Here is a 54883-nt window from a genome sequence, read left to right as displayed (position 1 = left end):
CACGTGCGCCTTATCCTGCCAGACCTGATCGACTGGCTGGCGGGTAGCGCACGCATTGCCGTGCAGGTATTCCTGGTGGTGGGAGGCTTCCTTGCCGCCAAATCGCTGGCGCCGAGCGCGCAGCCGGTCATGGTCGACCCGCTGGGCGCTGTCTGGCGCCGCTACGCCAAACTGGCGCCGCCTTTCATCGCAGCGACCCTGATCGCTGCGGCGGCATCCATGCTGGCCAGCCAGTGGATGGACCATCACTCGATTTCCGCACCGGCGACCGCCGGCCAGCTCGCGGCGCACGCGGTGCTGGCACATGGGGTGCTCGGTTTCCCTTCGCTGTCGGCGGGGGCCTGGTACGTTGCCATCGATTTCCAGCTATATGCCATGGTTGTCGCCATCCTTTGGCTGGCCGCCCGCATCACCGGCCCGGCGCGCCGCACATGGCTGGTGCCAAGCCTGGTCGCCATCGGCAGCGTGCTGTCGCTGTTGCACTTCAACCTGGACTCGGATTGGGATAACTGGGGGCCATACTTCTTCGGCAGCTACAGCCTGGGCCTGGCCGCATGGTGGGCCGGCGATCCGCGCCGCAAGACGCGCGGTGCCGTGCTGGTACAGGCGGCAATTTTCCTGCCCGCCTTGCTGGCGCTGGCCGTGAACTTCCGCAGCCGCCTGGCGCTGGCCATAATGGTGGCTTGCGCGCTGGTGATCTTCGGCCGCACCCAATTCAGTGGCGAAGGCCGCCTGCAGGCAGTCGTCAATGCGCTGGCGCGCACTTCGTACTCGGTGTTCCTGATCCACTTCCCGGTCTGCCTGCTGGTGAACGCCGCCTTCACCCGCTTCGTGCCTGCCGATCCGGTGCTGCAAGGCGTTGGCATGCTGACCGCCTGGGGCGCCAGCCTGGCCGCCGGTGCCGCATTCCATCGCTGGATCGAAATGCCGCTGGGACGCCTGCTGCAACCGTCTTCCGCCCCAGCCGGCGCCGCCCAGCGCGCCTAACCATACTTACTCAAGCGACCAGACGTATTCCATCACCAGCCATGAAGCGACGGGTTTGCCGTCCTGCTCGGCTGGTGTGAATTCGCAAGACGCCACCGCTAGCAGCGCTGCATTATCAAGCTCGCTGTATCCGCTCGATTTGAGCTTCCTTGCGCGTTTTACGTTGCCATCTGCGTCGACCAGGAATGCAAGCCTGACGGCGCCCGTCTCTTCGTAGCGCAGTGAGGCGTGCGGCCAGTTTGGCTTGTTAAAGCTGGCGGCTCCCGGGCGCGCTACCTGCTTACCCGTTGCCGGGTCCTTGGCACCGATGATCAGCGCAGGAAACGCTGCTTCAGCCTGGGCCAGTTTGGCAGCATTCAAGTCGACCAGCGTAACGGCTTCGCCGAATACTGCTGCGGAATCACTTGACTGTGCTGCCTGCACGTATGCCTCGCGCATGGCGGCAGGGTTGCCCGCCCAGTTATATGCGACGAGCAGGGCTGCGATGGCATCATCCTTCTGCCCCTTGGCCATGAATACGGCCGCCAGGTCGGACCAGAACGGTGCGTACGAGGGCTGCAGGCGTATAGCGTCCTTAGCCTCGTCCTCGGCGGCCAGGTACTGCTTTTGCTCCAGGTAGCGCAGGGTAAGGGCGCGGCGGAGCGCCGGCAGCTGGAAGAAGTCCTGTTTTGCGAATTGCAGCACCGAGGTCATGGCGGCAGCGGGCGCGCCAATGCCTGCCGCTTCGGAGCCGATGCCCGGCCGGACCTTCTTCTTTTTCTGATCCTCCTGCCAGTTCGGGGCCAGGGCGGCCAGGCGGGCCATTTGCGCAAGCTCATTTGCGTGCTCGCCCGACCTGGCACTTGCCAGCACGGCTGCGATGCAGGAGTTTTGGTCCGGACAGGCTGGGTTGGCCATAACAAGGCTTGGCACCATTGCCACACAAACGATCCAGAAGTGGCGGATTCGCATTCTTGACATCTTTCCTGGTTTATTGAGAAAGGCGCAATTATAGATTGCTGGGAATTGCATCATGCTTGGTATATCGTGTAAGAAGCATGGTAGTAGCCGGAGGACAGTATGTGGCTCAGGTATGCATTGGAAGTCCGGGCGCAAACCTGGCTTTGGCTGGCCCTGGCCATAAGCTGTGCCGCCAGGGCGCAGGAAGCGGCCATGCCGGAGGTCCACGTCGGTATGGGTTTGCCAAAGCCGCCTTATGTCATGGAGTCGGGCAAGGCGGGGCTCGACTATGACATCGCCAGGCAATCGTTGGCTGCCGGCGGCTACAGGCTGGTTGGACATATGCTTCCACAAACCCGGGCGCTGGCGATGCTGCGCGCAGGCCAACTTGATGGGTTGCTGTCTATCAGCGAGGGAATTGGCGGCCAGGACTACTTCACAGACAATTACATCGTCTACCAGAACGTCGCGACCACACTCACCCGCCGCAATCTGAAGATCCAGCAGATTGAGGATTTGGCCAATTATTCGGTGGCGGCATTCCAAAATGCCAGTATGGTGCTGGGGGACCGCTTTGGCCTGGTTGCCAGCGGCCATTCGGACTACAGGGAGGTGCCGGCCCAGATCACACAGAACAAGCTTCTTTTCACCGGCAGGGTAGACGTTGTGATTGGCGACCGCATGATCTTCCGCTATTTTTCCGAAAAGCTCGAACCGCAAATCAATGCAGGGCAGGCGGTGTCCTTCCACAGGATTTTCCCCGAAAGCCCGCGCAGGGCAGTGTTTCGCGATGTCCGTGTGCGCGATGCATTCAACGCCGGCTTGAAAAACCTCCGTGCCAACGGTACATACGACACGCTCGTGAAACAGTACCTTGGCCCGCAGCCTTAGTGCCCGGCGGGCCACGGGATTTTTTGCGATGCTATGCTTGCGGGGACGGTTCTTGCAGGTATTAATGGTCGTTGCCGCCCTCGCGCAGGAAACCATTGAACCGGGCCATGCGCACCAGCGAGGGCGGCACGCTTAGATAGTGCCCGAAGTTGGCGACCAGGGCCTGCAAGGGCGCGCTTTCCAGGTGCGCCTGCATGGCGGCTGCATCGGCGTAGCGTTCGAATACGATGATCCGGTTTTCGTTTTGAAAGTCCGTCAGCACTTCGTACTGCAGTGTTCCGGGCTCGGTACGTGAATATGCCACGAGCTGATCCAATGCGGCAAGCAGGTCGGCGCGGGACTGAGGGTTGGCTTCCAGCGTGGCAAGCAGATACATGACGGCTCCGTAAAAAGTATGGTGCCCCAGCTTACGCAATCGGCCTCGATGGCGGATTGTAGAAATGGGACTTTCCGCGCATGCCCGCGATGATCGCCTGCGGCGTGTGGCCAGTCAGGGCGCGCGTTTCGTGGATAAAGTGCGGCTGGTCGAAGTAGCCCATGCGCATGGCGGCATCGAGTGCGGGCATGCCGGGGGAGAGCGCCAGCATGCGCAGTGTATGGCCAAGGCGGGCGATCCGCGCAAACTGTTTGGGACCGAGTCCGTAGGTGTCGGTGAACTTGCGCTGGAAGTGGCGGCGCGTCCAGCCCGATTCCTCGGCCAAAGTTTCAATGGCGGTGCCGGGGGCGTAATACAGCTTGTCGAGCAGGACATCGAGTCCACGTCCACTGCGGTCTTCATGTTGACCCAATCTCGCCAGGAAGAACTGGTCGAGCGCAGAAGCGCGCATGGCCGGACCGATGGCTTGCGCTAGCCGGTCGGACAAATGCTCGGTGCTTTCGCCCCAGATTGCCGGGGCCGGCCAATACTGGTCGTGCAATTGCGCCAGCGATTGGCCGCAGAAATGGCGCAGGCTTCCGCCACGAAAGCGCACGGCGACGAAACCAAGTGGTCCATTTCCTTCGATGGCGATGGCGCGCGTGCGCAGGGAGAGGATGACTGCGCGCGGCGACTGCCTGCCATCGAGGAGATACGGTGTGCCGTAATGGAAGATGCACTCGGAACCGGTTCCGGGTGGAAGCAGCGGAGGGAGGGGATGGTTACCCTCCCAACCCCAGTAGCGATCGATAAAGGGGCGCAGTTGCGCGGTCGGGCGAAGATGCCAGCATTGTTGGTGCATGCTGGCGATGTTACCCGATTCCGGCCGACGGCTTAGCTTCCAATGGCCAGAGTCAAAGTTGTGGCGCTGTAGTTTGGCGTGACGTTCGCAAAGCCGTCGACCTCGATAGCGGAGAACTTGCCCTTCAGGCTAGCTGCCGTGATGACGGTCAGTACGTCGCCGGCTTTGGGCTTGTAGCCGTTGGCGAACTTCACGCGTAGCGTGCCGCCGGCAATGGTGGCGGTGGATGCCACGATCAGGCTGCCCTGGCTGCCCGGCGCCGCGCCGCCGAGGTCCAGTTCCAGCGTGGTGGTACCGCTTAGCTGGGTATATTTGCCAGCCAGCTTCAGCGCAGCCGGAGCGTTGACCACCAGCGTGCCGCCACGAACGTACATGTCGCCCGTGCCGAACGCGGCAGTGGAATCGCCTTGCAGTGTTCCCGCGCTCAGTTCGGTGCCGCCGCTCCAGGTATTTGCTCCGGCCAGTTTCAATGTGCCCGAGCCCTGTTTGACCAGTTTTCCGTTGCCACTGATGTCATTGCGCCAGCGGTCTGCTGCGTTGAAGCCGCCTTTGCCGGCATCCATGACGACGGTCACGTTGCCGCTGAAGGCACCATAGCCGTCGGCCGCTGCAAACAGGTTCAAACGGCCCCAGCCTTCCGCATCATCCATTACCGGGTAGCCCGAAGGCAGTGCAGTGGTCTTCAGTACCACCCGGCGCTGGGCGTCGCTCAGGTAGGGCTGGCGGGTTTCCAGCAGCACTTCGGCGCCTTTAGGTACCGCGGCAACGGCCCTGGTGGCAGCGATCGGTGCGAAGCCATAAGTAAGGCGACGCAGGTAATTGGCCTTGTTGGTCGCGTAGTCGGCGAACCGGTCGTTGGCGAGGCTGCCGGATTGCGCGAAAGCGGCAAAGTTGTCGGCGTTGGTCCCGGTGGCCGCCATCAAGGCGGCGTGTGCCTGGATGAGGGCAGCAGTTTTTTTTGCCGCGTTCACGGGGTCCACCAGGTTTGCTGCGGCGCTGGCCTGGCCCAGGATACGGCCGCTCAATACGTCCAGTGGCGAATGCATGCCGGCCAGGATGCGCGATTCGCCCAGTTCGAGTCCACGGCTTAGCATTTCCTGGAAGCGCTCCGGCACTGCGTAGGCCATGGCGACTGCGTCGCGTACGCCTTCGGCCGAGTGGCCGCTGGTGAATCCGCCATCGGTGCCTGGGGTGCTGCTCTTGGCCGGCACCAGCGTTGGCAGCACCTGCACCCCGCTGCTCCAGCGGTAGGGACGGGCGTATTTGTAGAAGCGCTTGGACGGCTCGGTCGAAGCGTTATTGCCAACCAGGTTGACCAGATCGACCACGCTGCCGAAGTCAGCATTGGCGCTACCGCCAACGCCGGTATTATTGCCGGTGTCGTTATACAGCTTGCTGGTGGCATCGCTGGCAACGCCAGTAATGCTGGTGACTTGCTGGGCGGCGCTGCGCCAGGCATCGGTTAGCGGGCCCATGCCGTCGGTCACGCTGTAGCCCTTGCCGCGCCGGTCATCCAGATAGGCCAGCAGCGCTTGCTCCGGTGTGCGATTCGCAGTGGCTTTGATGACGTATTCGACGTTCGCTAGGTGTACGGTGGCATTGACTATTTTTCCGTCGGGCGTACCGTCGTTCGGTATACCGCTCCAGGTTGAGGGGACTACGGCCGGGAAGCCATCGGCAGCAGGCGCGCTGACGCCGGCGTCAACTGTTTCGGTCAGCGGCCCCAGATCTCGAGGAAGCCTCCGAGGACGCGCACGCCGGCATTGGTGGACAGCGTGGCGTAGCGGGCGTCGCCGCGCTGGTTGGTGGCGATGGTATCGACAAAGGCAGTGACGGTGGGCTGGGGCCCCACTTCTGCCGCGCCCTGGTCTGCTGGTGCTGCAGGAATCTCCAGCGGCGCTTCGGAGGAGCCGCCGCCGCAGGCGCTCAAGGCCAGTGCAATACCCAAGGCCAGGAGCTTGCGACGCGATGAAAGCATTTGCATGTTGTTTACCGTGCGATAGTTGAAACGCACAAAGGTAAAGAGCGCTTGTGACATACCTGTTACGCCAGGCCGCTGGAAAGCCGGATAATGAAAATGTCATCGCACGATATCGAAAGCAGTATTGGTAAAACTTCTTTTCAATTCGACAAAGTGTTATCCTGCGCGCCATATTTCAGCTTGTACCTGCTTCAAAAGATGATCCGACATTTACTTTTCCCTGTTGCCGCGCTGTGTAGCAGCGCTGTATTTGCCGCCGCCGTCGATCCGCTCACGGTCGATATTGGCGCCGATGACGCCCGCCGCTTTGCGAACCTGATGAAGGAAAACGCCGTCCCGGCGGCCGAAATCCTGCAGCGCGAATACCTGGATCGCGCGGGTCCCGGCGTGAAGGTCTTCACCCCAATGCGTATCGTCGACGCCGGGCGCCTGGCGCGCAAGGTTGCAGCCAACCCAGAGGCCTATCGCTATGCGATCCGGGAATGCTTGCCACGCCTGCCGGCTCTTCGAAGCGACCTCAAAGCGATCTACCTGGCCTTTTCAGGCTTGTTGCCCGAGCGGTCACTTCCCGCAATCGAAATCGTGTTCGGCGCATTGAATTCCGGAGGTACGGCCAGTTCGGACATGCAGGTAATCGGCTTGGAGGTGACCTGCCCACCGGGCACGACGCCCGAACAATTCCGTACGACGATGCGTGGTTTTTTTGCGCACGAAACGGTGCACACCTGGCAGGGCGACGAAACGCCGCAGGCACTCGCCGATCCTTTATTGAGCCAGGCTTTGAGGGAAGGTGTCGCAGACTATCTGGCGACCTTGGTGACTGGCGAAATTCCGACGCCCGCCCGCGATGCGTGGGCGCGCCAGCGTGAATCGTGGTTATGGGAAGAGTTCCAGCGTGATCGCCAGTTCCTTCAGGCCGACAGCGAAAGTTTGCGCAACCCTGTGGCCAGCCCGCGTTTCAAGCGATGGTTTGTCAATTGCGGCAGTGCTCCTGAAGGCTGGCCGTGCGAAGCGGGCTACTGGATCGGCATGCGGATCGCCGAAGCGTATGTGAACCGCTCCCGGGACAAGCGGGCGGCAATCCGGAAACTGCTTGAACTTGAAAATCCTGCGGCGATTTTGAAAGACAGCGGATGGTTAACGCCGTTGTAATTCGTGCCGCGCCATCAGTTCAATGATCCAGTCAATGAACACGCGAAGCTGTTTGCGAACATAACGATTCGGCGGATAGGCGATGTGGAGCGGCATCGGTACGATACGCCAGTCCGTGAAGAGTTGCACCAGCGCGCCGCTGGCAACGTGTTCCCTGGCCATGTACTGCGGCAGCCATAGCACGCCAAGGCCGGCCAGTCCAGCTGTGAGGTAGGCATTGCCATCGTCGATCGCCAGGAAATAGCGGCCACCGATCTTGACCCGCTCCCCGGACTTTTCCATTGCGTACGGCAAACCGTTGGCCCAACGGTAGTGGACGATGCGGTGGCCGGCTCCGTGCAAGTCGCCAGGGGAGGTTGGAGTTCCCGCCTGGGCCAGGTATGACGGTGCAGCATAGACGCCCAACTGCAGGCCTGCGACGCGTCGTGCAACAAGCGATACATCATCGATGTCGCCACCGCGCACCACGCAGTCGACATTGTCGCCAATGAGGTCGACCTTGCGGTCGCTGGCGCCGATATCAAGCTGGACCTCCGGGTATCGGGCGTGGAATTCTGGCAGCGCCGGCACCAGGATGATGTTCGCAAACGGGCTCGGAACATCCACCCGCAACAGGCCGCGCGGCACGGCGGATTCCCCGAGTATATTGTTTTCGATGTCTTCCAGCTCGGCCAGCAGGCGAATGACGCGCTCGTAATAGTCGGAGCCGGCCGTCGTCACGTTCACTTTGCGGGTCGTCCTATTGAGCAGCTTGATGCGCAGGCCGGCTTCCAGCTGCTGCACCAGTTGGGTGACCGTGGTTTTGCTTACGCCCAGTGTTTCGGCAGCCTTGGTGAAGCTGCCGGCCTCAACAACGCGAACGAAGGCCCGCATGCCTTCCAGCTTGTCCATCGCAACCCCCCCCACTAATAATTTGGTTTTATCAAACAGTGTAGCAGGCGTTTTGCGGTTTATCCGAATGATTGGCGTGGCTATAGTGCTCGCATTGACCAACGCAAAGGAGCATGCACCATGAATACGCGCGAAACCATTTTCCCAGCCGGGCGGCACGAACTCTATGCTGTCCATAAATACTCGGCAGCGATCCGATCGGGGGATCTGCTGTTCGTGTCGGGCCAGGTCGGCAGCCGCCCGGACGGCGCGCCGGAACTTGAATTCGAGGCTCAGGTACACCTGGCGTTTGAAAACCTGAAGGCGACGTTGGAGGCAGGCGGGTGCGCGATGGAAGACATCGTTGACGTAACGACTTTTCACACGGACCCGGCAAGGCAGTTCGATACGGTCCTGAAGATCAAGGACGAAATCTTCCCGGCTGCGCCGTATCCGAACTGGACTGCTGTCGGCGTGAACTGGTTGGCGGGGTTCGACTTCGAGATCAAAGTCATTGCCCGCATTCCCCGGCTGAATTAAAAGCCGGCCTTCTTACGAAGTGCCGCGAGGATAATCGCATCGGGGGCAGCTGCGGCAGGCATGCCCTCATTGACCAGGAAGCTGGCAAGGGCTTTTTTTGAATTGTCGCCCCAAAAGCCATCAATACCCTTGGGATTGTATTTCAGGTAGGTCAGCAGGGCTTGGGCTTCACGCACCTCTACATCAGGGCAGCCTTGCTGCTTGAACTTCTCATAATGGAATTCCAGCTTCGCATCATATTCATTCTTGGCGTAGTTTGAGCCGTTGTAGTAGAAGGCTACCTTGCGCCAATTCCCAGTGACCAGTGCTTTCGTCAGCGCACTTTCGGAGGCAATGAAATTCCCCATCGCGAAAATTTGCTCGTCTTCGCTCTTGCCGAATGCTTGCGCCATATCCATCGCGCTGGCGTATTTGAGGCGTTTCGCGTGATAGCCCATGATCTGGCCTAAGCCCCATGATGCGCTTCCGATTGCCGCTTCCTGGTTCAACTTGGCAGCGGCCTCCAGACGTCCGTATTCGGCCGCTCCGCCAAGGTAACCACCGGATTTCGAAGAACTGATGTCGCCGTTGTTGCCGTGGGCGCCGCTTGTCAGTCGATAAAACACATGGCGTTCGAATAGAATCTTCGGTTGGCGAGTGAGCGGCAGAAAACCAAAGCCCCTGGTTTCCACTGCCATAACGGCCCACAGGGATGGCAAATCGCAGCCGACAGTTTTGACTACAGAGTCCAGGCCTGCCTGGGTAAGAGGTGCACCCGCACCGCTAAATGGAATAGTCATCGCAGCCTCGCGCTTCAGGGGTTAAGGGCAAATGGACGCGCATCGTCTGTCACGAGCGGCGTCATGCGCAATTCATCGGTAACCAGCTGGCCCATGCGTTTTGCGTTGGCGATAATGAGGTGCTCTTTGCCGGCTTCCAGTTCAACTTCAAGGAACCCGTCTTCATTCGCCTGCGCCGCCTTGCCGTCAACGGTGATGGCCAGGCTGCCGGGATCCAGTCCTTCGGTATTCACCGTGATCCGCAGCAGCACCATTTCGCCTGGGGCCGCAACGACGTCCTGCGCCGAGCTAAGCGTCGCTCCTTTCGGGCGCAAGCCGTCGGCCAAGCCGCGGATCATCAGCAACACCGTTTCCGACCCAAAGCCGCATATGAAGGCAAGCGCAGCCGCCGATGACTGGCTGTCCGGCTTGATGGCCTGGTAAGCGACGATGGCTATCATCGGTGCCGATACATATTGAACGATCTGGAATAGCAGCTTTTCGCGCAGTTCGGCGTGCGTCAGTTTCGGCGCATCCTGGGTTGCTATGTAGGATTCCTCGGCGCGCTTTTGCAGTTCGGGTATGCGGCGCGAAAGGCTGATGGCGCCGCCGAACAAAGCGATAACGACGAAGGGCAATGGGACGACAATACCGCCCGCTATCGTGGCGCGGTTTGCCCTGGTTCCGATGTCCGCCGTGGAGCCTGCGGCCTGCCCGTATAAGGTGCCACCTATATTCAGCAGCCATTGATTATTTGAAGCTCTGGATTTGCCGTCCTGTTCAGGAGGGCAGGCAAGAGTGGCGTGTGCACCTTCCGTTGCAACGCATCCGGACACAAGGCCCAATGGCTCGCCGCCGAAGGCGTCCGCTCGCATGACTGGCGGCAAGATCAGCACTGCCAGTGACACCGCCATCACGAAGTAGGCAAAGTTAACGCCATATGCCGAGCGTTCTTCGGGGTTGCCGGTGAACGCATGAATGCCCCAGACAATGATCGCCATTCCGGTGAGGTAGGCAAACAGAACTGCCGCTGAATTTTGGGCAAACGCCAGATCGCTGGTTTGGGCCAGCAGAGTCGTCGCGCCGCATAGAAAGATTGCGGCTGCCGGAAACGACCATTCCCATTCCTTGAACCACTGAAGAATACCGGCTTTCATTTGAGAGCCCTCCCTGGCGGCAGAATTCCAGAAATATTCCGATGCTTATATTTTCAAAATACTCCCGATGACTTGACGTGGTTAAGGAAATTGAAGGGTTTCGCAGAAATGCGACAGCTTTTATGTACTCATTCAGCCTTTGTTGATGCTTCTCAAACCCTAGCGTCGGGGAGAAGTGGTTTCCCTTGATTTAAGGCTGACACTACCCCGATAAACAGCCCGCGATGTCACGGCACTGCTCATGCGGATCAAGGAAATCGCTGCCACGCCTAGGTTAGCGCTTCATTGTTTGGCGGTTGGGAAGGCTCAGAGATCAAATTGAGCGAGACCAGAGGGCGACCAGAAACAAAAAAGCCCACGAATCGAAATTCGTGGGCTTCATTGCGTATCTTGGTAGGCCGTGCGGGGCTCGAACCTGCGACCAACGGATTAAAAGTCCGCTGCTCTACCAACTGAGCTAACGACCCAAGGTTCTAATTTCGAATGGTAGGCCGTGCGGGGCTCGAACCTGCGACCAACGGATTAAAAGTCCGCTGCTCTACCAACTGAGCTAACGACCCGTCGAAAGAAGAAGCGAGATTATAGGCTGGGGCGGTCCAGCTGTCAAATGCTCGCCTGCACTTTTTACTTGATGGATTTCAGGCGGTCCTTGGCAGTAGCTGCCGCAGGGGTGCCCGGGTAATTCTTGATCAGGTCCTGTAATGTCTTTTTAGCATTATTGACAGCCTTCAGCTCGGTTTGGCAGCTGGCGATGTTCAGCATGGCGTCGGCGGCCTTGGCATTGTCCGGCCAGGTCTTCACCACGACTTGCTGCGCGCTGATGGCGTTCTTGCAGTCGCCCTGGGCGTAGTGGGCATTACCCAGCCAGTATTGGGCGTTCGGAGCATAGGCCGATGCGCCGAAGCGCTTCACGAAGTCGCCCAGTGCGCTGGCTGCGCCTTTGTAGTCGCCGCTCTTGAACTGCGCCATCGCGCTGTCGTAGGCGTTCTGTTCGTCCATATTGACCGAGGAGGTCTGGCCGTCGATGGTCACCTGGCGCGGCTCCAGCTTCTTCATGCGGGCGTCGAGGTCGGTGTAGAAGTCCTTCTGGCGCTTTTGCGCGATCTGGATTTCGTTCAGCAGGATTTCGGTCTGGCCGCGCAGGCGTGCAACTTCTTCGCGCAACTGGTCCTGCTGCGAGATCATGTCCAGCGTGGTGCTCTTGTCGGTCTTGGTGTCGATCAGGTTTTTCAGGTCCGCCTCCAGCTTGGCGACCTTGGACTTCAGGTCCATGATGGCCTTGCGCGCTTCGTCATCGTCGAAGATGCCGGCGGATGCGGTCAGGGGCAGGGTGGCAGCGAACAGGGCTGCCATCAGGGCAGACTTAGTGAAATTCATTTTTTCTTCCTTGCACAAAAAAAGAAATGGGGCAGGGCGCAGTATAAACTGCGCGCTGCCCCTTGTGCGGCATTGTTAAGCTAGCGAATTACTTAGCTTTGTAAACGATGTCAGCACGGCGGTTCTGCGACCATGCTTCTTCGTTGTGGCCTTCAGCCTTAGGCTTTTCTTCGCCCAGGGACACGGCTTCCATGCGGCCTTCTGGCACGCCCAGGGCTGCCATCGACTTGCGCACAGCTTCAGCACGCTTCTGGCCCAGGGCCAGGTTGTACTCGGAGCCGCCGCGTTCGTCGGTGTTACCCTGGATCAGGATAGCGCGCTGGTTTTTGCCCAGGTAGGCAGCGTGGTTCTGCACCACGTCCTGGCCTTCTGCTTTAACAACGTAGCTGTCGAAGTCGAAGTACACGGAACGGTTGGCCAGCTTGCCGCCTGGGATGTCCAGTTCGTCAACTTCTGCTTTGACTGGCTCAACTGCGCGGGTGTCAGCTTGCTTGACTGGCTCGGCTGGCTTCTCAACCACTTCAACTGGCTTCTGTGGAGCTGGTGGGGTGGAGCAAGCTGCCAGCAGGGCGGCGGTACCGATGATGAAGGCTACGTGTTTTACGTTACGCATTTTTATTTCTCCTGGTCGTTAAAGGTGCTACTTCTCGTTTACTTCTTTTACTTCTTCACTTCATGAAAGGGCCCCAAGTGGGTTCCTTGATATTGCCCGCCTGAATACTCAGGCGCTGCTTAACCCGGCCGTCTGTCGATGCCACCGCCAGCGAGCGGCGGCCGCCGTTCTGAGTGGCGTACAGGATGTACTTGCCATTCGGAGCGAAGCTTGGCGAATCGTCGCTGGTGGTATCGGACAGGCGTTGCTCTTGGCGGGATTCCAGGTCCAGTACGAACAACTGGAAGGCGCCGCCATCGCGCCGCGAAATATAAGCCAGCGTCTTGCCGTCAGCGGAAATGCGCGGGCTGATATTGTACGAGCTGCCGAACGTCACGCGCTGGGCTTCGCCGCCGTTGACGCTCATGCGATAAATCTGCGGGCCGCCGCTGCGGTCGCTGGTAAAGAAGACGGACTGGCCGTCGGCGCTGAATTGCGGTTCGGTGTCGATGGTGCTGCCATTGGTCAGGCGGCGGATACCGCTGCCGTCGGCGTTGACGATAAAGATCTGCGTGTTGCCGGTCTTGGACAGGGCCACGGCCAGGCGCTTGCCGTCCGGCGACCAGGCCGGTGCGGAGTTGTTGCCCTTTTCATTGGCCACGACGGTGCGCTGGCGGGTCACCAGGTTCTGCACGTAGACCACCGGCTTGCGCTGCTCGAACGAGACGTAGGCGACCTTAGTGCCGTCCGGCGACCAGGATGGCGAAATGATTGGCTCGGTCGAAGTCAGGGCAGGGATCACGTTTTCGCCGTCGGCATCGGCCACTTCGAGGCGGTACTGGCGGCCTTGCTGCACCACGTAGGCGATGCGGGTCGAGAACACGCCTTTGATGCCGGTCAGCTTTTCATACACGTCGTCGGAGATCTTGTGCGCTGCCAGGCGGCCGTACTGGTTCGGCATCGGGGCGCGGAAGCCGGACAGGTCATTGCCCTGCACCGTCGACATCAGTCGGTACTGCACTTCGAACTGGCCGTTACCGAGCTGCTGCACGGAGCAGGCTACCAGCGCGTCGGCGCCGCGCGCCTTCCAGCTGGTCGCTTCAGTCTGAATCAGGTTGGTGGTCGGCGTGGCGTCAATGATCTTGAACATGCCGCTGCGGGTCAGGTCGGCTTTGACGATTTCCGAGATCTGGGCCGGGGCTGAGGCTTCGCCGGCGCATGGGCCGATGGCGACCGGGATCTGGTTGCTGCCAACGCCGGAAATTTCGACGCGCAACTGCGCTTGTGCCGACAGCGCAAACGCTGTGCCGGCAACTACGAACATCAATTTAGCTTTGTTCATCAAGGTACGTCCTTCAAATTGAACACGAGTTCAAGCTCGCGCGCCACCGTGCCGTCGTCACGCTTGGGCAGGGGCGAGGCCTTATAAATCGCATTCTCCACCGCAGTGTCATACGCAGCTACGCCGCTGCTCTTTGTTTTCTTAACAGACATGACTTCGCCGCTAGGAAGCTGGCTGACCATGAACCTTGCTTCGATATCCTGCTTGGCGCCAGGATAATCGATGCGGCCCATGATCTTGGTGCGCAGCTTCGAGACGTAGCCCTTGTCCAGGTTAGGCGCGGTCGAACGTGCAGCAGTTCCGGTGGAGCCTGCAGCTGCCGAACCCATGATGCGCTGCATTTCCGCGGCACGGGCTTTGGCGAGCTTTTCCTTCTCTTTCAGTTCCGCCAGTTTTTTGGCTTTATCATCTTCCTGCTTCTTCAGCTTGTCCTGTTTCTCGAGGTCGGCCAGGCGCTTTTTCTCTTCTTCGAGTTTTTTCCTCGCCTCAACCAGCTTCCTCTCTTCCGCTTCTTTCTTTTCTTTTTCTTTCTTCTTCTGCAGCGCGATTTCCGGATCCGGTTGCACTGGCTTCACCACTTCCGGTGGAGGAGGTGGCTCCGGCGTGCGCGCAGGCGGTTCCGGTTCAGGCTCTGGCTGCGGCTCCGGTTGCGGCGCCTGCGGTGCGGCCATCTGCGTGGTCATGTCCCAGATCTCGGCATCAACGCCGACCGGGTCATTGTTCCATCGAATGCCAACCCATAGGAACGCAAACAGTACGCCGTGCATCACCGCGGCGAGCGCAAACGCGCGCGTGCCGCCGTGCCGCTTCGGCACACGGTACGGTCCGCCTGCATCTGCCATCGTCATTGCCATGCCTTACTTCGTTGCCAAGCCAACGCGGTTAATCCCCAACTTCTTCGCTTCGGAAATCAGTGTGATCACGTCGTCATACTTGCTTTCCTTGTCGCCGGCGATCAGCACCGGGTACTCAGGATATTGTTCGTGCAAGGCGCGCAGCTTGCGCACCAGGGCTTCGCGGTTCGGTTCGGTTTCCGGCGCATCGGCAGATTTGCCGGCGATGCCGATCATCAGCGAGCCGTTCGGCTTCACCTGCACCTGGATGTAGGCATCCGGCGGACGCGACGCTTTTTCAGCGTGCGGCAGGTCGATCGACTGCGGGTTGTTCGAAGTCGGCATCACCATGAAGATGATCAGCAGGCAGAGCATCACGTCGATGTAAGGCACGACGTTGATCTCGGACTTCAGTTTGCGGCCGCCGCGGCTGCCGCGCAGGCCACTTGAGAAGGAGGATGCCATCTTCTGTTTTGCCTTTTAACGGGACTGGCGCTGCAGGATGTTCGAGAACTCTTCAACGAAGCTCTCGAAGCGGATCGCCAGACGGTCAATGTCGTGCGAGAAGCGGTTGTACGCCACCACGGCCGGAATTGCAGCGAACAGGCCGATAGCTGTCGCGATCAGCGCTTCGGCAATACCGGGCGCCACAGCCGACAGCGTCGCCTGCTGCACATTGGCCAGGCCGCGGAAGGCGTTCATGATGCCCCACACGGTACCGAGCAGGCCGATGTAAGGGGAGACGGAACCGACCGAAGCCAGGAAGGCCAGGTGCGCTTCCAGCGCATCCATCTCGCGCTGGAAAGCAGCGCGCATGGCGCGGCGGGCGCCATCCAGCACGTCGCCCATATTCATGTCGCGGCTGCTGGCAGCAGCTTGCTTGCCCTTGATGTACTCACCCATGCCGGCTTCGAAAATGCGGGCCAGGGCGCCGCTGCTGGCGCGGTTGCTGCCAGCGCTGGCGTGCAGGGCGTGCAGGTTGCCTCCTGCCCAGAAAGTCTTTTCGAATTCGACGGTCTGATTGCGCGCACTGCGCACATCAAACAGCTTCTTGAAAATGTAGGTCCAGCTGATAACGGAAACCGCAAGCAGCAGCGCCATGATCAACTGAACGATCAGGTGTGCGTTGGTGATGAGGGCGATGAAGGAAAGGTCTTGGGTGACGTTCATTGTTTCTCAATCTAATTATTATGCGCGCATGCGGGCCGCAACGGCATCCGGCACGGCGCGAGGGCGCAGGGCCGAGTCGACACAGCCAACTTTAACGTGGGCAGTATTTAAGAGGCGGTCGCCGCACCACGCCTCCTGTACAAACTGGATCGAAGCGCGGCCCAGTTTATCAATACGAAGCGTCAATTTTATTACATCGTCCAGTCGTGCCGGCGCGTGGTAGTCCGCACTGACATTTTTGACAACAAACATGGCGTCGTGTTCGCGCAGGAGGCTGTCCTGGTTAACTCCGAGGGAGCGCAACCACTCGGTGCGCGCGCGCTCGAAGAACTTCAAATAGTTCGCGTAATAGACAATTCCGCCGGCATCCGTGTCTTCGTAATAGACGCGGACCTCCCAGGTGAACTCAGACGACATAGATAGAAGAGCTACTAAGTGAGAATCGGCAACATTTTACGCCAAATGAATCAGCGGTATCGTATTTTGCACAATCTGGTAACAATTGCTTACGGTTTTCCCTTATATGCGGCGGCATTTTAGCCGCGTTTGATCGCGAATGGAGAGAATCCTTGACAGGTTGGCATCAGTTCGATGGAATTTACATTAATGTGTTGCGGCAATGTTGCAATCCAGAAAGCCGTGTCGGCGATATCTTCCGCGGTCAGCGGGGCGGTGCCCTCGTAGACTTTGGCCGCTGCCGCATCGTCTTTCAGGCGCACGTTGGAGAATTCGGTGCCGCCGCACAGGCCAGGCGCGATATTGGTAGCGCGCACACCGGTACCGATCAGGTCGGCACGCAGGTTAAGCGTGAACTGTTCCACGAAAGCCTTGGTGGCGCCGTAGACATTGCCGCCCGGGTAAGGATAGGCGCCGGCCACCGAGCCCAGGTTGATGATGGTGCCGCGGCCACGCTCGACCATGCCAGGGAGCAAGGCGCGGGTGATGGTGACCAAGCCGGTGCAGTTGGTGGCGATCATGGTTTCCCAGTCTTCCAGATCCGCTTCGTGGGCACCTTTGATGCCGAGGGCCAGGCCCGCATTATTAATAAGGACGTCGATTTCCTTCCAATCAGCGGGCAGGGAGGCCATTGCGGCATGGATCGCAGCCTTATCGGTCACGTCCAGCTTAACTGGCAATAAGTTCGGACCCAATTCGCTGGCCAGGGCTTCCAGGCGCTCGGCACGGCGGCCAGCGGCGATCACCTTGTGGCCGTTCTTGACGAAAACACGCGCCATCGCGGCGCCAAAACCAGCGGTTGAACCGGTAACTAACACGATCATGGTCGAACTCCCATTATTAACTTTGGGGATTCTAACGCCAAACCGGTAAACCAGCGAAATTCGGTGCCAGGTCTGTCATTCGGACAGCTAGCGCTAACGTCTGAGCTTTCTCAATACGGGAAAACGAGCAAATTCGCGAATTGCGCAAAGTCAAAGGTCGTGCGTCCATGTCCAAATGACAGACCTGGCACCGGATTTCGCCGGATTTCGGCGAAACCGGCACAACCGTTGCCGTTATTTGCCACTTAACATACAATCCTGACTCCATTACGGTCTCACGTAACTGGCGAAAAACTAGCTGGCGCTTGCGCTGCTGGTGAGAGGTGGGCAACCACCGGGGAACGTGAGATACATCAATCAGCCGTTCGCCTGGGCAGCCACGATGGAAACGTGCGTTTCGGCTGCCCTGTCATTTTTTGGCTCCCGATTCGATCCAATCTGCCTTAAAAACTGGAGTAATTTCATGTTCGCAAAAGATCACACCCTCGCCAACGTTGACGCGGAGCTGTTTGCCGCTATCCAGAACGAGAACAAGCGCCAGCACGACCACATCGAGCTGATCGCCTCCGAGAACTACACTTCGCCAGCCGTAATGGAAGCCCAGGGCTCCCAGCTCACCAACAAATATGCCGAAGGCTACCCAGGCAAGCGCTACTACGGTGGCTGCGAGTACGTGGACGTCGTCGAGCAACTGGCCATCGACCGCGTGAAGCAGCTGTTCGGCGCTGAAGCGGCCAACGTGCAGCCTAACTCTGGTTCCCAGGCTAACCAGGGCGTGTTCTTCGCTGTCCTGAAACCAGGCGACACCATCATGGGCATGTCGCTGGCAGAAGGCGGCCACCTGACCCACGGCATGGCGCTGAACATGTCCGGCAAATGGTTCAACGTTGTTTCCTACGGCCTGACCGCTGAAGAAGATATCGACTACGACGCAATGGAAGCCCTGGCGAAAGAACACAAGCCTAAGCTGATCATCGCCGGCGCTTCGGCCTTCTCCAAGAAGATCGACTTCGAGCGTTTCGCTAAAGTAGCCAAGGCCGTTGGCGCCTACTTCATGGTCGACATGGCTCACTACGCCGGCCTGATCGCCGCTGGCCTGTACCCGAACCCGGTGCCGCACGCTGACTTCGTGACTTCGACTACCCACAAGTCCCTGCGCGGCCCACGTGGCGGCATCATCCTGATGAAAGCCGAACACGAAAAGATCATCAACTCCGCGATCTTCCCTGGCATCCAGGGCGGTCCGCTAATGCACGTGATCGCTGGCAAGGCAGTGGCCTTCAAGGAAGCGCTGACCCCGGAATTCAAGGCTTACCAGCAGCAAGTGGTGAAGAACGCCGACGTGCTGGCCAAGACCCTGATCAAGCGCGGCCTGCGCATCGTGTCCGGCGGCACCGAATCGCACGTGTTCCTGGTCGACCTGCGCGCCAAGAACCTGACCGGCAAGGAAGCGGAAGCGATCCTTGGCCAAGCTCACATGACCTGCAACAAGAACGGCATCCCTAACGATCCACAGAAGCCATTCGTGACTTCCGGCATTCGTCTCGGTTCGCCAGCTTTCACCACCCGCGGTTTCAAGGAAGCGGAAGCGGAAGAAGTGGGCAACCTGATCGCCGACGTGCTGGATAACCCGCACGACGCAGCAACCATCGAGCGCGTGAAAGCCGCTGTGAAGGTGCTGGCTGATAAATTCCCTGTTTACGCCTAAGCACCCGGTTGGTACTATCGAGGCGCCGGATCGTAAGGTCCGGCGCTTTTTCATTACATAATAAGAGACGCCACATCCATGAAATGCCCGTTCTGCCAGCACGATGATATCCAAGTCCTCGACACCCGCGTGTCGGAGGAAGGGGACGCCATCAAGCGGCGCCGGCGCTGCGTGAATTGCGATAAGCGCTTCACCACATGGGAGCGGATCGAGTTGACTATGCCCTATGTGGTCAAGAAAAACGGCAGCCGCACCGAGTATTCGGCCGATAAGCTGCGCGCCAGCCTGATGCTGGCCTTGCGCAAACGCCCTGTTGCTGCCGAGTCCGTCGACAAGGCGGTTTCCTCCATCGAAGAAAAACTGCTCACCAGCGGCCAGCGCGAAGTCGATTCCGTCTTCGTTGGCGAGCTGGTGATGGCTGAGCTCAAGCGCCTCGATAAAGTGGCCTACATCCGCTTCGCTTCCGTCTACAAAAACTTCGAAGACCTGGCCGAATTCCAGGACGCGATCGAAGAAGTTGGCGACGGTCAAGAGCTCTCTACCAAGGCTTGATATTCCTCAAACCCGCGAGTCCTCTGCTGACTAATGTGATCAGCAGGGGAGGGCTGCGCCATGCGTCGTCCAGTTGCGGGTTTTACCATGGTGGAAGTGCTGGTTGCCTTGCTGTTGCTGGCCGTAGGGCTGGTCGGAGCGCTGGCAATGCAGGCTCACGCCATGCGCACTCGACAGGAATCGGCATTGCAGACCGAAGCCCTGCAGGCCGCCGCCACGCTTGCTGACCGCATGCGCGCTAACGCCGCGCAGTCCTCTGCCTACCTGGGGTTTGAATTTGATGCGGCGCTTGCCGGAGCGTCTGATGCTTTGCCCGCCTGTGCGGATGCTCCATGTGATTCAGGCGCCGTCGTACGCTCTGACCTGAACGAGTTCCGCCGGCATCTGATGGCTGCGTTGCCGCTTGCCCGTGCGGTGATTTGCCGCGACTCGGCTGCCGCGCGTGGCGGGCAGTTTCAGTGGCCATGCTCGGGTGCCGCTGATGCTCCGGTCGTTATCAAGATAGGTTGGCGCAGCCGGCGGCCAGATGGCGCCAGCACCAGCTTTGCGAGTGCGCCTGGCATCGCCTTGCCTATCGCTCTCGCCGGGCTGCCGCCGGTGCCGCCGCCAAGCGCGGGAGGCTCGCAGTGAGGGCGCACGACCATGGACTGGCGATGACCGAAGTCCTCATCGCCATGGCGCTTAGCTTGCTGGTTGCGCTGGCGGCAGCTTCCCTGCTGCACGCTTCCAATGGAGACTTTCTTCACAACGGCGCCAATTCGCGGATCGACGACAGTGGCCGCTTCGCCCTGGCCATCATTAGCCAGTCGCTGCGCCAGGCCGGCTATCCCGGCGAACCGGGCGCTGGGGCGGGCGCCGCGCCTGGTTCGCCCCTGGCTATCGAAGGCCGCGATGCTGCAAGCGTCGCAAGCAATGCGGATGGCCTGGGCGCTGCGCTGCCGGCGATCAACGGCAGCGATGTACTTGCCATCCGCTACGCTCCCACGGCGATCGCGGGCGCATCGGGCGGCGGTGCCATGCTCAATTGCGCCGGTTTTCCGGCCGATGCCGGCGAATGGGCATGGAGCATTTTCTACATTGCCCAAGCGAGCGACGGTATTGCCGAACTACGTTGCAAATACAAAGGCGAGAATGGATGGGGCTCGGATGCCGTGGTGCGCGGCGTGGACGCGTTCCACGTCCTGTATGGCGTTGATACCGACAACCCGCGCGACCACATCCCCAACCTTTACCTGACTGCCAGCGCGATGAACGCACGTGATGCATCGCTTTGGCGCCGTGTCGCCAGCGTTCGCATTGCCTTGCTGCTGCACGGCGAGCGCGGTTCACGAAGCGGTAACCTGCTAAGCAGCTACGAATTGTTCCCAGGCGCCGATCCAGGCGCACACATCGACGAAGCCAGCTTGCCCGAGCCAATGCGCCATCTGGCGCGCCGACTGTTCACGGCGTCCGTCGCCCTGCGCAATCCGTAATGGAGGTTGCCATGCATCCCTACCAGCGCGGCGTCACTCTTCCCGTAACAATGTTGTTGCTGCTCGCCGCGTTGACCATCGGCGCATCGGCAGCCCAAATGGCGATGCTGGGCGAAAAGGCCGCCCGCGCTGAACGAGACCGCCTGATCGCCTTTCAGTCTGCGGAGGATGCGCTGATGGATGCGGAACGCGATATCAACGCTGGCCTAAGCCAGCCACTCGAGTCGGCACCTGACGCACGGGGCGCACCCGCGTGGCAAAGCGTAGACCTGGCAGGCAATGGCGGCACCGAATACGGTGCGTTAACCGGCGCCTCGATGGAAACCGGGCAGGGTGCGCTGCCTTTCCGCCGCCCGCGCTATCTCGTGGAGCGCATTGCCTTTACCCCGGCCGGTGCCCCGCCAGCCCACTACTACCGGGTGACGGTGATCGGCTTCGGCACGCGACCCGGCGCCGAGGCTGTGCTGCAGGCCAGTTACGCGCCACCAGCGCCGGTGCACCGTCACAGCTGGCGCGAAATCATGGATTGGCAGGCGCTGCACGATGCCGCGTCGCGCGAGGACGGCCAATGAACACGCGCACCTCCGCTGGCGGCAGCCTTCTCGGCATGCTGACCACCCTCGTCATCATCGGCATTCTCTCCGCAGTGGCAATACCAGTCTGGAGCGAAGCCGTCATCCGCATGCGCCGCAGTGAAGCGCAAGCCGCACTTCAGGAGCTGATGCAGCAGGAAGAGCGGCACTTCACCCGCTTCAACAGCTACGCCGCTTTTTCCATGAATGCCGATAGCGAATACCGCTGGTGGTCGGGCCGTACCGCGAGTTCCAGTGCCTACGAGCTGGAAGGGAAGGCCTGCGACGGCCAGCAAATCCGCGACTGCATCCAGCTGGTTGCCACGCCCGGCACATCCAATGTCGACAACCGCTTCAGGGATCCGCAATGCGAACGCCTTATCCTCACCAGCAGCGGGCTGCATCTCGCCACCGGCCCCTCCCGCAGCTGCTGGCGCTGAAGCGCGAGGCGTATGAGACGGCGGGGGCGCGGCCGGGCTTCACGCTGATGGAGCTGATGATCGTCCTTGCCATCCTCTCAATCCTGTTCGCTTCCGCCTTGCCGGACCTGAGCAATATGCTGGCCGGACGCCAGCTGCGCGCCGCCTCCGCCGACCTGCTGGCAGCGATCAACGACACCCGCGCCCAGGCCATCGCCCGCCGCCGCGTCGTTACCCTTCTGGCAAAAAACGGAAGTTGGCAGCAAGGTTGGCTGATTGTCATCGACGCCAATGCCAACCGCAGCGCCGACGAAGGCGAGGCTATCCTGTTCCGCCACGTGGCCGCTTCCGAGCGCCTGCAAGTGAGGGCCAGGTTCACCGACAACACGGCCCCGGCCTATATTTCATATAATGCAGCAGGAAGAAGCTGCCGCGCCGCCCACCCGAATGCCGCCAACTTTGGCACCATTACCCTTGAACTGGCAGGCACGCAGCGCAACATAAAGATCAATATGCAGGGCAGGGCGCGTTTATGCGATCCAGTCCTGGAACCGGCAACCTGCGCAAGCATATGAATATCAACAGCGACCTCGAAGGCATGCGGCTCGCCCTGCAATGGGCGGAAAAAGGACTATTCACCACATCCCCGAATCCGCGCATCGGCTGCGTGATCGTGCGCGACGGCTTGGTGATCGGCGAAGGCGTGACGCAAGCCGCCGGCCAGGATCATGCCGAAGTCCAGGCCCTGAAGGACGCCAAGCGCCGTGGCCACAACGTGCGCGGCGCTACCGCCTATGTCACGCTGGAGCCGTGCAGCCACCACGGCCGCACGCCGCCCTGCGCCGATGCGCTGGTGCGGGAAGGCCTGGGGCGCGTCGTCGCAGCAATGGAAGATCCCAATCCGCTGGTTGCGGGTAATGGCATGGCACGCCTTTCCTCCGCCGGGATCGAGGTCGCCAGTGGCCTGCTGGCCGACCAGGCCTATGAAATGAATATCGGCTTCTTCCACCGCATGCGCCATGGCCTGCCGTGGGTGCGAATGAAGACCGCTGCCAGCCTGGATGGCATGACGGCCTTGCATAATGGCCAAAGCCAGTGGATCACCGGTGCTGAAGCGCGCGCCGACGGCCATGCCTGGCGCGCGCGTGCCTGCGCCATCCTGACCGGCATCGGCACCGTTAAAGCCGACGACCCGCAATTGAATGTGCGCGCCGTCGAAACGCCGCGCCAGCCGCGCCGCATCGTGGTCGACAGCAAACTGGAAATCAGCCCGCAAGCGCGCGTGCTGGAAGGTGGCGGGACCTGGATCGTTGCCGCCGCCCACCATCCGGAAAAGGAAGCAATCCTGCGCGACAAGGGCGCCGAGATCATCGTCCTGCCGAATGCGCATGGCAAAGTCGATTTGCCGGAGCTGATGCGCGAACTGGGCCGCCGCCAGATCAACGAGTTGCACGTCGAAGCGGGCGGCAAGCTGAATGGCTCCATGATCCGCGAAGGCTGCGTGGACGAGTTGCTGGTCTACCTGGCGCCAACCCTGCTGGGCGACGCGCAAGGCATGTTCGCCCTGCCGGCGCTGACGGAGCTCAGCGGCAAGCACAGCCTGAAATTCCACGAGGTCAAGCAAGTCGGTGCCGATTTGCGTATCCTTGCCCGATTCAACCCTCATTAAAGATCACTATGTTTACTGGAATCGTAGCCGCTGTCGGCAAAATCAAAACCGTAACCCCGCTGGAAGGCGGCGCTGATGCAGGCGTGCGCCTGGACGTGGACGCGGGCGGCTTGCCGATGGACGACGTCGGCCTGGGCGACTCGATCGCCCTGAACGGCGCCTGCATGACGGTGGTCGAGAAAACTGCCACCGGCTTCACCGTCGACGTTTCGCGCGAAAGCCTGAACAAGACCGTCGGCCTCGACACCACCACCGAAGTGAACCTGGAAAAAGCCCTGACCCTGGCCGAGCGCCTGGGCGGCCACCTGGTCTCCGGTCACGTTGACGGCCTGGGCGTGGTGCGCAAGTTCGAACCGGTCGGCGAATCGCACGAACTGGTGATCGAAGCCCCGCGCGACCTCGCGAAATACCTGGCATACAAAGGTTCGGTGGTGGTGAATGGCGTGTCGCTCACCGTCAACCGTGTTGAAGACAGCGCCTCCGGCTGCTCGTTCTCGATCAACCTGATCCCGCACACCATCCAGGTCACGACCCTGAAGCACCTGAAAGCAGGTTCCAAAGTCAACCTGGAGATTGACCTGATTGCCCGTTATGTGGAGCGCATGCTGTCGCTCAACGTGGCTGGTTAATCTGATTGGGGTGCTTCTTCGAGCCTCGTGAATGACTCACCATTTCAGTTGCTTCTGGCGCTGGCTTGCTCTTAGTTGACTTAGGCAACCTGTGGGCGGCAGTGGCCGGCCAGAAGCGGGCAGTGAGCTTGGTTTGTGCAAGAACTTACTGTCGCCAGCGGCGGTGGCTGAACGGGTAGGATTTTTTAGTGTTCGTAATGGTGATTGGGAATAATGGTGAAAGAGCTTTCGGAAAATGTGTATTCGCAAATCACAGCGCTGTGCAAGCAAGGAGACGAGCAGTCGGATGCCGGGAACTACGAGGGCGCTTTCAGACATTACCTGGATGCGCTGAAGCTATTGCCCGAGAATCATCAAGACTGGAAAGCTGCCACGTGGGTCTACGTGGCGATTGGTGATGTTTGCTTTAAGGGGCGCAAGTACGATAAAGCGTTCCAAGCTCTCGCAAATGCGCTCAAGTGCCCGGAGGGATTGGGCAATCCATATATTCATTTGCGGCTGGGTCAAGTCCAGTTCGAGCGTGGCAATCTTACAGATGCTGCTGACGAGTTGACGCGAGCATATATGGGGGCTGGGATGGATATCTTTATGGAAGATGACCCCAAGTATCTCGAATTCCTGGAGACCAAAATAGAGCTCTGATTTGGTGATAAGCCTAAATCGATCGAGTTTCTCGGAAAAAAATTGCGATGGGCTTCCTCTGATAACAGTCGCTTAGATATGGGTTGCAGATCTTTGCCAACAAGGGGCCATAGGCGGCTTTGGGGCGGAAGCCGTCCATCACCTTAGGGCTGACACGCGATGTCAGGTGGGTTGAGCCTATAAATATAAGCGTTGAGACTTTCTGTTGTCTCCAGCAGTTTTCCAGGCGTTCGGATCTTTTCATTCGTTTTCTAGCGCATCGCAGATAACCCTTAAGCTTTCAAGTCGCCCATCAGGAATGCCCTTGGCTGTGATCGACCAAGGGCATTTGCCAGTAGTTAGCGTGGCATATGGTGCTACGCCTTGGGTGCAATCAGGTAGCAGCGCGTGCTGCGGCGATGTACGCAGGCACTTCCGCGTTGATGCCCAGCTTTACTTGGCGGGTGAGGTCGTCCGCCAGCACCTCTTCTTTACCTTCCGCCAGTGCTGCGAAGATTTGTGCGGCGACGTGTTCTGGCTTGACTTTGTCGATTTCATAGCCGGCCGTCATGTCGGTATCCATATAGCCCATGTGGGCGCCCACCACTTGCGTGCCTTGCGCGGCCAGTTCAATGCGCAGGCCGTTGGTCAACGCCCAGGCAGCTGATTTGGACATGCTGTAAGTATTGGTCGGGCCTTGGCTATACCAAGCCAGCACGGACAGGATGTTGACAATGGTGCCGCCGCCGTTGGCTTTCAGCGTGGGGGCGAAGCCTTTACTGAGTAGCATTGGGCCGATCACATTGGTTTCCAGCTCGGCGCGTGCTTGCTCGAGGGCGTTGTCGGCCATGATGCCTCCAGCGCGGACAATGCCGGCGTTGTTGATCAATACGGTCACATCTTTGTATTCACGGGTGACGGCGGAGATTTCGTCGTGTTTGGTCACGTCCAGCTGGACCGGGGTGACGCCGGGCAGGGTGACGGTTTTCGGGTCGCGGGCGGCACCGTAGACTTTTTTCGCGCCGGCGGCCAGCGCTGCTTTTGCCAGTTGCAGGCCCAGGCCACGGTTTGCGCCAGTGATGAATACGACGGAATCTTTCAGGTTCATGATGGTTTCCTTGATGGTTTAATGATGACGGTCGTCATCGAATGACTTAATAATAGTGATCGCAATTAAAAAATTCAAGGAAAATTTTGAAAAGGGCGCGCGAAGCGCCCCGGTTGGCGATTACAGGAGGGTGGCGGTGAGGGTGATGTTGGTATTGAACAGCTTGGAAACCGGGCAGCCGAGTTTTGCCTTATTGGCAAGTTCTTCGAACTTCGCCTTGTCTGCGCCAGGAATCTTGGCTTGCAGGTCGAGGTGGATGGCGCTGATAGAAAAGCCGTCCGCCACCTTGTCCAGCGTCACTTCAGCCTTGGTTTCCATCTTTTCGGCGGTCAGGCCCGCTTCGCCCAGGATCAGCGACAAGGCCATGGTGAAGCAGCCGGCATGCGCCGCGCCGATCAATTCTTCCGGATTGGTGCCCGGTTTGCCCTCGAAACGGCTGGAAAATCCATATGGCGCCGCCTGTAGCGCGCCGCTTGCAGTGCTGATCGCTCCACGTCCATCCTTGATGCCGCCAGTCCAGACGGCCGAACCGCTAGTCTTCATCGCTGCCTCCTTTAGGGTTGAAAAGCAATTTAGTCTAGGCCAAATCGCCTAATGGCGGCGCCCGAGGGGGCGGAAGTGCGCCAAATCCTTTAAAATAGCGGGTTAACAAAGAAACGCTCTGTGCCTCACATCAAAGGAAAAAATATGTCCATTTCCAGCACCGAAGAAATCGTCGCCGAACTGCGCGCCGGTCGCATGGTGATCCTGGTCGATGAAGAAGACCGTGAAAACGAAGGCGACCTGGTGCTGGCCGCCGAACACGTCACGCCGGAAGCGATCAATTTCATGATCAAGCACGCGCGCGGCCTGGTGTGCCTGACCCTGACCGAAGAGCATTGCAACCAGCTCGACCTGACCATGATGACGGCCAAGAACGGCACTTCGTTCGGCACCAACTTCACCGTGTCGATCGAAGCGGCGGAAGGCGTCACCACCGGCATTTCGGCCGCCGACCGCGCCAGGACCATCCAGGTGGCCGTGGCGAAAGGCGCCAAGCCAAGCGATATCGTGCAGCCGGGCCACATCTTCCCGCTGCGCGCTGTGCCGGGCGGTGTGCTGATGCGCGCCGGCCATACTGAAGCCGGCTGCGACCTGACCGCGATGGCTGGCCTGATGCCGGCTTCCGTGATCTGCGAGATCATCAAGGACGACGGCACCATGGCGCGCCTGCCGGAACTGCTGGAATTCGCCCAGGAACACGGCCTGAAGATCGGCACCATCGCTGACCTGATCCACTACCGCAGCCAGAACGAATGCATGGTGGAGCGCATTGCCGAACGTCCGCTGCGCACCGCGCACGGCGACTTCCGCATGATCGCTTTCCGCGACAAGCCAAGCGGCGCGGCCCACCTGGCGCTGGTGCATGGTGATATGGCCCCTGGCAAGGAGTCGCTGGTGCGCGTGCACCAGCCGGTCTCGATCCTGGACCTGCTGGAAACCGAAGCTACCACCCACTCCTGGAACGTGTCGTCCTCGATGAAGGCAATCAAGCAGTCGGAGCAGGGCGTAATGGTGCTGCTGAACTGCGGCGAGACCGCGGAGCAGCTGTTCGGCCAGCTCGATGCGCTGGACAAGAACGTGCGCCCAACTGGGCGCGCCGCCAGCATGGACCTGCGCAGCTACGGCATCGGCGCGCAAATCCTGCGCGATGTGGGCGTCCACAAGATGCAGCTGCTGGCCAGCCCGCGCAAGATGCCTTCGATGACCGGCTTTAACCTTGAAGTCACCGGCTACATGGCCAAACCTGCCGCCTGAGCGCGGCTTAACCCGAATCCAGAAAAGAGGACCACCATGACCGTAGCAACCTACGAAACCAACCTGTCCGGCGAAAACCTGCGCATCGGCGTCGTGCAAGCACGCTTCAACGAAGACGTTTGCCATGGCCTGCTGTCCGCCTGCCTGCAAGAGCTGAAGAACCTGGGCGTGGAAGATGAAGATATCCTGCACGTGACCGTTCCCGGCGCGCTGGAAGTGCCGCTGGTGCTGCAAAAGATGGCCGAGTCCAACCAGTTCGACGCGCTGGTCGCACTGGGCGCCGTGATCCGCGGCGAAACCTACCACTTCGAGCTGGTGTCCAATGAATCCGGCGCGGGCATCACCCGCGTGGGCCTGGACTACAGCATCCCTATCGCCAACGCCATCCTGACCACCGAGAACGACGAGCAGGCGGAAGTCCGCATGGCCGTCAAAGGCGCCGAAGCTGCCCGCTGCGCCGTCGAAATGGCCAACCTGTCGATCGCCCTGGAAGAGCTGCACCAGGACCTGGGCGACGACGAGTAATTCAATAAAGGTAAGAACATGACTGACAATATGACGCACGCTAACCCGAGCAAGAACCGCACGCCGCGCCACCGCGCACGTGAGTTCGCGCTGCAGGGCCTGTACCAGTGGCTGCTGAACAATGAAGAAGCGGCCAAGGTCGTCAACAATATCCGCAGCGCCCATGGCTTCGACAAGGCGGACGGCGAGTACTTTGCCGACCTGCTGCGTGGCACCATCAAGCAATCGGTCGAGCTGCGCGAAGTGTTCTCGCCGCTGGTTGATCGCGGCATTAGCGAGCTGTCGCCGGTCGAGCACGCCGTGCTGCTGATCGGCGCGTACGAGCTGAAGAACCACGTCGAGATTCCATACCGCGTCGTGATCAACGAAGCGGTGGAGCTGACCAAGTCCTTTGGCGGTATCGATGGCCACAAATACGTGAACGGCGTGCTGGACAAGCTGGCCGCCCAACTGCGCGCCGACGAAGTCACGGCAGACAAGAAGCGTTAATCCGCCTCAGGCAACAAGATGCCCTCCCAGCGGAGGGCATTTTTTTTGTCCACTTCCGTTCCTGACCCCAAGGTGGACATTTGTTATGGGCAAAAGAAAAAAGCCACCCGAGGGTGGCTTGGCGGGCTGCGGGCGGCGATTACAGGCCGGCCAGCTGGTCTGCACTGATTTGCTTGTCGGCCTGGGCCACGGTGGTTGGGGCTTCTTTTGCCTTGGCCGGGGCAGGGGCGGCAGCAACCTGCTGCGGTGGGGTGATGTAAGGCACCTTCTTGCCGGCGGAGACCTGCTTCAGGCGGGAGTATTCCGCCATCACGCGCGAGCCGTAGCCGTCATCGGTCTCGAAGGCGGCTGCGCCAACGTAGAATTTCAGGCCGGCTTCAACGGAGCCGCCTTTGGCTACGTAATCCCGCAGGATCAGGGCGCCAACGCGGATGTTGGCGACCGGGTTCAGCGCAGCCTGCACGCCGCCCATGTCCTGGAATTTGTCGGTGTGGACCTTGGACATCACCTGCATCAGGCCTTGTGCGCCCATCGGGCTTTCCGCGAACGGGTTCAGGCCCGACTCGATCGCCATCACGGCCAGGATCAGCAGCGGATCCATCTTGATTTCGCGAGCCGTCAGGTAGGCGGTGGAGACCAGCATATTGGTCGCATCGCCCGCAACGCGGTAGCGTTTGGACAACCAGTTGGTGACGGCGTCCTGCTGCTTCTTGGAGCCCACCAGGTCCTTGTCCTCGGCAGCAGGCTGCGCGTCGGCGGTGGCGATGACCAGGCCGGCCGGACGCACCGCAGGCGCTTCCATCAGCTCGGACAGCGGAGGTGCAACCACAATTTGCTGAGGCGCTGGCGGCTCGCCACGCAGGGCGTGGGCCAGGTCGGATGCCAGTTCAGGACGGGCAACCATGGCGCAAGCCATGACCAGTGCAGCGATACCGAAGAGGCTCAGCATGGACTGAGCGGCGGTCAGCAGACCGCGTGCCGAAATGCTCTGCGTGGAAATCCACACGGCGGGCTGGCTGGCCCACAGGCGGGCGCCATCAAGCAACCCATTGAATCGATTGTTCATTCAGAACTCCCCTGAAATGTAAGAGTCAAAACGCGTCCCCGCCGCGTGAAAACCGCGGTCAATTCGACGTGCCATAGTCGTTACATCAGTGTTATCTTCGCCCACCGCCGCACAGGTCGCACGGGACTGGACGCCATCATTGTTTGCTAAAGCTGGCGGGTCTATGGGGCCAGTTGCAACACAACTTTTTCCGGAATGGAGGCAGACGCCTCGTGAAAAACACTCCTTAAAATGTCTGTGGAGCCCGGATGCTCCGTGAATGTAATGAGTGACAACTTAGTTGGCATAGAGGCCATGTCCTCATCAGGTAGGTCAAATTGTAGGAGGCGTATTATATCCCGTCAATACTAACGAACGCGTTCTTTATTACTTTTGAGTATGACTTTCTCGTGTACACATTGACAAAAACCAATAAAATCAACGGCTTGACTAAAAGTGCTCAGACGACTCGTCGGGAGCAAAATAATCGTAAAAAAGTATGAAATATCGCGATCTCCGAGATTTTATTTCTCAACTGCAAGCGATGGGCGAACTTAAGCGCACAAGCTTGCCTGTTTCACCACACCTCGAAATGACGGAGGTCTGCGACCGCACCCTGCGCGCCGGCGGGCCGGCCATCCTGTTCGAGAAGCCGGCCGGTTTTGACATGCCGGTGCTGGGCAACCTGTTCGGCACACCGCGCCGCGTGGCACTGGGCATGGGCGCCGACGATGTGAGCGAGCTGCGCAAGATCGGCCACGTGCTGGCGCAACTGAAAGAACCCGAGCCGCCAAAAGGCTTCAAGGACTTGATGGGCCTGGGCTCGCTGGTCAAAGCAGTGTGGGATATGTCGCCTAAAGAGATGCGCGGCGCGCCATGCCAGGAGATCGTCTGGGAAGGCAACGATGTGGACCTGGCACGTTTGCCGATCCAGCATTGCTGGCCCGGCGACGTGGCGCCCCTTATTACATGGGGTCTTGTTATTACCAAGGGCCCCAACAAGAAGCGCCAGAACCTGGGCATCTACCGCCAGCAGGTCCTGGGGCGTAACAAGGTCATCATGCGCTGGCTGGCGCATCGCGGCGGCGCGCTGGACTTCCGTGAGCACTGCATCAGGAATCCGGGCCAGCCTTATCCGGTCTGCGTGGCGCTGGGCGCCGACCCGGCGACCATCCTCGGCGCCGTAACGCCGGTGCCGGACAGCCTGTCGGAATATCAATTCGCCGGCCTGCTGCGTGGCAGCCGTACCGAACTGGTAAAGGCGATCGGCAGCGAGCTGCGTGTGCCGGCGTCGGCCGAGATCGTGCTGGAAGGGCATATCTACCCGGACCAAAACCATCCTTCCGGCTATGAGCACGGCCTGGAAGGCCCGTATGGCGACCACACCGGCTATTACAATGAGCAGGACTGGTTCCCGGTCTTCACCATCGACCGCATCACGATGCGGCGCGACCCGATCTACCATTCGACCTATACAGGCAAGCCGCCGGATGAGCCGGCTGTGCTGGGCGTGGCGCTGAACGAGGTGTTCGTGCCGCTGCTGCAGAAGCAGTTCAGCGAGATCACCGACTTTTACTTGCCGCCGGAAGGCTGCAGCTACCGCATGGCGGTGGTGCAGATCCGCAAGCAGTACGCGGGCCACGCCAAGCGCGTGATGTTCGGCGTGTGGAGCTTCCTGCGCCAGTTCATGTATACCAAGTTCATTATCGTGGTGGATGAGGATGTGAACATCCGCGACTGGAAGGAAGTGATCTGGGCGATAACAACCCGCGTTGATCCGACCCGCGACACCACGCTGGTCGACAATACGCCTATCGATTACCTGGATTTCGCTTCGCCGGTCAGTGGCCTGGGCAGCAAAATGGGCATCGACGCTACCAATAAATGGCCGGGTGAGACCAGCCGGGAATGGGGTACCACCATCGCCATGACACCTGAAGTGAAAGCCCGTGTCGATGATATTTGGCAGCAGCTCGGTTTATAGCCTATAATTGCGCCCGGGCGGGCCCCTGCGCATTGTGGCACGGTTAACCTGGTCAGGTCGGGAACGAAGCAGCCAAAGCTGTTCACCGCAAGTGCCGCAGATCAGGCTCGCCTCTTTGAATTCAATAAAAAAGCTGCCATTGGCAGCTTTTTTATTTCTCACTCGGTATCCAGCTCGGCCTGCAGCGGGCGGGCGGTAATCTCTACCAGCGGATTTTCCTTCAGCAGTGCAGCCTCGGCCGGCAGCCGGATCTTGTTTTCGGCGTCGCTGAGGAAGCGCTTGGTGCCATGCCGTGACTGGATCGTCAGCTGGGATGGCTTGTCGAAAGTCAGCAGGACCGACTTCATCGTCGGTGCAAACCAGCTGAAAGCGCCTGCCACCTTGCCAATTGCCGCATTGCCTTGGGCAACGCTGCCCATCAGCTTGTTATAAGGCCACTGCGTGCCTTCCGGCACGACCGCGTCCAGGTTGTAGATCACGCTGATCTTCTCGCCTTTGGCCTGGGATGTCATGATTTTGGCGTCTTCGGCCAGCCATTGCGGATTGGGCGCCATGCGCAGGTGGGATTTGTCGTCAAGCGGCAGTGCGGTACGCGTGCCGGCATGGACCACCGTTAAATTCATGTCGGCGGCCTTGAGTTTCTTGCTGGACGGCTCCACTGTCAGATAGAAGTCCAGCTTATCGCGCTCGGAGGCGGGCAGGGCGTAGAAGCGATCCAGGCGGATCGACTCGACAAACTTCTTATAGGTGGTCCACTCGCGCTCTTCCGCGTGGGCGGCGCCAACGCTGGCCAGCAGGGCAATCAGGAGCAGCTTTTTCATGGTGGTCCAGTTGTAAAAAAGGCAAAGTCTAGACGAAGTCTGGCCGAACGCCTAATGTTGTCCGCAGTGCCTGCTATCTACGGTAAAATCCCGATCATGTCCTATCAAGTCCTCGCTCGCAAATACCGTCCCCGGAACTTTGAAACGCTGGTCGGCCAGGAGCACGTTGTCCGTGCGCTGACCCACGCGTTGCATACCGGTCGCCTGCACCACGCCTACCTGTTTACCGGGACGCGCGGTGTCGGCAAGACGACGCTGTCCCGTATCCTGGCCAAGTCGCTCAATTGCGTCGGCCCGGACGGCAACGGCGGCATCACGGCTACCCCGTGCGGCGTGTGCGAGGCTTGTACCGCGATCGATGGCGGCCGCTTTGTCGACTATGTCGAGATGGATGCGGCGTCCAACCGCGGCGTCGATGAAATGGCGCAGTTGCTGGAGCAGGCGGTGTATGCACCGTCCAATGCGCGCTTCAAGGTCTATATGATCGACGAGGTGCACATGCTGACCAACCACGCCTTCAATGCGATGCTGAAGACGCTGGAGGAGCCGCCGGAGCACATCAAGTTCATCCTGGCGACCACCGATCCGCAGAAGATTCCCGTCACCGTGCTGTCGCGGTGCCTGCAGTTCAACCTGAAGCAGATGCCGCCGGGGCATATCGTCGGCCACCTGGAAAATATCCTGGGCCAGGAAAACGTCGTGTTCGAGCAGCCGGCCTTGCGCCTGTTGGCGCAGGGCGCGCACGGTTCGATGCGCGATGCCCTGTCCCTGACCGACCAGGCGATTGCCTACGCCGCCGGCGCTGTGACGCTGGATGCGGTACAGGGCATGCTGGGTGCCCTGGACCAGTCCTACCTGGTGCGCCTGCTGGACGCGCTGGCCAATAAGGATGGCGCGGACCTGATGGCGGTTGCCGATGAAATGGCGTCGCGCTCACTGTCTTACAACGGCGCCTTGCAGGACCTGGGCACCTTGCTGCACCGGATCGCGCTGGCGCAGACCGTGCCTTCCGCCGTGCCTGTGGACCTGCCTGAATATAACGATGTCGTGCGGCTGGCTTCCCTGTTTGATGCTGAGGAAGTGCAGTTGTATTACCAGATCGCGGTACACGGTCGCAATGAACTGGGGCTGGCGCCGGATGAATATGCCGGCTTCTCCATGACCCTGTTACGCATGCTTGCCTTTCGGCCCGGCTTCGGTGGGGCAGATGGCCAGCCGGCCAGCGCCCCGGTAGCGGCTCGTCCAGCCGGCGCGAATCCAGCCCGCGCGGCCGCCGCGGCCGCCATGGCTGCTTCGTCCGCAACTGCGGATCGCATGAGTGTTCCGGTCGGCCAGCCGGCGCCTGCGTCCACCACCGCTGCTCCGCCTGTGCCGCCGGCACCGCCGGTCCAGCAAGTGGCGCCTGCCGCCGCTCCCGCGGCAAACGCTGCCAGCGCCTCGCACCTGGCCAGCGTTCCGGCCGCCGCACCCGCCGCAGCCGCTCCGGCAATGCCCGCGCAGCCCGCCGCCGCGCCGCAGCCTGTCGCAGCGCCTGCACCAGCACCAGCACCGCAGCCTGCGCCAGCAGCCGACAGCCGTCCGATGAGCCCTGCAAAGATGGCCATCACCGCTGCATTGGAAGCCGCACGTGCCGCCGCCGCCGCCCGCACCGGCCAGCGCGCCCCGGCTCCGGCGCGTCCGGCAGCGCCGCAAGCCGAGGCACCTGCATCGCCGCCGGCATCCGCAGCGCCGCGCGCCGCAATGCCGTCCGCGCCGGCCGCACCACGCGCGCCGGCACCGTGGGAAGATGCCCCGGCCCCAAGCGCACCGTCCGCGCCGGCCAGCGCGCCCTGGGATGAGCAGGGCGGCGCCGCCACCGTAATGGAAGCCCCGCAGCAAGCGCAGCAACGCCGCGCTGCTCCAGTGCAGCAGCAAGCCGAAGAAGACGACCTCCCGCCATGGGTAACCGACTTCTCCGAAGATTCCGCAATGCCGGCCGGCGCCGACCATATTTCCGGCATGGCGCAGGCGGCACCGCAGCAGCGCGCCGCCGCGCCAGCCAAGGCGCCATACGAATACGTCATCACCCCGGTTCCTGAACTGGGCTGGGACGGCAACTGGCCGGCACTGGCCGCCCACCTGCCATTGCGCGGCGTAGCGCAGCAGCTGGCCACCCAGGCCGAGCTGGTAAGCTGCGCATTCGACGGCAATATGGCGCTGTTCCGCATCCGCTGCCCGATCGAAACCTGGGCTACGCCGGCCAACGTTGAAAAGCTGACCTCCGCGCTGGCCGAACGCTTCGGCCGCGCCGCACGCGTCGAGACCGAAATCGGCAAGGCCTGGTACACCACCAGCGTCGAAGCCCAGGTCCACCGCGAGAACTGCCAGCGCGCTGCTGAAGAAACAGTGGCCGCCGACCCATTTATCAAAGCAATGATGCGCGAATTCGGCGCCTTCATCGTGCCCGGCTCGATCGTGGCGCCGATGACGCCAGCGCACTAAACCCGATACTCAACACCGAAATACGGAGAACCACACCATGATGAAGAACCAACTGGCCGGCCTGATGAAACAAGCGCAAGCCATGCAGGACAACATGAAGAAGGCGCAGGATGCGCTGGCCCTGATCGAAGTCGAGGGCCAGGCCGGCGCCGGCATGGTAAAGGTCGTGATGACCTGCAAGAACGACGTCAAGCGCGTGTCGATCGACCCATCGCTGCTGGGCGACGACAAGGACATGCTGGAAGACCTGGTGGCCGCCGCCTTCAACGACGCCGTGCGCAAGGCCGAATCCACCGCTTCGGAAAAAATGAGCGGCCTGACCGCCGGCCTGCCGCTGCCGCCTGGCTTCAAGATGCCGTTCTAAAGCACCATCATGTTCATCATCACGCTCACGTACCTGAAACCGGCCGAGGAAATCGACAAGCTCCTCGCCGCGCATAGCGAGTACCTGCGCGAGCAATATGCCAACGGCATGTTCCTGATGTCTGGACGCCTGGTGCCGCGTACCGGCGGCGTCATTCTTGCCACAGCCGACAGCCGGGCCGATATCGAAGCGGTGATCGAGCTGGACCCGTTCAACGAAGCCGGTGCCGCCAGCTACGCGATCACCGAATTCGTGCCAACCAAGACGGCCGATTTCCTGAGCGCCTTCAAGCAATCCTGAGCCAATGGCGAAGTCCTTTGAATTTTTGACGGAGGCGCTGCGCCGCCTGCCGGGTGTCGGTCCCAAGTCGGCCCAGCGCATGGCCTTCCACCTGCTGCAGCACGACCGCGAAGGGGCCGCCATGCTCTCGCGCGCCCTGTACCAGGCGGTGGAGCAGGTGCACCACTGCGCGCTGTGCAACACCTTCACCGAAACCGAGATCTGCGACACCTGCGTCGACGAGTCGCGCGACAGGCGCCAGCTGTGCGTGGTCGAAACGCCGGCCGACCAGGCGATGATCGAATCCACGCTGACGTACAAAGGCTTGTACTTCGTGCTGATGGGCCGCCTGTCGCCGCTGGACGGCATCGGCCCGAAAGACATCCATCTCGAAAAACTGCTGGCGCGCGCCGCCGACGGCGTGGTGGGGGAAGTGGTGCTGGCAACGAATTTCACCAATGAAGGCGAAGCCACCGCCCACTACATCAGTGAAATGCTGAAAGCGCGCGGCCTGGCGGTAACGCGCCTGGCACGAGGGGTGCCGGTGGGCGGCGAACTCGAATACGTCGACGCCGGCACTATCGCCCGCGCCATGCTAGACCGCCGCAGCACCTGATCCGGCACAAACCAGCATCTGGCTGATGACGTCCTGCGAAGCGGGGCGGCCGAGCAGGTAGCCTTGCGCCATATCGCAGCCGTAGTGCTTCAGCAGGTCCAGTTGCTCGGGCGTCTCGACGCCTTCTGCCACCACGATCATTTTCAAGCCGTGCGCCATGGCGATGATGGCGCGCGTGATGGCGGCGTTCTCGCTGTCCTGCGGCAGGCCGCTGATGAAGCTCTTGTCGATCTTCAGTGCGCGTACGTCGAAGCGTTTCAGGTAGCTCATGGACGAATAGCCGGTGCCGAAATCGTCGATCGACAGGAATACGCCGATGCCGCGCAGTTGCTCCAGCGTGGCCAGCGTGGCAAGGGCGTTGTCCATCAAGGTGCCTTCGGTCAGTTCCAGTTCCAGCAGGCTGGGATCAAGGCCGGTTTCCTGCAGCACTGCCAGCACGATCTGGGCGAGGTTCTCATCCTTGAACTGGCGCGCGGAAAGGTTGATCGCCATGCGGACCGGTCGCTCGCATTCAAGCTGCCAGGCGCGGGCCTGGCCGCATGCGGTTCGCAGCACCCATTCGCCGATCGGCACGATCAAGCCTGTTTCCTCCGCCAGCGGAATGAACTCCGTGGGCGGGATGATGCCGTGCTCGGGGTGGCGCCAGCGTATCAGCGCTTCCACGCCGACCACGCGTGTCGTCGGGACGTCGACTTGCGGCTGGTACAGCAGGTATAGCTCGTTGTTCTGCAAGGCCTTGCGCAAGCCCACTTCCAGCTTGACGTGGCTCATGATCTGCATCGTGAGCGATGAGCTGTAAAGCTTGGCGTTGTTCTTGCCGCAGTTCTTGGCGTGGTACATGGCGGTGTCGGCGAATTTCAGCAGCGAGGTGCAGTCTTCGCCGTCTTCGGGATAGAGCGAGATGCCGATGCTGGCGGTGACGAAGATCTCGTGGCCGTCCAGGTTGAAGGGGCGGCGCATGGCATCCTTCACGCGGTGCGCCACGGCCAATGCGTCGTCCACCCGTTCGATATCGGGCAACAGGATAGTGAATTCATCGCCGCCCAGGCGCGCCAGGCTGCACAGGTGGTCGCTGGGACGAATGGTCTCGCGCAGGCGTTCGGTGACGATCTGCAGCAGCAGGTCGCCGACGTTGTGGCCCAGCGTGTCGTTGATGCGCTTGAAGGAATCCAGGTCCATGAACAGGATGGCGAACTTGCGCTGCTCGCGTTGCGAGCGCTCCAGTTCGCGTTCCAGCGTTTCAAGGAAGGCCTGGCGGTTGGGGATGCCGGTCAGGCTATCGCAGTAGGCCAGCTTGCGGATCTGCTCTTCGGTGCGTTTGCGTTCGCTGATGTCGCGCACCAGGCCGAGGACTTCGCCGGACACCGTGCTGACCAGCCGCGCTTCAAAGTGGTGGCCAACGCCGTCGCGCGCCAGCTCGTAATCGACCGAGTGCACGGAAGTGGAGTGCAGCACGGCCGACAGCTGCTCCAGCATGCGGCTTGCGATCGGCGCCGGCAGTACCTCGCGGATGTGGCGGCCCACGCATTCGCGGCTGGCAAAATCGGCGCCGGGCTCGTGGCCTTGTTCGTAATCGAGATAGTAGCCGTCGGCGCTGAGGCGGAAGAAGGTGTCGGGGATGGCCGCCAGCACGGCGCGGTTGTGGGCATCGGCAATGCGCAGGCGGGCGATGGCATCGCTGGCACGCAGTACGTACAACACGCGGTGGCCCAGGATGGGCCAGTTGATCGGCTTGGAGACGAAGTCGGTGGCGCCGGCTTCATACGCCTGGGTGACGGCTTCCAGGTCGTCGCCGCCGGTGACCATGATGACGGGGATGTGGGACGAGCTTTCCAGCTTGCGGATGGCGCGGCAGACCGAGAAGCCGTCAAGCAGCGGCATGTCGACGTCGAGCAGCACAAGGTCCGGCGCATTGTCGCGGAAACTGGTAATAGCGGCGCGGCCGTCGCTCGCTTCCACCGCGTCGAGCCCGACCTGGGCCAGCATTTCAAGCATTAACAGGCGCATGACAGGATCGTCATCAGCCACCAGCACGGTGCCGCGTTTGGGTGAATAGAGCGCTGCCATGATTTCATGCTCCCTTCGGCAGGATGATACTGAGCGAATGCCGGACTGACTGGAATTCGCGCTCCAGTTGCGCCATCAGGCCGGCCGCGCCGTCGGTACGGCCGGCGCGTGCCATCTGTTCCAGTTCCTTGAACAGCCTGGCCAGCGTGTCGGCGCCGACGTTGGCGCTGCTGGATTTCAGGCTGTGGGCGGTCTTGCGGATGGTGGATGGGTCGCTGTCTGCGACCGCTGCGTGCAGAGCTGTGAGTTGGCGGGGGGTGTCTTGCAGGAAGGTGGTCAGGACGCGTTGCAGTAATAGCTCTCCTTGCTCGGCACTGAGGGCGCGGATGGCGTCAAGCGCGAGCTGGTTGATGGTTGCGGGAGTGGCCTGGCCCGGCGCGGCGGCCTGCGCTTCGGGAGCGCGAGTTGGACGCGGCAGGGCAATCCAGCGCCCGAGGGTGTCGGCCAGTGCCTGCTGTGAAAAAGGCTTGCTGATGTAGTCGTCCATCCCAGCGGCCAGGCAGCGTTCGCGGTCGCCCTGCAGCGCGTTGGCCGTGATGGCGACGATGGGTGTCGTGCGTGTCCGGCCGCGCTGCTGCTCCAGGCGGCGGATTTCGGCGGTAGCGGCCATGCCGTCCATGACCGGCATCATGCAGTCCATCAGGACCAGGTCGTAATCGCCGGCCCGCACGGCGGCAAGCGCCTCTTCGCCGTTGGCGGCGCAGGCCACCTCCATGCCCAGGCCGCGCAGCATGGCCGACGCCACCTCCACGTTTACCGGATTATCCTCGGCCAGCAGGGCGCGCGGCCGCTGGCCGTGCCGCGGCCGCGGCGAGGACTGCGATGACGGAATGCCGGCCAGTCCCGCCGCGCCCACCCCTTCATTGGCGCGCGCCGGCGTCACGATGCAGTCGTAAAGGTCCGGTTCGCGCACTGGCTTGATCAGCTGGAAAGCCACGCCTGCGGCGCGGCGTTGCACCTGGTCCGCCGCATTGCGCTCGGAGGCCAGCAAGATCAGGCGCACCGAAGAAATATCAGGATCGGATTTGATTTCGGCCGCCAGCGCCAGCCCGCCGATATCGTCCAGCCCCATCTCGAGCAATGCCACGTCATAGGGCATCCCGCGCATGGCCGCCGCGTGCAGTTCACGCAAGGCATCCGCTGCGCTGGGCACGCAATTGCCTTGCAAATGCCAGCGCGCCAGCAAGCGTTGCAGCGCCAGCGCGCTTTCAGCCTGCCGGTCGACCACCAGTGCGCGCAGGCCCTTGGTTGGCTTCTGCTGGAAGCCCGCATCATCCGCATCCACGCGCCGCTTGTCGAATTGCACGGTGAACCAGAACACCGAACCGCGCCCCAGCGCGTTGTCGACCCCGATCGTGCCTCCCATCAGCTCCACCAGCTGCTTGGAAATCGCCAGGCCAAGTCCGGTGCCGCCGTGCTTGCGCGTAGTCGAACCATCGCCCTGCGAGAATGAGTCGAAGATGTGCGCCCGTGCCTCGCGCGTCACGCCGATGCCGGTATCGTGCACTTCAAGCCGCAGCCGCGCCGACTGCGCATCCTCCTCCGCCACCCGTACCGCCACCTTGATCCGCCCCTGGTCGGTGAACTTGACCGCATTGCCCAGCAGGTTGACGATCACCTGCCGCAGCCGGTTCGGATCGCCGCAGATCGCCAGCGGGATGTTGTTCGCCACTGCGAACTCCATTTCAATGCCCTTGGCCTGGGCCTGTGGCGCGAACACGTTTTCGATATCGTCCAGCAGCTCGCGCAGGTTGAAGTTGATGTATTCAACGGTCAGCTTGCCCGCTTCGACCTTGGAGAAATCGAGGATGTCGTTGATGATCACCAGCAGGTGCTCGCCCGAGCGGCGCACCATGCTGGTGTAATGGCGCTGGGTTTCGGTGAGCTCGGTTGCCGCCAGCAGCTCCGCCATGCCCAGCACCCCGTTCATCGGCGTGCGGATTTCGTGCGACATATTGGCCAGGAAGGCGCTCTTGGCCTGGCTGGCCGCCTCCGCTGAATCCTTGGCCTTTTCCAGCTGCGCGGTGCGGATGCTGACCTGCCGTTCCAGCTCGCCGCGGTACTGGGCCAGCTTGGTGTCGCGGTTCTCGATCTGCGCCAGCATGCCGTTGAAACTATCGATCAGCGTACCCAGTTCATCGCTGCGCTGGTGCTGCACCTGGGCGTAGGTCTGGCTGCTGCTGACCTTATCCGCCGCCGCGATCAATTGCGCGATGGGCGCCGCAATGCCTTCGCGGAAGCGCGCCGACAGCACCAGCGCCAGCCCGAACGAGGACGCGGTGGCGGCTGCCGTAATGCCAAGGTTGCGCAGGATGCCCAGCCACAGCGAGGCCTGGCCGGCCTCGATCATCACCGCCCCGATGACATGCTGGCGCACCCGCACCGGCCGATAGAGCCGCAACAGCGGCGCCCAGGGCGGACCGTCGCGTTCAGCCAGTTCGCCGGACGCCAGTTGCTTAAGGCGCGCCGCGTCCAACGCGGCGGGCCCCAGTTGGCGCAGGGCAGGGTAGGAGGCAAACAGTTCGCCGTCGCGGTCGAACAGGGCAGCGCGCGTGATGTCGCTTTTCACCGCCAACGCAGCCAGGGCCTGTTCGGCCGTCGGCCGGTCGGAATAGAGCAGGGAAGCGACGCTGTTGGCGCCGATGACATCAGCCAGCGAGGTAAGCTGCTTGCGCTCCTCGCTGGTGTGGGAAAGGATGGACGCGACGGCGAATGCCACGAACACCAGCAGCAAGGCGCTGCCGGTGGTGAGCACGGAGATGATGGTCAGTTTCTGGCTTAAGCCGGACCGTTCGAAGTTGAGCATTTTCGCCGCCGAAGGACGATTCCATCGGGCAAAGAATAAATGCTAAGAATTTCGACACTTTGATCTGGCTCTAACTTTTAGTCGCTAGCAACAATGTCCACCTTGGGGTCAGGAACCAAGGTGGACATTTCTAGCAGCAGCCGCCGCGTTTTCCGGCGCCGCCGTAGCGCGCTTCTTGCCGCTCGCGGAAGAATTCCTCGTAGCTCATCACGGGCTCACCCGGGTGGGTGGCCTCGCGATGGGCGACGTAGGTGTCGTATTCCGGCAGGCCGCACATCAGCCGCATGCTCTGCCCGAGGTAGCGGCCAGCCTTGACGATTTCGCCCAGCATGGTCTTATTTGGCCGCGGCGGCGTATTGGGCCGGGGCTTCGTTGTGGGTTGGGCGGCTGGCGTTCCAGGCCGCCAATGCGGTACGCACGCCGAACACCAGCACGCTGACCACGACGATCATGAAGAAGGCTGCCAGGCCCGCATCCAGGTAGTCGTTGAAGATCACCTGCTGCATCTGTTCGATCGACTTGGCCGGCGCCAGCACCTTGCCGTCTGCCAGGGCCGCCTGGTATTTCGCGGCGTGGGCCATGAAGCCAATCTTCGGATTGGCGTCGAAGATCTTCTGCCAGCCGGCGGTCAGGGTGCACAGCAGCAGCCAGATGGTCGGCAGGATGGTGACCCAGGCGTACTTGGCGCGCTTCATCTTGAATAGCACGCAGGTCCCCAGGATCAGCGCAATCGCGGCCAGCATCTGGTTGGCGATACCGAACAGTGGCCACAGGGTGTTGATGCCGCCCAGCGGATCGACCACGCCCTGGTACAGGAAGTAGCCCCAGGCCGCCACGCAAAGGCCGGTGGCCAGCAGGCTGGCAAACACGGAATCGGTGCGCTTCAGCGATGGCGAGAAGGAGCCCAGCAAATCCTGCAGCATGAAGCGGCCGGCGCGGGTGCCCGCGTCGACAGCGGTCAGGATGAACAGCGCTTCGAACAGGATGGCGAAGTGGTACCAGAACGCCATCATGGCCTTGCCGCCAACCACGTTGGACAGGATGTGCGCCATGCCGACCGCCAAGGTAGGTGCGCCGCCGGCACGCGAGATGATGGTCGATTCACCGACGTCCTTTGCGGTCTGCGTCAGCATTTCAGGCGTGACGTAGAAACCCCACTGGGAAATCGCCTGCGCTGCCGATTCGGCGGTGGTGCCGAGCAGTGCGGCCGGGCTATTCATCGCGAAGTACACGCCTGGCTCGATGGTCGAAGCGGCGATCAGCGCCATGATGGCGACGAAGGATTCCATCAGCATCGCGCCGTAGCCGATGAAGCGGGCATGGGTTTCGTTCTCGATCATCTTCGGCGTGGTGCCGGAGGAGATCAGCGCATGGAAGCCGGACACGGCGCCGCAGGCGATGGTGATGAACAGGAAGGGGAACAGGTTGCCGGACCATACCGGGCCGGTGCCGTCGATGAATTTGGTCAGCGAAGGCATTTGCAGCATCGGCGACACGATCAGGATGCCCAGCGCCAGGCCGACGATGGTGCCGATCTTGAGGAAGGTGGACAGGTAGTCGCGCGGCGCCAGCAGCAGCCACACCGGCAGGACGGAGGCGATGAAGCCGTAGCCGATCAGCATCCAGGTCAGTTCAGTGCCGGAGAAGGTGAACATTGGCGCCAGCGCAGGGTTCTCCTGCACCCACTGGCCGCCGAAGATCGCCAGCATCAGCAGCACGAAGCCGATCAGCGACACTTCGCCGACGCGGCCGACGCGAATGTAGCGCGAGTAGACGCCCATGAACAGCGCGATCGGGATGGTGGCCATCACGGTGAACGAGCCCCAAGGCGAGTGCGCCAGCGCCTTCACCACGATCAGCGCCAGCACGGCCAGGATGATCACCATGATCATGAAGGTGCCCAGCAGCGCGATATTGCCCGGCACCGGCCCCAGTTCGGACTTGATCAGGTCACCCAGCGAACGGCCATCGCGGCGGGTGGAGATGAACAGCACCATGAAGTCCTGCACCGCGCCGGCGAACACCACGCCCGCCAGGATCCACAGCATGCCGGGCAGGTAGCCCATCTGCGCCGCCAGCACGGGGCCGACCAGCGGGCCGGCGCCGGCGATTGCGGCGAAGTGGTGGCCGAACAGCACGTTCTTATTGGTCGGCACATAGTCCAGGCCATCGTTGTATTTATAGGCCGGGGTCAGGCGGTCAGCCTCCAGGCCCATGACGTTTTTGGCAATAAACAGGCTGTAGAAGCGGTACGCAATCAGGTACACGCAAACGGCTGCAATCACCAGCCAGATGGCGCTGACAGGTTCGCCGCGCTTCAGCGCGATCACGCCCAGGGCGCTCGCACCCAGCACGGACATCGCTGCCCAGCCAAGTTTCTTCATAGTGGGATTCATCGGGGTCTCCTCCAAGGATGAATGGCCAGTATTCAGGAATTGAATATCTGTCACAAGCGCACCACTACGCAAACGCGGTCCGTATAACTACGTAGGACAAGCACGCAGGAGCGGGCTTACAATCGCCGCATGAAGCTGCGGCAAAAGTTCCTGTTCCTGGCCATTGCGCCCTTGATCCTGGCCCTGTGCGCGATCGCCGTCGCGGTGCGCTACCAGGCGACCACGCTCGCCCGCCAGCAGCGCGACACCATCCAGCAGGCCTACCTGGCCAGCAAGGAAGCGGAACTCAAACACTACGTCACGCTGGCCAACCATTCGATTGCGCACCTGGTCAAATCCGGCCGCAATGACCAGGCCACGCTCGACGAAGCGAAACGCATCCTGTCCACCCTGAGCTTTGGTGATGACGGCTATTTCTTCGTCTACGACATGCAGGGCAATTCGCTGATGCATCCGCGCCAGCCGGAGCTGGTGGGGCAGAACCTGTTCATGCTGAAGGACCAGGAGGGCAACCCCACCATCCAGCGCCTGCTGACACGCGCCCGTGAAGGGGGAGGGCTGGAGCGCTACAACTGGGTCAAGCCCTCCACCCACAAGTCGGCCCCCAAGCTGGGCTACGTGATACCGCTGCCGGAATGGGGCTGGATGCTGGGCACCGGCATCTATCTCGATGACGTCGACGCGGCGCTGGCCAAGGTCGACGCCCAGCAGCGCGGCAATATCCGCAATACCTTGCTGTGGATGACGGCGATTGCGGCGCTGGCGCTGGTGGCTGTAGGCGTGTCCGGCCTGGCGCTGAATATCCGCGAATACCGCGTGGCTGATGCCAAGCTCAAAGTGCTGGCGCAGCGCGTGGTCGAATCGCAGGAAGAGGAAAGGGCGCGCCTGTCGCGCGACCTGCACGACGGCATCAGCCAGTGGCTGGTCTCGATCAAGCTGCAGATCGAGGCCGGCATTATCCGCCTCGGCAACCCGGCGCAGCAGGACAAGGCCAAGGCAGCCTTCGAGCACACCGCGGAGCAATTGAACAATGTGCTGGGCGAAGTGCGCCGCATCTCGCACAACCTGCGCCCCGCCATCTTGGACGACCTGGGCCTGGCCGCCGCGCTCGACCACCTTGCCTCAGAATTCCGCGAACACATTGGCGTCGACGTGGCGTTCAGCGCCACCGGTTGTACCGACGCCCTGCCGGACGTGGCGAACACGGTGCTGTTCCGTATTGCGCAGGAAGCGCTGACCAATATCGAGCGCCACGCTGCCGCTACCAGCATCAACATCGGCCTCGAAGGCGATGCCGAGGGCGTCGCGCTGCGCATTGCCGACAATGGCAGCGGTTTCGATGCCGAGGGCATTGCCGGCCATCCGAAGCGGGGCATCGGATTACGGAATATGATGGAGCGCATGGAAGCGATCGGCGGCCAGTTCCGCATCGAATCCTCGCCCGCCGGCACCATTGTGCTGGCGCGCGTAGACAACAAAGGCAAAAAATGAGTGAGCTGCGGACAAGTATCCTGCTGGTAGACGACCATCCCCTGGTACGCGACGGCCTGCGCGCGCGGCTGGAAGCCATGGCGCAATTCGAAGTGGTAGGCGAGGCAGGCAGCGCCGCCGAAGCGCTGGAAGCTGCGCGCCTGCACAGTCCCGACCTGGTCCTGATGGACATCAATATGCGCGGCACCAACGGCATCGAAGCCACCGCCTTGTTCAAGCGCCAGTTCCCGTCGATTGCGGTGCTGATCCTGTCGATGCACGACAAGCTGGAATACGTGACCCAGGCGATCCAGGCCGGCGCCCGAGGCTACGTGCTGAAAGATGCGCCGGGCAAGGACATCGTGGTCGCCATCGAAACGGTCATGGCCGGCGGCATCTACTACAGCGCCAACCTGGCGCAGCAGCTGGCCAAGCCCATGGCCCAGGACAACCAGCTCACCACGCGCGAAGCGGAGGTGCTGCGCCACCTCGCCAATGGCGAATCGAACAAGCATATTGCGCGCGAACTGGACCTCAGCGTGCGCACGGTGGAAACCCACCGCCTTAACATCAAACGCAAGCTTGGCATTGAAGGCCAGGCAGAACTGATCAAGTTTGCCGTTCAACACGCACAATTCGATAAATAGAAAATTGCTAAATTAATCAGTAATGTATCGTTGCTGATACAAATCTGGCAATTCGATTGCCTCCTCTACCACTAAAAAGCTGATTTTTGGGCAATTTCTGTTAGACTCCCCGAGTCTTGTAACACAGGGTGTCTGTGCGCGCTCAATGGTTGCTTTACATCAATAGACCATTTACCATTGTTAGCGTTGCCACACCTGAGATTCCGATGTTTGAGTCAGACCCGAAATCGTTACCGCTGGTGGGAATCAAGCCTGTCATGGACACCCAAAATCACTGGGTAGGACTGGCATTTCAAATGCCGGTGGCGGCCTCGCTGCCCGTGCTGCAATCACTCCTGTGCTGTCCTGAATCCGAAGAACTGGGTTCGCTCGATTACTTCATTCCCCTTGCCGACCCGCTTGCACTCGATGCGACGCAGCTCGATAGCCTGCCGCTCGAGCGCATCGTATTCACCGTACCGGCTGCGTTGCTGGCCGATGAAGCTGTGCAGAAGTGCTGCAGACAGCTGGCCGACCGCGGCCTGCGCTTGCTGGCCGATGGCGATGCAGGCATCGCCGCCGCGCAAGCCGGCATCCGTGGCCTCGACGTCGATTGCGCCGATGCGCTGCCCGGCGCGCTGGCGATGATGTCGTTGCCCGGCCCGCACCTGGCCCGCAACGCCGATACCATGCGCGTCGACGAATGCCGCAAAGCCGGCTTTACCCTGTTCCGTGGCGAGCTGCCGCGCGCGCAGGAGCGGGACACGGGGCAGGGCGACGGCACCACCCGCAAACGCCTGCTTGCCCTGCTTGGGCTGCTGGCGCAGGACGCCGACTCGCGCGAACTGGAAACCCTGCTGAAGCAGGACCCGGCGCTGTCCTTCCAGTTGCTCAAGCTGGTGAACTCCGCTGCCTTTGCGCCGAGCAGCAATCCGATCCACAACTTCGGCCAGGCCATCAACCTGCTGGGCCGCCGCCAGCTGCAACGCTGGCTGCAGCTGCTGCTGTACGCGCGCCAGCAAGCCGACGGCCCGGCCAATGTCCTGCTGCCGCTGGCCGCCCTGCGCGCCGCGCAAATGGAAGCCTTGTGCAAGCTGCGCCAAGGCGAACGCGATGAACAGGACATGGCTTTCCTGGTTGGCGTGTTCTCCCTGCTCGATGTATTGCTGGCGATGCCGATGACCGAAATCGTATCGGCCCTGAACCTGGACCTGGACGTCGTCGCAGCCCTGCTGGACCGCAGCGGCGGCCTGGGCGAAATGCTGGCGCTGGTGGAAATGCACGAACCGCAGGCAAGCGCGCTGCGCGACGTCGGCATCGACAATGAAATGTATTGGCGCAGCCTGTTGCAGGCCTACCATTGGGCCCTGCAGGTCAGCAGGAACGTGTAGGCATGCACGAGCAACCGGTCGCCAACTTCCTCGCCAGCAGTGCCGCCGTGTGCGATGCGGTGCTGCGCCTGCGCGGCCGCGCGCTGGTGGAAGAGCTGGGCCGCATTGCACGCGAGGTCACCGGCAGCCCGCACGGCCGCTACGTGCCGGGCGAAATGACCCCGGCCACCGGTTTGCCAGGATGGGAAAGCGGCCTGTCGCAGCTGATCCAATACGACCAGCAGTATTTCGGCCGCTTTGAAGTTTCCGGCCTCGACAACTACACTGAAACCAGCCGGCACAACCTGGCCAGCCTGGCCAGCCTCGCCGGCAGCGTGCTGCAGGTGCATTCGATAGCTCAGCGCACCACCCACGCCTATGTTCAAGTGGAAGCGCGCTTGCAGCACCAGACCCAGATACTGGACCAGATTCACGAATCGGTGCTGACCATGGACCTGAATGGCTTCATCACAAGCTGGAACAAGGGCGCCGAGCGCCTGTTCGGCTATTCGGCGGTGGAGGCGGTGGGGCGCAACATCATCTTCCTCTACGACGACGAAGACGAAGACCTCGGCGATGAGTTCCTGGAGCAGGGCGGCCGCCTGATGGAAGTGCGCCGCAAGAAAAAGAACGGCGACGTATTCTGGGCCAGCCTGTCGCTGTCGCAGCTTTGCGATATGGAAGACCGCTCGATCGGCCTGGTCGCCTACCTGACCGATATCACGGAGCGCAAGGAGGCGGAGGAACGCATCCACCACCTGGCTTACTACGATGCGCTGACCAGCCTGCCGAACCGTTCGCTGCTGACCAAGCTGGTCGACCAGGCCATGACCGTAGCCCAGCGCAGCAAGGCCGACGGCTGCGTGATGTTCATCGACCTGAATCGCTTCAAGCTGATTAACGACACGCTGGGCCGCGCGGTGGGCGATGCGCTGCTGCGCGAAGTGTCGCAGCGCTTCCGCCTGGCCCTGCGCGACCAGGATGTGGTGGCGCGCCTGTCCGGCGACGAATTTGCGGTCGGCCTGTTCGACATCCACCAGCATTACGAAGCCAGCATGGTGGCGAACAAGCTGCTATCGGCGCTGAACGAGCCTTTCCTGATCGAGGGCCACGACCTGCGCGTCAGCGCCTCGATTGGCATCAGCGTCTACCCGCAGGATGGCAATGACGCGGAAACCCTGCTGCGCCTGGCCGATATCGCCATGTACCGCGCCAAGCAGAATTCCTCGACGGACGGCGAGCACATCGCCTTCTACAGCCAGGACATGAACAAGGGCATGCAGGAACGCATGCGCATCGAATCGGGCCTGCGCCAGGCCCTGGGCAACGGGCAACTGCTGCTGCATTACCAGCCCAAGTTTGAAATCAGCACCGGCAAGATCATCGGCGCCGAAGCGCTGGTGCGCTGGAAGCACCCCGAGCGCGGCCTGGTGCCGCCGGCCGAATTCATTCCACTGGCGGAGGCAACCGGCCTGGTGGTGCAGGTCGGCGAATGGGTGCTGGAAGCCGCTTGTGCGCAGGCGCAGGCATGGAAAGAAAAGGGCTTGCCGCCGGTGCGCCTGGCGGTCAACGTATCGGCGCGCGAATTCACCTCCGCGCTGCCGGGCCGCGTGATGGAAACGCTGGCGCGCTATGGCCTCGAACCATCGTGGCTGGAACTGGAAATCACCGAGTCCACCCTGATGCACAATATCGAGCGCGTGATCGGCATCATGGACCGCCTGACGGCGGCCGGCATCACACTGTCGCTGGACGACTTTGGCACCGGCTACTCCAGCCTGTCCTACCTGAAGCGCTTCCCGATCGACACGCTGAAGATCGACCGCTCCTTCACCACCGGCATTCCACTCGACACCAACGACTGCGCCATTGCCAGCACCATCATCAGCATCGCCCAGCAACTGAACCACAAGGTGATCGCCGAAGGTGTGGAAACCGCGGAACAACTGGCCTTCCTCAAAGATTCCGGTTGCGACGAAGTGCAAGGCTACCTTTTCTCGCGCCCCTTGCCCGCGCTCGAATTCGAGAACGCTCTATTGCAGAACTGGGCTCCGCCGGAACCCATCGCCGCCGCCGGCTGACCATGTTCCGCGCCTCCGCCCTGGCATTGCTGATCTCTTGCGCCGCGCAGGCAGCAGAACCGGCGCGCATCAAGTTCGGGCTGCAGGACGACATCGCCCCCTTTGTCATGCCCGACCGCCAAAGCGGCCTGATGGTCGACGTGCTGCGCGAAGCAATGGCAACCCAGGGCATCGGCGCCGAATTCTTCTACCTGCCGATGAAGCGCACCGAAGATGCGCTGCGCAGCGGCCTGGTGGACGTCTCCACCAATGGCAAGCCTTCGATGGCGCCGGTTGGCGTGATGAGCCGCTGGCCCGTGACCAGCTTCCATAATATGGCGATCACCCGCCGCGCGGCCTTGCCGCACCTCGATTCGGTTGCTGAATTGTCCCGATACCGTGTCACCGCCTTCAACGGCGCCAGCCAGATGTTGGGCGGCGGCTATCGCGAAGCGGTGCAAGGCAATCCGCGCTACTCGGAACCGTTGACGCTGCAGTCACCGCTGCTTGTACTGAGGCAGGTGGATGTGGTGATCTCGCAGCGGGATATTTTCAATTACTACCTGAGCCGCCAGTCCTACCTGCGCGACGGCGACTTTGATCTCGTGTACCACGACATCCTCGGCAAGCCGAACGAATACTGGTTCATATTCCGCACGGCAGAACAGCGCGACAGCTTCGAGCACGGCGTCGCTGCGCTGTACAAATCCGGTGAAATCGACCGCATCTTCGACCGCTACAACAAATCCTACGGTACCTCTCGCGAATTCTTCCGGCCGCTCGACTGCCAGTTCGCTGCCGTCAAGCCCAAGCCCTGTTAGCGCGGAGCGGCTAGCGCGCCACCTCCATCATCCAGCGTGAGATTTCCTCATGCGATGCCGCAGGCGCACCGGTGTGCGTGGCGTCCGGCTCATACAGCTTCGTCAGCGGATTGCGGGGCAGGGCATCAAAGTTTGCCTGCCTGGCCTTGAGCAGGCCAGGGTAATCGTTCTTCGGTACCACCAGCAGGACCGGCGTTCCTGGCCGCATGGCGCGAATCGATTTCGTCAGGTTCATGGCGCCATCGGGATCGAACCAGGACACGTAGTTGTCAGGCTTGCAGACAACGACATAGGTTCCCTTGGCGCCTTCGAAATCTTGCAACCGCGCCGTCTCGCCGCCTTTGCCCGCCGCCACCAGTTTGCGCGCCTCCTCCAGCGTTCCACCCAGCTTCTCGCGAACCACCTGGCTGGCGGTGCTGGCACCTGGGGCAATGGAGATGATGCCATCCACGGCGTGCTTGCTGCCGTAGTAGAGCGCAAACGTACCACCCTGGCTGTGACCCGCCACGAACAAGCGGTTCGCGCCCTTTACGCGCAACCTGTCCAGCGCCGCATCGACTTCTGCTTCGGCCGCAGCCGGGTCGACGTCGTAGTTGCGGTTGCCCGACCAGGGCATCTCGATATTCGCGACCAGGTGCCCCTTCGCTTCCAGGCCGGACGCCAGTTCTGCCACGAACTTTGTCGGCGAACCACCTTTGCCATGCATGACAACCACGCCTACGGCTTGCGGTGTGGTCTGTGCCACGGCCGCACCAGCGAACAGGAACATTGCTGCAAGCTTGCTGAAAAATCTAAGCACGACGGCCTCCCGCGAAAAGGATTACCAACCAGAGTAGCACTTATGCCGCAGCGCTCAAGCCCTACCGCGGCACGAAGCTGTCCACTTCATCGATGAGTTGCGCGCGCCCGCGCGCCGGACGTTCCAGGTGCAGGAAGTGGGTTGCGTTCGGAATGCGGACCATGCGCACGGCTGCAGCGTGCACCAGGTCCGCCTGCAGGTTGTGCATATCCTCCGGCCGCGACCAGAAATCCTTCTCGCCAGCGATAGCCAGTACCGGCGCTGTGATCAGCGAAGCGTCCCACAATTGGCGGCCGGTCGCGAGGTAGAAGCTGTCTTCCATCGCCCCGCATGGTGCACGGAAGCTGCGCGGCTCGCGCTGGCGGCTGGTGCTGTCGCTATCCAGCGCTGCCTCGACGTAGGCCTTCGCAACGGCCGGATCGCGCGCGCTGTCTTTGTCCTCGCCCAAGGTGCGGTCCCACGCACCCAGCGTGGACGCCGCATCCGACACACGGTAATTGCCGCAAGCCGCGCGGTTGAAGGCTCCCGGCCGCTCCTTGTCCTCCAACCCCGTTCCGCGCCCGATCAGTGGATGTGCGGAAGCTCCGCGATAAAGGCTGTTCAGCATGACAATCGCACTGAGTTTGGGCGAGTGCAGCGTCGCATAATGCCCCGCCCACTGGCCGCCGGTCGCCCAGCCAAGCAGCGCCACCTTCATACCGCCACTACGCTGGCGCACGAAGTCCACCGCCGCATCGATATCTTCAACCGCAGTATTGGTGCGCACCAAGGCGGCGCCGGCCGTCGGCGCGGACTCCATCTCGGCCAACCGTGTGGATGCGCCATATCCACGCACATCAAGCGTATAGACATCAAACCCGCGCGCCGCCAGGTCGGCCGCCAGCGAGCCGCCCGCCACAGGCAGGTCGAACGAAGCCTTTGAACTGACCCGCGCACCATGCACCAGCAGGATAGGGCGCTTGCCCCGATGCTGTCCGACCTCCATGACAGCCAGCGTGACACCCGGCGCCGATGGCACGTTGAATTGTTGCGAAGCCTGGGCCGGCAAAGCCAGCACGACGGCGGCGACGAGAAGTAGTAATTTCACAGATGCCTTCCTTACTTAGTGGAATGGCAAGATTAGCACAATAAAATTAGGCTCCTCGCCGACTATCGGGACGCCGCCCTACTTATTAGTCGCAGGCAAGCGGTCGGGTCAGACCCTTGGGTCTGACCCTGGTTTACCGGGCTTGCTTCAAAATCGGATGACGGACAAAGGCGGGCAAAATCGCTGTGCGCAGGATCTCTTTGTTCGAGTCGCCCCGCTAATGGTATTGCCGGTCCAGACACAAACCGGAAGGCCGTCGGGTATGATCCGCCTGGCCTCCCGCGACTCGCAGGGCCCGCATCTTCCCGGTAGCAGGCGAAGAACGAAAAAAGGGCGGCCGATGTGGCCGCCCTTTCCTGGTCATTGGAAGCACTCGACGCGCAATTAACCCCAACCGTACCAGGCGTCGCGCAGTTCGCCGACTTTGACGTTGGTCAGTTTGCTGTGTTTGGACAGCCAATCCTGCACCAGGGCGCGGTGGCTTTCGTCGACTTTGCCATACGGCTTGTTCGACACCACGATACCGCCGAAGTCGTCGCTGTAGCCACCGCCAAACGCGAGGCCATTGGCTTCGATGGCTTCTTCGAGGAATTGGTGGATCAGGGCGTTGTGCTCGGCCAGGGTCAGGGTGCCGACCAGTTGTGCCTCGACGAGGAAGCCGAATTCCTGGAATTCACCGAGGTGCTTTTTCTTGAGTTGGCGTTTGTTATAGCGGCGGGATGCGGTCATGGTGGGGCCTGTAAATTTGGACCTCGGATGTTAGCACAGGGGAAGGGCTCTGCCTATTACGGGAACGGCACAACCGTCTGCTCGGGAACCGGCATATTCATCGAAATCAGCACGTCGCAAATTAGTGCACTTCTGGGCATTTCGTTGGCAGGAAGCGAGAAGAAGACAGGGCCGAAACCCTGCCTTCTACTGGAAAAACCAAGAAAGGCCGCCTTAACTAATGTGCGAGACCAAAGTAAGGTTTGAACGCCTCTTGCATCTCGGGCGACAACTGATGAAGATCGATACGCTGCTTCTTAATCTCAGCCCGCAAGCGTTGCTCACCTCCCGCGGCGCGTGCCAGGCGAGTTACCAGATCCTGGGCGAGTTCCTGTAGTACTTCCCGTGGAATTTGCCGCGGGTCGCGCACCACAAACGTCTCTCGCGCCGGATCGCCAGTGCACTCGGTGCCGGAGACCTTATAAACGCCCCCATCTTTGTGTTGAAGATACGGTCTCTCGCCTGGTTTGGGGTTGCGGCGCTTGGAATACCCGTTAACGAGGTAATACGTATCTGTGGAATTCTTCGCTACACCAAAAATCCATTGGCGCGTGGTCCAGGTCTCAGAGTCGGCCATCTGCGCACACAGTGCGCGGATATCTTCAGGCACAGGATCCAGTTTGAGGCCTGCAGAAGGGAGCCGCAGACCCAGAATGGGATCGCGCAGGGATTGCGGAGGATGCTTGCTTTCCTGTGCGCTTGCACTGGCGCAGAGTACTGCAAGCAAAGCGGCTGCGCACAGGCCCTTAATAGCGATAGACAACATGACTTGGTCTTTCTGCTCTGTATCCGGGACCTGCCCAGAAGTCACTTTGAATGAAGTCGGAAATCCACTTGCTTCCATCGTAGCCGGCCACATGTCCATTCTGATTGCCACCGGTATACGGTTGCATGACCATCACGTCCCCCTTCATAAAATGAAAGGTGTCCGGGTTGTCGACTGTAATTGCATGGAAGCCGAGCTGAAGCAGAACCGGGCCAAAATCTCTCCCCGCCGGGGCATACTGCGAAATTTGCGCCCCGCCGGCCTGAAGCGCCATGCGTACATACTTCGCGCATTTACCCTGTCCAAATCCCGGGAGCGCATTTGTCCGCAAATGTTGCGCGAATTGATCCAGATTAAGTGGCATGATCCGCCTTTAAGCGACTTTGTTGGTTGCCAGATCCCAGCCGCCAGACGTATTGCCGCCAGTGCCACCGCCAATCTTCTGCTGCGTGTACTTCCACTTCACTTTCGAGAACTTCAAGTTGACGTTCTCAGTCAGAAGGGTGTCGCTTCCGCCCAAGTGCGGGGTCACCATGCTGATCAGGACATTTTCGAGTTCGATGTCGAAATACTTCACGCGATCGCCATTGCCATCGGCACGGAAGAATTCAAACTTGGCTTTTGGGATGGTCTTACCGGCTGCACATGTTTGCAGCAGGATTGGCGACGACAGGTCGCTGAGCTTGGAGAAGGAAATGTCCGACAATTCTGCGCGTTCTGCAGTGTGACCTCCGCCAGTCGATGCGGTAGCACTTTTAGGCTGATGCACGCCCCAGTGAATACCCCTTACTTCGATCCATTCTTTGTGCTTGTCGTCTTGGGACTCGCCTTTAATACCTTCAATTTGCAGATATACGTCAATTGCCATACTTTCCTCTTGAATCAAAAAAAACTATCAATAAGTAGTAACTTCCGAAGAATGGATTTCCTAGTTTTAAACCAATCGATAAGAAGTGCTGCGGAAAAATTAAAAATTTCGCAACAGTAAATTATAGCTATGAAATTATTTATGTGATGAGTTCGCCCTTGTCAATCGTGCGCGGCTCCGCGTTTCATCTAATCCTATCTTCAGGCTATTTTTAGAGCGCCCCCTGTTACGTAATGCGATACCCGTTGTTACTTGTTCGCCTGGACGCGCCCGTTAGACTGTCGTGAAGTGTTGGACGACCTCGGTGCACCGGAATCGGGTTCCGGTACCGCAGTCTTACGGACAATGGACTGGAGGTATTATGCCGGCCGAAATTATCAGCTATTACAACAGGACGTGGGGAATATGCGGTTTCACGTCTGCCCTTTCCCACCTGTACAGCTCGGACGTACGTTTGAGGAGCCGGGTTCACTCGAAAACTTCGCAGGAAATCCAATTGGCGCTGTTGGTCGAGGTGATGACGTTCCTGAAATACGTGCGCGCGTTTCGGACTGAGCTAATCCCCGGGCTCGTAGCGTTGAATAAGGGTAAGCGTAAAGCCAGCACCGTCTGGACGTAGGAATCGCCCCCATCCATGATCGAATTTTGGCACAGCAGTTGTGCCCACAAATTCAATTATGGACACAAATTTTCATATCCGCTGCTCGACCTGAGCGCCATCAATCTGGAAATTTTGCCGCCC

General features: G+C 61.0%; 55 protein-coding genes, 2 tRNA genes, 1 other RNA gene, 1 pseudogene and 1 riboswitch (1 of these 60 cut by a window edge). Of the genes and pseudogenes, 28 read left to right on the top strand and 31 right to left on the bottom strand.

Annotation, left to right across the window (positions count from 1 at the left end):
* On the top strand, positions 1 to 987 hold the 3' portion of the coding sequence (locus ASE26_RS08445) for an acyltransferase (RefSeq protein WP_055935173.1). 90 nt of this gene lie to the left of the window's left edge; the window shows 987 of its 1077 coding nt (coding positions 91-1077); the start codon falls outside the window, past its left edge; its stop codon occupies positions 985 to 987.
* 6 nt (positions 988 to 993) lie between these two features.
* On the opposite strand, the gene ASE26_RS31420 is transcribed toward ASE26_RS08445, so the two are convergent.
* Complete coding sequence (locus tag ASE26_RS31420) at positions 994 to 1791, bottom strand: energy transducer TonB (protein WP_229208126.1); 798 nt, start codon at positions 1789 to 1791, stop codon at positions 994 to 996.
* A gap of 255 nt (positions 1792 to 2046) precedes the next feature.
* On the opposite strand from ASE26_RS31420, the gene ASE26_RS08435 reads away from it, so the two are divergent.
* On the top strand, positions 2047 to 2817 hold the full coding sequence (locus tag ASE26_RS08435) for an ABC transporter substrate-binding protein (protein WP_055935171.1): 771 nt from the start codon (positions 2047 to 2049) through the stop codon (positions 2815 to 2817).
* A 61-nt stretch (positions 2818 to 2878) separates the two neighbouring features.
* Here ASE26_RS08435 and ASE26_RS08430 read toward each other — a convergent pair whose 3' ends face one another.
* From ASE26_RS08430 to ASE26_RS08415, 3 genes and pseudogenes are all read right to left on the bottom strand, one after another.
* Positions 2879 to 3193 (bottom strand): putative quinol monooxygenase, encoded by a 315-nt coding sequence (locus ASE26_RS08430; RefSeq protein WP_055935168.1) that lies wholly within the window; start codon positions 3191 to 3193, stop codon positions 2879 to 2881.
* A gap of 31 nt (positions 3194 to 3224) precedes the next feature.
* On the bottom strand, positions 3225 to 4034 hold the full coding sequence (locus ASE26_RS08425) for a helix-turn-helix domain-containing protein (RefSeq protein WP_082507500.1): 810 nt from the start codon (positions 4032 to 4034) through the stop codon (positions 3225 to 3227).
* A gap of 32 nt (positions 4035 to 4066) precedes the next feature.
* Positions 4067 to 6018, bottom strand: a pseudogene (locus ASE26_RS08415) (phosphatase PAP2 family protein).
* A 93-nt stretch (positions 6019 to 6111) separates the two neighbouring features.
* On the opposite strand from ASE26_RS08415, the gene ASE26_RS08410 reads away from it, so the two are divergent.
* On the top strand, positions 6112 to 7167 hold the full coding sequence (locus ASE26_RS08410) for a hypothetical protein (protein WP_156398132.1): 1056 nt from the start codon (positions 6112 to 6114) through the stop codon (positions 7165 to 7167).
* Here ASE26_RS08410 and ASE26_RS08405 read toward each other — a convergent pair.
* Positions 7153 to 8058 carry a LysR family transcriptional regulator gene (locus tag ASE26_RS08405; RefSeq protein ID WP_057245987.1) on the bottom strand — a complete coding sequence of 302 codons (906 nt, stop codon included), beginning with the start codon at positions 8056 to 8058 and terminating at the stop codon, positions 7153 to 7155. The two genes, ASE26_RS08410 and ASE26_RS08405, sit on opposite strands and share 15 nt — an antisense overlap.
* A 120-nt stretch (positions 8059 to 8178) precedes the next feature.
* Between ASE26_RS08405 and ASE26_RS08400 the strand changes: the two genes are divergently transcribed.
* Positions 8179 to 8577, top strand: a complete 399-nt coding sequence (locus ASE26_RS08400) for a RidA family protein (protein ID WP_055935153.1) — start codon at positions 8179 to 8181, stop codon at positions 8575 to 8577.
* On the opposite strand, the gene ASE26_RS08395 is transcribed toward ASE26_RS08400, so the two are convergent.
* The 12 genes from ASE26_RS08395 to ASE26_RS08340 form a co-directional block, all read right to left on the bottom strand.
* On the bottom strand, positions 8574 to 9356 hold the full coding sequence (locus tag ASE26_RS08395; RefSeq protein ID WP_082507499.1) for an N-acetylmuramidase domain-containing protein: 783 nt from the start codon (positions 9354 to 9356) through the stop codon (positions 8574 to 8576). The genes ASE26_RS08400 and ASE26_RS08395 overlap by 4 nt on opposite strands.
* Positions 9357 to 9370: 14 nt before the next feature.
* On the bottom strand, positions 9371 to 10492 hold the full coding sequence (locus tag ASE26_RS08390; protein WP_057245985.1) for a hypothetical protein: 1122 nt from the start codon (positions 10490 to 10492) through the stop codon (positions 9371 to 9373).
* Between the two features lie 391 nt (positions 10493 to 10883).
* Positions 10884 to 10959: transfer RNA gene (locus ASE26_RS08385), tRNA-Lys, on the bottom strand.
* A gap of 17 nt (positions 10960 to 10976) precedes the next feature.
* Positions 10977 to 11052: transfer RNA gene (locus tag ASE26_RS08380), tRNA-Lys, on the bottom strand.
* Positions 11053 to 11116: 64 nt separating this feature from the next.
* Complete coding sequence (gene ybgF, locus ASE26_RS08375) at positions 11117 to 11869, bottom strand: tol-pal system protein YbgF (RefSeq protein WP_055935145.1); 753 nt, start codon at positions 11867 to 11869, stop codon at positions 11117 to 11119.
* Positions 11870 to 11957: 88 nt separating this feature from the next.
* Positions 11958 to 12482 (bottom strand): peptidoglycan-associated lipoprotein Pal, encoded by a 525-nt coding sequence (pal, locus tag ASE26_RS08370; RefSeq protein WP_055935143.1) that lies wholly within the window; start codon positions 12480 to 12482, stop codon positions 11958 to 11960.
* A 55-nt stretch (positions 12483 to 12537) separates the two neighbouring features.
* Positions 12538 to 13803 carry a Tol-Pal system beta propeller repeat protein TolB gene (tolB, locus tag ASE26_RS08365; RefSeq protein ID WP_057245983.1) on the bottom strand — a complete coding sequence of 422 codons (1266 nt, stop codon included), beginning with the start codon at positions 13801 to 13803 and terminating at the stop codon, positions 12538 to 12540.
* Entirely contained in the window at positions 13803 to 14657 is an 855-nt protein-coding gene (locus tag ASE26_RS08360; RefSeq protein WP_057245981.1) for a cell envelope integrity protein TolA, read from the bottom strand. Before ASE26_RS08360 ends, tolB begins: the two co-directional genes overlap by 1 nt.
* Before the next feature lie 3 nt (positions 14658 to 14660).
* Positions 14661 to 15101 (bottom strand): ExbD/TolR family protein, encoded by a 441-nt coding sequence (locus ASE26_RS08355; protein WP_055935135.1) that lies wholly within the window; start codon positions 15099 to 15101, stop codon positions 14661 to 14663.
* A 15-nt stretch (positions 15102 to 15116) separates the two neighbouring features.
* Positions 15117 to 15806 carry a protein TolQ gene (gene tolQ, locus ASE26_RS08350; RefSeq protein WP_055935132.1) on the bottom strand — a complete coding sequence of 230 codons (690 nt, stop codon included), beginning with the start codon at positions 15804 to 15806 and terminating at the stop codon, positions 15117 to 15119.
* An 18-nt stretch (positions 15807 to 15824) separates the two neighbouring features.
* Positions 15825 to 16223: a tol-pal system-associated acyl-CoA thioesterase gene (gene ybgC / locus ASE26_RS08345; protein ID WP_055935129.1), complete on the bottom strand. Its 399-nt coding sequence runs from the start codon at positions 16221 to 16223 to the stop codon at positions 15825 to 15827.
* A gap of 119 nt (positions 16224 to 16342) precedes the next feature.
* On the bottom strand, positions 16343 to 17086 hold the full coding sequence (locus ASE26_RS08340) for an SDR family NAD(P)-dependent oxidoreductase (protein WP_055935126.1): 744 nt from the start codon (positions 17084 to 17086) through the stop codon (positions 16343 to 16345).
* 269 nt (positions 17087 to 17355) lie between these two features.
* Positions 17356 to 17468: riboswitch (ZMP/ZTP riboswitch) on the top strand.
* 81 nt (positions 17469 to 17549) lie between these two features.
* Between ASE26_RS08340 and glyA the strand changes: the two genes are divergently transcribed.
* The 10 genes from glyA to ASE26_RS08290 all read left to right on the top strand — a co-directional run bounded on the left by glyA (position 17550) and on the right by ASE26_RS08290 (position 24749).
* Positions 17550 to 18794: a serine hydroxymethyltransferase gene (gene glyA / locus ASE26_RS08335; RefSeq protein WP_055935124.1), complete on the top strand. Its 1245-nt coding sequence runs from the start codon at positions 17550 to 17552 to the stop codon at positions 18792 to 18794.
* Positions 18795 to 18872: 78 nt separating this feature from the next.
* Entirely contained in the window at positions 18873 to 19346 is a 474-nt protein-coding gene (gene nrdR / locus ASE26_RS08330; protein WP_055935119.1) for a transcriptional regulator NrdR, read from the top strand.
* Between the two features lie 60 nt (positions 19347 to 19406).
* Positions 19407 to 19976 (top strand): type IV pilus modification protein PilV, encoded by a 570-nt coding sequence (gene pilV / locus ASE26_RS08325; protein ID WP_082591315.1) that lies wholly within the window; start codon positions 19407 to 19409, stop codon positions 19974 to 19976.
* Between the two features lie 23 nt (positions 19977 to 19999).
* Positions 20000 to 20818, top strand: a complete 819-nt coding sequence (locus tag ASE26_RS08320; protein WP_055935114.1) for a PilW family protein — start codon at positions 20000 to 20002, stop codon at positions 20816 to 20818.
* Between the two features lie 11 nt (positions 20819 to 20829).
* Complete coding sequence (locus tag ASE26_RS08315) at positions 20830 to 21390, top strand: PilX N-terminal domain-containing pilus assembly protein (RefSeq protein WP_229207246.1); 561 nt, start codon at positions 20830 to 20832, stop codon at positions 21388 to 21390.
* Positions 21387 to 21830, top strand: coding sequence for a type IV pilin protein (locus ASE26_RS08310; protein ID WP_055935112.1), 444 nt, complete (start codon positions 21387 to 21389; stop codon positions 21828 to 21830). The genes ASE26_RS08315 and ASE26_RS08310 overlap by 4 nt, the downstream gene beginning before the upstream one ends.
* Positions 21758 to 22384: a GspH/FimT family pseudopilin gene (locus tag ASE26_RS08305; RefSeq protein ID WP_082591314.1), complete on the top strand. Its 627-nt coding sequence runs from the start codon at positions 21758 to 21760 to the stop codon at positions 22382 to 22384. Before ASE26_RS08310 ends, ASE26_RS08305 begins: the two co-directional genes overlap by 73 nt.
* Positions 22381 to 23478 (top strand): bifunctional diaminohydroxyphosphoribosylaminopyrimidine deaminase/5-amino-6-(5-phosphoribosylamino)uracil reductase RibD, encoded by a 1098-nt coding sequence (gene ribD, locus ASE26_RS08300; RefSeq protein WP_057245976.1) that lies wholly within the window; start codon positions 22381 to 22383, stop codon positions 23476 to 23478. Before ASE26_RS08305 ends, ribD begins: the two co-directional genes overlap by 4 nt.
* 8 nt (positions 23479 to 23486) lie before the next feature.
* On the top strand, positions 23487 to 24107 hold the full coding sequence (locus tag ASE26_RS08295) for a riboflavin synthase (RefSeq protein ID WP_055935104.1): 621 nt from the start codon (positions 23487 to 23489) through the stop codon (positions 24105 to 24107).
* Between the two features lie 213 nt (positions 24108 to 24320).
* Entirely contained in the window at positions 24321 to 24749 is a 429-nt protein-coding gene (locus tag ASE26_RS08290; RefSeq protein WP_055935102.1) for a hypothetical protein, read from the top strand.
* Positions 24750 to 25122: 373 nt separating this feature from the next.
* Here ASE26_RS08290 and ASE26_RS08285 read toward each other — a convergent pair whose 3' ends face one another.
* Both ASE26_RS08285 and ASE26_RS08280 read right to left on the bottom strand, forming a co-directional pair.
* The gene (locus ASE26_RS08285; protein ID WP_055935099.1) at positions 25123 to 25836 is read right to left on the bottom strand and encodes an SDR family oxidoreductase; all 714 of its coding nucleotides are present in this window, start codon (positions 25834 to 25836) and stop codon (positions 25123 to 25125) included.
* A gap of 120 nt (positions 25837 to 25956) precedes the next feature.
* Positions 25957 to 26379: an OsmC family protein gene (locus ASE26_RS08280; protein ID WP_055935096.1), complete on the bottom strand. Its 423-nt coding sequence runs from the start codon at positions 26377 to 26379 to the stop codon at positions 25957 to 25959.
* A gap of 144 nt (positions 26380 to 26523) precedes the next feature.
* On the opposite strand from ASE26_RS08280, the gene ribBA reads away from it, so the two are divergent.
* From ribBA to nusB, 3 genes are read left to right on the top strand one after another with little or no spacing between them, the layout of a single operon-like run.
* The gene (ribBA, locus tag ASE26_RS08275) at positions 26524 to 27633 is read left to right on the top strand and encodes a bifunctional 3,4-dihydroxy-2-butanone-4-phosphate synthase/GTP cyclohydrolase II (protein ID WP_055935091.1); all 1110 of its coding nucleotides are present in this window, start codon (positions 26524 to 26526) and stop codon (positions 27631 to 27633) included.
* Positions 27634 to 27669: 36 nt separating this feature from the next.
* Positions 27670 to 28158 (top strand): 6,7-dimethyl-8-ribityllumazine synthase, encoded by a 489-nt coding sequence (ribH, locus tag ASE26_RS08270; RefSeq protein WP_055935089.1) that lies wholly within the window; start codon positions 27670 to 27672, stop codon positions 28156 to 28158.
* 18 nt (positions 28159 to 28176) lie between these two features.
* Entirely contained in the window at positions 28177 to 28647 is a 471-nt protein-coding gene (nusB, locus tag ASE26_RS08265) for a transcription antitermination factor NusB (protein ID WP_055935087.1), read from the top strand.
* A 139-nt stretch (positions 28648 to 28786) separates the two neighbouring features.
* Here nusB and ASE26_RS08260 read toward each other — a convergent pair whose 3' ends face one another.
* Positions 28787 to 29713, bottom strand: a complete 927-nt coding sequence (locus ASE26_RS08260; RefSeq protein ID WP_055935084.1) for a lytic transglycosylase domain-containing protein — start codon at positions 29711 to 29713, stop codon at positions 28787 to 28789.
* 478 nt (positions 29714 to 30191) lie between these two features.
* Here ASE26_RS08260 and ubiD point away from each other — a divergent pair, with 478 nt between their 5' ends.
* Complete coding sequence (gene ubiD / locus ASE26_RS08255) at positions 30192 to 31676, top strand: 4-hydroxy-3-polyprenylbenzoate decarboxylase (RefSeq protein ID WP_082507495.1); 1485 nt, start codon at positions 30192 to 30194, stop codon at positions 31674 to 31676.
* 16 nt (positions 31677 to 31692) lie between these two features.
* Positions 31693 to 31791: signal recognition particle sRNA small type (gene ffs, locus ASE26_RS29750), an RNA gene on the top strand.
* Positions 31792 to 31834: 43 nt separating this feature from the next.
* On the opposite strand, the gene ASE26_RS08250 is transcribed toward ffs, so the two are convergent.
* Positions 31835 to 32497, bottom strand: coding sequence for a DUF2987 domain-containing protein (locus tag ASE26_RS08250; protein WP_055935078.1), 663 nt, complete (start codon positions 32495 to 32497; stop codon positions 31835 to 31837).
* A gap of 96 nt (positions 32498 to 32593) precedes the next feature.
* Between ASE26_RS08250 and dnaX the strand changes: the two genes are divergently transcribed.
* From dnaX to recR, 4 genes are read left to right on the top strand one after another with little or no spacing between them, the layout of a single operon-like run.
* On the top strand, positions 32594 to 34978 hold the full coding sequence (dnaX, locus tag ASE26_RS08245; protein ID WP_055935400.1) for a DNA polymerase III subunit gamma/tau: 2385 nt from the start codon (positions 32594 to 32596) through the stop codon (positions 34976 to 34978).
* 37 nt (positions 34979 to 35015) lie between these two features.
* The gene (locus tag ASE26_RS08240) at positions 35016 to 35342 is read left to right on the top strand and encodes a YbaB/EbfC family nucleoid-associated protein (RefSeq protein ID WP_055935076.1); all 327 of its coding nucleotides are present in this window, start codon (positions 35016 to 35018) and stop codon (positions 35340 to 35342) included.
* 9 nt (positions 35343 to 35351) lie between these two features.
* On the top strand, positions 35352 to 35642 hold the full coding sequence (locus ASE26_RS08235) for a YciI family protein (protein ID WP_055935073.1): 291 nt from the start codon (positions 35352 to 35354) through the stop codon (positions 35640 to 35642).
* Positions 35643 to 35646: 4 nt separating this feature from the next.
* Positions 35647 to 36237 (top strand): recombination mediator RecR, encoded by a 591-nt coding sequence (gene recR / locus ASE26_RS08230; protein ID WP_055935070.1) that lies wholly within the window; start codon positions 35647 to 35649, stop codon positions 36235 to 36237.
* On the opposite strand, the gene ASE26_RS08225 is transcribed toward recR, so the two are convergent.
* From ASE26_RS08225 to ASE26_RS08210, 4 genes are all read right to left on the bottom strand, one after another.
* Entirely contained in the window at positions 36217 to 38304 is a 2088-nt protein-coding gene (locus tag ASE26_RS08225) for a bifunctional diguanylate cyclase/phosphodiesterase (protein WP_057245974.1), read from the bottom strand. The two genes, recR and ASE26_RS08225, sit on opposite strands and share 21 nt — an antisense overlap.
* Before the next feature lie 4 nt (positions 38305 to 38308).
* On the bottom strand, positions 38309 to 41110 hold the full coding sequence (locus tag ASE26_RS08220) for a hybrid sensor histidine kinase/response regulator (protein WP_055935065.1): 2802 nt from the start codon (positions 41108 to 41110) through the stop codon (positions 38309 to 38311).
* Positions 41111 to 41240: 130 nt separating this feature from the next.
* A complete protein-coding gene (locus tag ASE26_RS08215) occupies positions 41241 to 41441 on the bottom strand; it encodes a YbdD/YjiX family protein (RefSeq protein WP_055935062.1) in 201 nt (66 codons plus the stop codon).
* 4 nt (positions 41442 to 41445) lie between these two features.
* Complete coding sequence (locus tag ASE26_RS08210) at positions 41446 to 43506, bottom strand: carbon starvation CstA family protein (protein ID WP_055935059.1); 2061 nt, start codon at positions 43504 to 43506, stop codon at positions 41446 to 41448.
* A 129-nt stretch (positions 43507 to 43635) separates the two neighbouring features.
* On the opposite strand from ASE26_RS08210, the gene ASE26_RS08205 reads away from it, so the two are divergent.
* The 5 genes from ASE26_RS08205 to ASE26_RS08185 all read left to right on the top strand — a co-directional run bounded on the left by ASE26_RS08205 (position 43636) and on the right by ASE26_RS08185 (position 49853).
* Positions 43636 to 44997 (top strand): cache domain-containing protein, encoded by a 1362-nt coding sequence (locus ASE26_RS08205; protein WP_055935056.1) that lies wholly within the window; start codon positions 43636 to 43638, stop codon positions 44995 to 44997.
* Entirely contained in the window at positions 44994 to 45623 is a 630-nt protein-coding gene (locus tag ASE26_RS08200; RefSeq protein WP_055935054.1) for a response regulator transcription factor, read from the top strand. The genes ASE26_RS08205 and ASE26_RS08200 overlap by 4 nt, the downstream gene beginning before the upstream one ends.
* 257 nt (positions 45624 to 45880) lie before the next feature.
* Positions 45881 to 46993: an HDOD domain-containing protein gene (locus tag ASE26_RS08195; RefSeq protein WP_229207244.1), complete on the top strand. Its 1113-nt coding sequence runs from the start codon at positions 45881 to 45883 to the stop codon at positions 46991 to 46993.
* 2 nt (positions 46994 to 46995) lie between these two features.
* Positions 46996 to 49053, top strand: a complete 2058-nt coding sequence (locus ASE26_RS08190) for a bifunctional diguanylate cyclase/phosphodiesterase (protein ID WP_055935048.1) — start codon at positions 46996 to 46998, stop codon at positions 49051 to 49053.
* A 2-nt stretch (positions 49054 to 49055) separates the two neighbouring features.
* A complete protein-coding gene (locus tag ASE26_RS08185) occupies positions 49056 to 49853 on the top strand; it encodes an ABC transporter substrate-binding protein (RefSeq protein WP_082507494.1) in 798 nt (265 codons plus the stop codon).
* A 10-nt stretch (positions 49854 to 49863) separates the two neighbouring features.
* Here the strand turns inward: ASE26_RS08185 and ASE26_RS08180 are convergent, their stop codons facing one another.
* The 6 genes from ASE26_RS08180 to ASE26_RS08160 form a co-directional block, all read right to left on the bottom strand.
* The gene (locus ASE26_RS08180; protein ID WP_156409902.1) at positions 49864 to 50652 is read right to left on the bottom strand and encodes an alpha/beta fold hydrolase; all 789 of its coding nucleotides are present in this window, start codon (positions 50650 to 50652) and stop codon (positions 49864 to 49866) included.
* 61 nt (positions 50653 to 50713) lie between these two features.
* A complete protein-coding gene (locus ASE26_RS08175) occupies positions 50714 to 51739 on the bottom strand; it encodes an alpha/beta hydrolase (protein WP_057245970.1) in 1026 nt (341 codons plus the stop codon).
* A 384-nt stretch (positions 51740 to 52123) separates the two neighbouring features.
* Positions 52124 to 52468, bottom strand: coding sequence for a YggL family protein (locus ASE26_RS08170; protein WP_055935042.1), 345 nt, complete (start codon positions 52466 to 52468; stop codon positions 52124 to 52126).
* Between the two features lie 217 nt (positions 52469 to 52685).
* A complete protein-coding gene (locus ASE26_RS30520) occupies positions 52686 to 53273 on the bottom strand; it encodes a hypothetical protein (protein ID WP_156409901.1) in 588 nt (195 codons plus the stop codon).
* Complete coding sequence (locus ASE26_RS29745; RefSeq protein ID WP_082591313.1) at positions 53254 to 53637, bottom strand: hypothetical protein; 384 nt, start codon at positions 53635 to 53637, stop codon at positions 53254 to 53256. Before ASE26_RS29745 ends, ASE26_RS30520 begins: the two co-directional genes overlap by 20 nt.
* Positions 53638 to 53646: 9 nt before the next feature.
* Positions 53647 to 54141, bottom strand: coding sequence for a type VI secretion system tube protein Hcp (locus ASE26_RS08160; protein ID WP_055935036.1), 495 nt, complete (start codon positions 54139 to 54141; stop codon positions 53647 to 53649).
* Between the last annotated feature and the right edge of the window lie 742 nt (positions 54142 to 54883).

It is taken from the genome of Duganella sp. Root198D2 (assembly GCF_001428585.1).
GTDB lineage: Bacteria > Pseudomonadota > Gammaproteobacteria > Burkholderiales > Burkholderiaceae_D > Rugamonas.
The sequence above is the reverse complement of the archived record's forward strand: the minus strand, read 5'-3'. Positions and strand labels throughout refer to the sequence as shown.

Bases quoted from the DNA above. Each gene is read 5' to 3' on its own strand.
- ASE26_RS31420 (WP_229208126.1), bottom strand. From the start codon at position 1,791: ATGGCCCGCCTGGCCGCCCTGGCCCCGAACTGGCAGGAGGATCAGAAA.
- ASE26_RS08435 (WP_055935171.1), top strand. From the start codon at position 2,047: ATGTGGCTCAGGTATGCATTGGAAGTCCGGGCGCAAACCTGGCTTTGG.
- ASE26_RS08430 (WP_055935168.1), bottom strand. From the start codon at position 3,193: ATGTATCTGCTTGCCACGCTGGAAGCCAACCCTCAGTCCCGCGCCGAC.
- ASE26_RS08425 (WP_082507500.1), bottom strand. From the start codon at position 4,034: ATGCACCAACAATGCTGGCATCTTCGCCCGACCGCGCAACTGCGCCCC.
- ASE26_RS08410 (WP_156398132.1), top strand. From the start codon at position 6,112: ATGTCATCGCACGATATCGAAAGCAGTATTGGTAAAACTTCTTTTCAA.
- ASE26_RS08405 (WP_057245987.1), bottom strand. From the start codon at position 8,058: ATGGACAAGCTGGAAGGCATGCGGGCCTTCGTTCGCGTTGTTGAGGCC.
- ASE26_RS08400 (WP_055935153.1), top strand. From the start codon at position 8,179: ATGAATACGCGCGAAACCATTTTCCCAGCCGGGCGGCACGAACTCTAT.
- ASE26_RS08395 (WP_082507499.1), bottom strand. From the start codon at position 9,356: ATGACTATTCCATTTAGCGGTGCGGGTGCACCTCTTACCCAGGCAGGC.
- ASE26_RS08390 (WP_057245985.1), bottom strand. From the start codon at position 10,492: ATGAAAGCCGGTATTCTTCAGTGGTTCAAGGAATGGGAATGGTCGTTT.
- ybgF (WP_055935145.1), bottom strand. From the start codon at position 11,869: ATGAATTTCACTAAGTCTGCCCTGATGGCAGCCCTGTTCGCTGCCACC.
- pal (WP_055935143.1), bottom strand. From the start codon at position 12,482: ATGCGTAACGTAAAACACGTAGCCTTCATCATCGGTACCGCCGCCCTG.
- tolB (WP_057245983.1), bottom strand. From the start codon at position 13,803: ATGAACAAAGCTAAATTGATGTTCGTAGTTGCCGGCACAGCGTTTGCG.
- ASE26_RS08360 (WP_057245981.1), bottom strand. From the start codon at position 14,657: ATGGCAATGACGATGGCAGATGCAGGCGGACCGTACCGTGTGCCGAAG.
- ASE26_RS08355 (WP_055935135.1), bottom strand. From the start codon at position 15,101: ATGGCATCCTCCTTCTCAAGTGGCCTGCGCGGCAGCCGCGGCGGCCGC.
- tolQ (WP_055935132.1), bottom strand. From the start codon at position 15,806: ATGAACGTCACCCAAGACCTTTCCTTCATCGCCCTCATCACCAACGCA.
- ybgC (WP_055935129.1), bottom strand. From the start codon at position 16,223: ATGTCGTCTGAGTTCACCTGGGAGGTCCGCGTCTATTACGAAGACACG.
- ASE26_RS08340 (WP_055935126.1), bottom strand. From the start codon at position 17,086: ATGATCGTGTTAGTTACCGGTTCAACCGCTGGTTTTGGCGCCGCGATG.
- glyA (WP_055935124.1), top strand. From the start codon at position 17,550: ATGTTCGCAAAAGATCACACCCTCGCCAACGTTGACGCGGAGCTGTTT.
- nrdR (WP_055935119.1), top strand. From the start codon at position 18,873: ATGAAATGCCCGTTCTGCCAGCACGATGATATCCAAGTCCTCGACACC.
- pilV (WP_082591315.1), top strand. From the start codon at position 19,407: ATGCGTCGTCCAGTTGCGGGTTTTACCATGGTGGAAGTGCTGGTTGCC.
- ASE26_RS08320 (WP_055935114.1), top strand. From the start codon at position 20,000: ATGACCGAAGTCCTCATCGCCATGGCGCTTAGCTTGCTGGTTGCGCTG.
- ASE26_RS08315 (WP_229207246.1), top strand. From the start codon at position 20,830: ATGCATCCCTACCAGCGCGGCGTCACTCTTCCCGTAACAATGTTGTTG.
- ASE26_RS08310 (WP_055935112.1), top strand. From the start codon at position 21,387: ATGAACACGCGCACCTCCGCTGGCGGCAGCCTTCTCGGCATGCTGACC.
- ASE26_RS08305 (WP_082591314.1), top strand. From the start codon at position 21,758: ATGCGAACGCCTTATCCTCACCAGCAGCGGGCTGCATCTCGCCACCGG.
- ribD (WP_057245976.1), top strand. From the start codon at position 22,381: ATGAATATCAACAGCGACCTCGAAGGCATGCGGCTCGCCCTGCAATGG.
- ASE26_RS08295 (WP_055935104.1), top strand. From the start codon at position 23,487: ATGTTTACTGGAATCGTAGCCGCTGTCGGCAAAATCAAAACCGTAACC.
- ASE26_RS08290 (WP_055935102.1), top strand. From the start codon at position 24,321: ATGGTGAAAGAGCTTTCGGAAAATGTGTATTCGCAAATCACAGCGCTG.
- ASE26_RS08285 (WP_055935099.1), bottom strand. From the start codon at position 25,836: ATGAACCTGAAAGATTCCGTCGTATTCATCACTGGCGCAAACCGTGGC.
- ASE26_RS08280 (WP_055935096.1), bottom strand. From the start codon at position 26,379: ATGAAGACTAGCGGTTCGGCCGTCTGGACTGGCGGCATCAAGGATGGA.
- ribBA (WP_055935091.1), top strand. From the start codon at position 26,524: ATGTCCATTTCCAGCACCGAAGAAATCGTCGCCGAACTGCGCGCCGGT.
- ribH (WP_055935089.1), top strand. From the start codon at position 27,670: ATGACCGTAGCAACCTACGAAACCAACCTGTCCGGCGAAAACCTGCGC.
- nusB (WP_055935087.1), top strand. From the start codon at position 28,177: ATGACTGACAATATGACGCACGCTAACCCGAGCAAGAACCGCACGCCG.
- ASE26_RS08260 (WP_055935084.1), bottom strand. From the start codon at position 29,713: ATGAACAATCGATTCAATGGGTTGCTTGATGGCGCCCGCCTGTGGGCC.
- ubiD (WP_082507495.1), top strand. From the start codon at position 30,192: ATGAAATATCGCGATCTCCGAGATTTTATTTCTCAACTGCAAGCGATG.
- ASE26_RS08250 (WP_055935078.1), bottom strand. From the start codon at position 32,497: ATGAAAAAGCTGCTCCTGATTGCCCTGCTGGCCAGCGTTGGCGCCGCC.
- dnaX (WP_055935400.1), top strand. From the start codon at position 32,594: ATGTCCTATCAAGTCCTCGCTCGCAAATACCGTCCCCGGAACTTTGAA.
- ASE26_RS08240 (WP_055935076.1), top strand. From the start codon at position 35,016: ATGATGAAGAACCAACTGGCCGGCCTGATGAAACAAGCGCAAGCCATG.
- ASE26_RS08235 (WP_055935073.1), top strand. From the start codon at position 35,352: ATGTTCATCATCACGCTCACGTACCTGAAACCGGCCGAGGAAATCGAC.
- recR (WP_055935070.1), top strand. From the start codon at position 35,647: ATGGCGAAGTCCTTTGAATTTTTGACGGAGGCGCTGCGCCGCCTGCCG.
- ASE26_RS08225 (WP_057245974.1), bottom strand. From the start codon at position 38,304: ATGGCAGCGCTCTATTCACCCAAACGCGGCACCGTGCTGGTGGCTGAT.
- ASE26_RS08220 (WP_055935065.1), bottom strand. From the start codon at position 41,110: ATGCTCAACTTCGAACGGTCCGGCTTAAGCCAGAAACTGACCATCATC.
- ASE26_RS08215 (WP_055935062.1), bottom strand. From the start codon at position 41,441: ATGCTGGGCGAAATCGTCAAGGCTGGCCGCTACCTCGGGCAGAGCATG.
- ASE26_RS08210 (WP_055935059.1), bottom strand. From the start codon at position 43,506: ATGAATCCCACTATGAAGAAACTTGGCTGGGCAGCGATGTCCGTGCTG.
- ASE26_RS08205 (WP_055935056.1), top strand. From the start codon at position 43,636: ATGAAGCTGCGGCAAAAGTTCCTGTTCCTGGCCATTGCGCCCTTGATC.
- ASE26_RS08200 (WP_055935054.1), top strand. From the start codon at position 44,994: ATGAGTGAGCTGCGGACAAGTATCCTGCTGGTAGACGACCATCCCCTG.
- ASE26_RS08195 (WP_229207244.1), top strand. From the start codon at position 45,881: ATGGACACCCAAAATCACTGGGTAGGACTGGCATTTCAAATGCCGGTG.
- ASE26_RS08190 (WP_055935048.1), top strand. From the start codon at position 46,996: ATGCACGAGCAACCGGTCGCCAACTTCCTCGCCAGCAGTGCCGCCGTG.
- ASE26_RS08185 (WP_082507494.1), top strand. From the start codon at position 49,056: ATGTTCCGCGCCTCCGCCCTGGCATTGCTGATCTCTTGCGCCGCGCAG.
- ASE26_RS08170 (WP_055935042.1), bottom strand. From the start codon at position 52,468: ATGACCGCATCCCGCCGCTATAACAAACGCCAACTCAAGAAAAAGCAC.
- ASE26_RS30520 (WP_156409901.1), bottom strand. From the start codon at position 53,273: ATGTTGTCTATCGCTATTAAGGGCCTGTGCGCAGCCGCTTTGCTTGCA.
- ASE26_RS29745 (WP_082591313.1), bottom strand. From the start codon at position 53,637: ATGCCACTTAATCTGGATCAATTCGCGCAACATTTGCGGACAAATGCG.
- ASE26_RS08160 (WP_055935036.1), bottom strand. From the start codon at position 54,141: ATGGCAATTGACGTATATCTGCAAATTGAAGGTATTAAAGGCGAGTCC.